Consider the following 57,671-nt stretch of genomic DNA (forward strand, 5'->3'; position numbering starts at 1 on the left):
ACGGCGGGGTCGGGTGCGGCGCCCGGGGGGAGGGCGGTGAGCAGGCGGTAGGGGCCGAGGCTGGACCACTTGGCGATGGGGCCGAGCAGGGGCTGGGCGTGGGCGGCCCGGGCGGCGTCGACCGCCTCGTGCCAGGCGTCCGGGAGTTCGGCCAGCGAGGTGCGGCTCGTACTGAGTCCCGCCACCGCGTCCGGGATGCCGGCCTGGTCGAGCAGGCGGGCCGCCGCGGTGCGGGCCGCGGCGAGCAGGTGGGCGGACCGCAGCCGTACCAGGAGGGCGATCAGTTCGGCGCGGGTCCCGCCGTGCGGGCCCGGCACCCGGGCCAGCGCGGCGGCGGAGGGAATGCTGCGCAGCCCGGGAAGCTCGCCCAGCCGTTCCCCCTCGCCGCCGTATTCGGGGGCGGCCCCGGCCGAGGGTGGCAGCGGCGGGATGCGGACGCACACCAGGGCGTGCGGCTCGTCCGCGTCCGGGCCCAGCGCCGTACGCAGCGTCTCCTCGGCGGAGTCCCGTGCGGCCCGGCCGCCCGCGGTCAGCAGGGCCCGCAGCGCCCGCCCGGCCTCCGCCCCGGCCAGCGACAGTGCCGCCAGCCGCTCGCCGATCCGGGCGGCCGCGGCCATCGCGGCGCCGAGTTGCGCGGGGGAGTGCTCGGCCTCGTCCAGCAGCCACACGTAGCCGTAGACGAAGCCGCCGTGCCGTACCGGCAGGCACAGCCGGCCGCGCAGCACCCCGGCGTCCGGCGCCGCCGGGATCCGGACCGGACCGGTCGCGTGCGCGATGCCGTACCGCTCGAACCAGGTGCGGACCTCGGCGGTGGAGCGGCGGGTGAGGATGGAACGGGTGCGCACCGGGTCCATCGCGCCCGCGTCCTCGCTGTCGTGCACCCCGAAGGCGATCAGCCGGAAGTCCCGGTCCTCCAGGGTCGCGGGCGCGCCCAGCAGCGCCGACACCTCGTCCACGAGCTCCTGGAAGTCCCCGTACTCTCCGGTCACACCCTCATTCTCCCTCATACATCTGTATGAGGGACGACCCCGGTATGCGTGACAGGTGTCGATGGTTCAGCGGGTAGGCGAACCCTAGATTCACGCTGACGGGACCCTCGCACCGAACAGCCGGACGGAACGGCCACCGGTTCGGCGGGTCCCGCAAGCCGACAACCGTACCGCCCGCGCCCAAGGAGCCCCCCGTGCTCGGTCCCGTGCTGCTCGCCGCCTCGCGCAGCGACCGTATGCGCCGCGTCGTCGCCTCCGCCCCGGTCACCCGGCCCGTGGTGAACCGCTTCATCGCCGGGGACGAGCTGCACCCCGCCCTGGACACCGTCCGCGGGCTGACCGCCGCAGGCCTGTACGTCACCCTCGACCACCTCGGCGAGGACGTCACCGACCGCGCGACCGCGCTGGCCACCCGCGACGCCTACCTGCGGCTGCTGGAGGCGCTGGACGCCGACGGCCTGGCCGGGCGCGCCGAGGTCTCGGTGAAGCTGTCCGCCTTCGGCCAGTCCCTGCCCGACGGCGGCCACGACGTCGCCCTTGCGAACGTGCGCCGGGTCGCCGAGCTGGCCACCTCCGCCGGCACCACCGTCACCCTCGACATGGAGGACCACACCACCGTCGACTCGACGCTGGCCGTCCTGCGCGAACTGCGCCACGACCACCCCGGCACCGGCGCGGTCCTCCAGTCGTACCTGTTCCGCACCGAGGACGACGCCCGCGCGCTCGCCGTCGAGGGCTCCCGGGTCCGGCTGGTCAAGGGCGCCTACAAGGAGCCGGCCTCGGTCGCCTTCCAGGACCGGCGCGCGGTCGACAAGGCGTACGTCCGCGCCCTGCGCACCCTGTTCGCCGGCGCCGGCTACCCCATGGTCGGCTCGCACGACCCGCGCATGATCGCCATAGCCCAGGAACTGGCCACCCGTAACCACCGTGCGCCGGGCAGCTACGAGTTCCAGATGCTCTACGGCATCCGCACCGCCGAACAGCGCCGCCTGGCCGACCAGGGGGAACGTATGCGTATTTACGTGCCGTACGGCGCAGACTGGTACGGGTACTTCATGCGCCGGCTCGCCGAGCGCCCGGCGAACCTCGCCTTCTTCCTCCGCTCGTTCGTGCCCGCGGGTCGCTGACCCGCTTCCGACGGCTCCCGGCAGACCGCCGGAGCACCCGCCGTACGGCCGGGCCCCACGACGGTCCGGCCGTACGGCCCCCGACCCCGACCCACCGACCACTCGACCGACGACTCGACGAGGAGAGACGCTTCATGGACGCTGTGACCCAGGTCCCCGCGCCGGTCAACGAGCCGGTCCACGGCTACGCGCCCGGCAGCCCGGAACGCGCCCGGCTGGAGGCGAAGCTCAAGGAACTGGCCGGCAACCCGATCGACCTGCCCCTGGTCATCGGCGGCCAGGAGCGCATGGGCGGCGGCGAGCGCTTCGACGTGGTCCAGCCGCACAACCACGGCGCGCGCCTGGGCACCTTCGGCAACGCCACCTCCCAGGACGCGGCGGACGCGATCACCGCGGCCCTGGCCGCCGCCCCCGCCTGGCGGGCGATGTCCTTCGACGACCGCGCCGCGATCTTCCTGCGCGCCGCCGAACTGCTGGCCGGCCCCTGGCGCGAGACGCTGGCCGCCTCCACCATGCTCGGCCAGTCCAAGACCGTGCAGCAGGCCGAGATCGACAGCCCCTGCGAGCTGGTCGACTTCTGGCGGTTCAACGTCCACTACGCCCGGCAGATCCTCGCCGAGCAGCCGGTCGCCAACGCGCCCGGCGTGTGGAACCGCCTCGACCACCGCCCGCTGGAAGGCTTCGTCTACGCGATCACGCCGTTCAACTTCACCGCGATCGCCGGCAACCTGCCCACCGCCCCGGCCCTGATGGGCAACGTGGTGGTCTGGAAGCCGTCGCCGACCCAGACCCACTCGGCGGTGCTGCTGATGCGCCTGCTGAAGGAGGCCGGGCTGCCGGACGGCGTGATCAACCTGGTGACCGGTGACGGCGTGGTGGTCTCCGAGGTCGCCCTGGTCCACCCGGAGCTGGCCGGCATCCACTTCACCGGCTCCACCAGGACCTTCCGCTACCTGTGGCGCACGGTCGGCGAGAACATCGAGCGCTACCGCTCCTACCCGCGGATCGTCGGCGAGACCGGCGGCAAGGACTTCGTCGTCGCCCACCCCTCCGCCGACCCGGCGGTGCTCAAGACCGCGCTGACCCGCGGCTCCTTCGAGTACCAGGGCCAGAAGTGCTCGGCCTCCTCGCGCGCCTACGTCCCGCGCTCGCTGTGGGAGGGCGGCTTCAAGGAGGAGTTCGCCGCCGAGGTCGACTCGCTCACCATGGGCGACGTCACCGACCTGTCCAACTTCCTCGGCGCCCTGATCGACGAGCGCGCCTTCGCCAAGAACAAGGCCGCCATCGACCGGGCCAAGGCCGACCCCACCGTCGAGGTCGTGGCCGGCGGCGGCTACGACGACTCGGTCGGCTGGTTCGTCCGGCCCACCGTGCTGGCCTCCACCGACCCGGACAACGAGATCTTCCGAGAGGAGTACTTCGGGCCGATCCTCGGGGTGCACGTCTACGAGGACGACGACTTCGAGACCATGCTCGACCAGATGGAGTCCGTCGCCCCCTACGGCCTGACCGGCTCGGTGGTCGCCACCGACCGCGCCGCTGTGGCGCACGTCATGGAGCGGCTGCGGTTCGCCGCCGGCAACTTCTACATCAACGACAAGTCCACCGGCGCCGTGGTGGGCCAGCAGCCCTTCGGCGGCGGCCGCGCCTCGGGGACGAACGACAAGGCCGGCGCCGCGCAGAACCTGATGCGCTGGACGTCCACCCGGGCGATCAAGGAGACCCTGGTGCCCCCGACCGACTACCGCTACCCGCACCAGGGCTGAGCGGCTGCTTTCCCGGTCCCGCGGATGTCCCCGGACGTCCCGCGCGTGTTCTGAGCAGGCCCTGAGCGCCCCCGTCCGCCCGTACCCCGGGCCGGCGGGGGCGCCGCGCGTGCGGCCGCGACCGCGCGGCCGTCTCAGATAGTAGGACGTCCGAGTAATTGTGGCGACAGCACGGCTGCGCTGACCTAACTTTGTAGAGAGCCGAACGTCTCGCTCGATCGAGCGAGTGGCGGGAACGGCCGCGCGGACCACCCGATGCCGCGCCGGGCCGTCCGCCCCGTTCCGTGGCGACCCCCCATCACCCCAGCGACGCTTCTGCCTGGAGTTGATCACCATGGACGAGACCGCCCGCCAGAACGCCCTGCGCGCCCTCCAGCGTTCCCTCGACCGCCGCGACAACGGGGGCAGCACCGGCCACGAGGAGCACTGAGGCGCCCTGAGGAGCGCCGCGAAGCGCCGAGGAACCCCGAGGAACCCCGAGGAGCCCTGAGAAGTACTGACGCCTGTCCGGATGCCGGACGGCCCATGTCATGGGGTGGGACGCGGAGTAGGGTGCCCGCATGTCTCGCAGCATCAGCCTCGCAGTGATCCCCGGTGACGGCATCGGCCAGGAAGTCGTGACGGAGGGCCTCAAGGTCCTTGCCGCGGTCCTGCCCCAGGACGTCAAGCTGGAGACCAGGACGTACGACTTCGGCGCCCGGCGCTACCACGCCACCGGCCAGACCCTCACCGACGAGGACCTGGCGCAGCTCAAGGGGCACGACGCGATCCTGCTCGGCGCGATCGGCGACCCCTCGGTGCCGTCCGGCGTGCTGGAGCGCGGCTTCCTGCTCAAGCTGCGGTTCGCCTTCGACCACCATGTGAACCTGCGGCCCAGCCGGCTCTTCCCGGGCGTGGCCACCCCGCTGTCCGGCAGCCCGGAGATCGACTTCGTGGTGGTCCGCGAGGGCACCGAGGGCCCGTACACCGGCAACGGCGGCACCATCAGGACCGGCACCGAGCAGGAAGTGGCCACCGAGGTCAGCCTGAACACCGCGTACGGCATCGAGCGCGTGGTGCGGGACGCCTACGCCCGCGCGCAGGCCCGCCCGCGCAAGAAGCTCACCCTGGTGCACAAGAACAACGTCCTGGTGCACGCCGGCCGGCTGTGGACCCGGATCTTCGAGGAGGTCGGCGCCGAGTACCCGGACGTCACCACCGACTACCTGCACGTGGACGCGGCCACCATCTTCCTGGTCACGCAGCCCGAGCGGTTCGACGTGATCGTCACCGACAACCTGTTCGGCGACATCATCACCGACCTCGCGGCGGCCGTCTCCGGCGGGATCGGCGTGGCGGCCAGCGGGAACATCAACCCGAGCGGCGCCTTCCCGTCCATGTTCGAGCCGGTACACGGCTCCGCGCCCGACATCGCCGGCCAGTCCAAGGCCGACCCGACCGCGACCGTGCTGTCGGTGGCGCTGCTGCTCCAGCACCTGGGGCTGGCCGCCGAGGCCGCCCGGATCGAGGCCGCCGTCCAGGCCGACCTGGCCGAGCGCGCGACCCTGCCGGCCCGCTCCACGGTGGCCATCGGCGACGCACTGGCCGCCCGCGTCTCCAGCTGAACGACCCGCGGACGGCCCCCGGGGACCCCGGGGGCCCGGCCCCAAGCTCGAAGCCCCTCGGACCCGTGCCGGACTCCGGCCGGAGCCCGGCTGACATGTCCGGCCCGCGATCCTGACCGGAACCGGCCCCCGGCCCGCGCCGGGGGCCGCGTGTGTCAGGTCCCCTCCCCGCTCTGGGGTACGGGGCCCGCGCCCTGCGATAATCAGTGCCGGGGCCGCGACGCGGGGCAGAAGTAGGACGTCCTACTACGTAGGCCTACGTCGGTTCGGACTCGGCCCGGCGGTGGTCCGCACACGGCCGCATGCGGACCGGGCCCGTCCGAAGGCCACTCTGTGACGACGGCAAACGGTGAAGGAACAGACATGACGACGCCCACGATCGAGCTCAAACCCTCCGCGCATCCCCTCTCCGACGCCGAGCGGGCCGCCATCCTGGCCAACCCCGGCTTCGGCCGCCACTTCACCGACCACATGGTCACCATCAAGTGGACCGAGGGCCGCGGCTGGCACGACGCACAGCTCGTTCCGTACGCGCCGCTGTCCCTGGACCCGGCCAACATGACGCTGCACTACGCGCAGACGATCTTCGAGGGCCTCAAGGCGTACCGGCAGCCGGACGGCACCGTCGCCACCTTCCGGCCCGAGGCCAACGCCCGGCGCTTCCAGGCCTCCGCCCGCCGCCTGGCCATGCCCGAGCTGCCCGTGGAGACCTTCATCGAGGCGTGCGACGTCCTGGTCCGCCAGGACCGCGCCTGGGTGCCCAGCGAGGGCGAGACCTCCCTCTACCTGCGGCCCTTCATGTTCGCCACCGAGGTCGGCCTCGGCGTGCGCCCCGCCAACGAATACCTCTTCCTCGTCATCGCCTCCCCGGCCGGCGCCTACTTCTCCGGCGGCGTCAAGCCGGTCTCCGTCTGGCTGTCCGAGGAGTACGTGCGCGCCGCCCCCGGCGGCACCGGCGCCGCCAAGGCCGGCGGCAACTACGCCGCCTCCCTGGTCGCCCAGGCCCAGGCCATCGAGCACGGCTGTGACCAGGTGGTCTGGCTCGACGCGATCGAGCGCCGCTGGATCGAGGAGATGGGCGGGATGAACCTGTACTTCGTGTACGGGGACGGGTCCGCCGGCTCCCCGCGGCGAATCGTCACTCCTGAGCTGTCCGGCTCCCTCCTGCCCGGCATCACCCGCGATTCCCTCCTCACCATCGCCGCCGACCTCGGCTACGAAGTGTCCGAGGCCCGCATCTCCGTCGACGACTGGCGCCGCGGCAATCAGGACGGTTCCCTCACCGAGGTCTTCGCCTGCGGCACCGCCGCAGTGATCACGCCTGTGGGCTCCGTCAAGTCCACCCGCGCCGATTGGGTCGTTGCGGACGGCGAACCCGGCGAGGTCACCATGCGGCTGCGTGCCGCCCTCCTCGACATCCAGCTCGGCCTCACCCCCGACCCGCACAAGTGGATGCATCCCCTCGGCGCGTAAGCGCATGGACGAAGGGTTCGCCCGGAAAACCAGGGGCGCGGGGAACTGCGCGACCAGCCCATCACCGTGGCGCGGGTCGCCACCGCCCCAAAGGGGCAATTGCTGTCGTCTCCGGACCACCGGCCGGTGGCCGGTTGCTCGCGCAGTTCCCCGCGCCCCTGGGTACTCCGGTGGCACCGCAGCGCGCATGATCCCCGCGCCCCTTCCGTACTCCCGGTGAACCCCGCTTCCGCATGGTGAGACGTAGGAGCGGGAGGACGTGCGGGTATGGAAAACTCGCACCGTGCCCTGTACCGCACTGATTATTGGCAACAGGCACGCCGGTCCGCAGTGACGTTGCGCTGACAAGAAGCGAAACAGAACCGTGCCCCGACCCGCGTGCAGACCTCTCGCGTCAGCGAGAGGTTTTTTCGTTTCCGGCCACCCGCTGGAAGCGACCGCTTCAGGCCACCCGCCGGAGGCGAACCGTACGAGGGATCATGGGGCAAGTGGAGTCGGTGCCTCCGGATGCGCTCAGGGCCACCCGGAGGGAACCCCGCTCTCACCCGAAGGAGTACGCAGGCCATGACCGCGGAACTGGACGACAGCTTTCACGTCTTCGACACCACGCTGCGCGACGGCGCCCAGCGCGAGGGGATCAACCTCACCGTCGCCGACAAGCTGGCGATCGCCCGGCACCTGGACGACTTCGGGGTCGGCTTCATCGAGGGCGGGTGGCCCGGCGCGAACCCGCGCGACACCGAGTTCTTCGCCCGGGCGGCGGCCGAGCTGGAGCTGAAGCACGCCGCCCTGGTGGCGTTCGGGGCGACCCGGCGGGCCGGGGGCAACGCGGCGGACGACCCGCAGGTCAGGGCGCTGCTTGAGTCGGGCGCGCCGGTGATCACGGTGGTCGCCAAGTCGCACGACCGCCATGTGGAGCTCGCGCTGCGCACCACGCTGGAGGAGAACCTGGAGATGGTGCGGGACACCGTCTCGTACCTGACCGGCCAGGGCCGCCGGGTGTTCGTGGACTGCGAGCACTTCTTCGACGGCCACCGGGCGAACCCGGAGTACGCCGTCGAGGTGGTGAAGGCCGCGCACGAGGCCGGGGCGTCGGTGGTCGTGCTGTGCGACACCAACGGCGGCATGCTGCCGGCGCAGGTGCGCGAGGTCACCGCGCAGGTGCTGGCCGCCACCGGGGCCCGGCTCGGCATGCACGCCCAGGACGACAGCGGCTGCGCGGTCGCCAACACCCTGGCCGCGGTCGAAGCCGGCGCCACCCATGTGCAGTGCACCGCGAACGGCTACGGCGAGCGCGTCGGCAACGCCAACCTCTTCCCGGTGGTCGCCGCGCTGGAGCTCAAGCTGGACCAGCGGGTGCTGCCCGAGGGCGCGCTCGGCGAGATGACCCGGATCTCGCACGCGATCGCCGAGGCCGTCAACCTCACCCCGTCCACGCATCAGCCGTACGTGGGCGTGTCGGCGTTCGCGCACAAGGCGGGCCTGCACGCCTCGGCGATCAAGGTGGATCCGGACCTCTACCAGCACATCGACCCCGAGCGGGTCGGCAACACCATGCGGATGCTGGTCTCGGACATGGCCGGGCGCGCGTCGGTCGAGCTCAAGGGCCGGGAACTGGGCATCGACCTCGGCGGCGACCGCGAACTGGTCCAGCGGGTGGTGGAGCGGGTCAAGGAGCGCGAGCTCAAGGGCTACACGTACGAGGCGGCGGACGCGTCGTTCGCGCTGCTGCTGCGGGCCGAAGTGGACGGCAGGCCGCGGCGGTTCTTCCGTATCGAGTCCTGGCGGGCCATCACCGAGGACCGGCCCGACGGCACCCACGCCAACGAGGCGACCGTCAAGCTGTGGGCCAAGGGCGAGCGGATCGTGGCCACCGCCGAGGGCAACGGCCCGGTCAACGCGCTGGACCGGGCGCTGCGGGTGGCCCTGGAGCGGATCTACCCGCAACTGGCCTCCTTCGCCCTGACCGACTACAAGGTCCGCATCCTGGAAGGGCGTTACGGCACCGACTCCACCACCCGGGTGCTGATCACCACCACCGACGGCGCCGCCGAGTGGTCCACGGTCGGCGTCGGCGAGAACGTGATCGCCGCCTCCTGGCAGGCGCTGGACGACGCCTACGCCTACGGCCTGCTGCGCGCCGGGCTGGAGCCGATGGAGTAACCGGCACGAGGGCGTTCCCGGCCGGCCGCAGCCCCACCGCGGCCGGCCGGGAACGCCCTCCGTTGTTTCGCCCCGGACCCTGGCAACGCGCGTAGAACTCGGGCACACTCCTGCTGCGCCACCTGCACCACCTTCGTCCCAGCGGCATCAGCAGGAGGTATCCCATGCAGACGACCTGGCGGCAGCGGCCCGTGGTCCGGGCCGTGCTCACCGCCCTCACACTCGCCCTCACCGTGCTCTTCGCCCCCGGCGTGGGCCTGGCCTCGTCCCACGACGCCTACGCGGTCACCAAGCTGACCCAGGCACAGGCCGAGAGCATGTTCCGCAGCGCCGGGATCACCTGGTCCTCGTCCGGGAACTGCACCAACCGCAACAACGCCACGTGTACGTCCTTCGACCAGCTCAACCTGACCACCGCCCAGGGCGCCATCACCCTCAAGAACGCCAGCGGCTGCGCCATCAACATCACCGGCGGCACCGAGACCGGCCACGCCAGCGGCACGTACTCGCACTGGAACGGCTACAAGCTGGACATGAGCAAGTACACCTGCCTGAACAACTACGTCCACAACGTCTTCACGTACGCGGGCCTGCGCGGCGACGGCTACCCGATGTGGGACTCGGCCGCGGGCAACGTCTACACCGACGAGGGCACCCACTGGGACGTCCTGTACTACAACTGCGGCGGCTGCTGACCCGTCCCGCCCCGCCTCCCGCCGGGTATGACGGGCACGAGGGCGGTGCCCGGTGACCGGCGGCGGTGACCGGGACGACCGACGGGTGCGCGGCGGTGACCAACGGCACACGTACTGACCGGTAACCTGCCGGCCCGGGCGGTCATAGGGTGAGCGCGGCACGCGGGTGCGCGCGTGCCCCGTACCCTCCCCGACCCTCGACCGACAACCGGGAGATCGTATGCGCTCGGCGAAGGACTTCTTCCGCCCGCTGGCTGTGGGGGCCCCGGCCCCCGTGCGCGACGTGCCGTTCCGGCCCTCGCGGATGATCCACTTCTTCGACCCCGGCAACGCGCGGATGGCCGCCAAGGTGCCCGCCCTCGTCCCCCAGGTGGACGTGCTGCTGGGCAACCTGGAGGACGCCGTCCCGGCGGACCGCAAACAGGCCGCGCGCGACGGGCTGGTGGCCGTCGCCCGCGCCACCGACTTCGGCGACACCCAGCTGTGGACCCGGATCAACAGCCTGGACTCGCCCTGGGCGCTGGACGACCTGCTGACCCTGGTCACCGAAGTGGGCGACCGGATCGACGTGGTGATGGTGCCCAAGGTCGAGGGCGCCCAGGACATCCACTACGTGGACCGGCTGCTGGCCCAGTTGGAGGCCAGGGCGGGGCTGACCCGGCCGGTGCTGGTGCACGCGATCCTGGAGACCGCGACCGGCGTCGCCAACGTGGAGGAGATCGCCGGCGCCAGCCCCCGGATGCAGGGCATCTCGCTGGGCCCGGCCGACCTGGCCGCCAGCCGCCGGATGAAGACCACCCGGGTGGGCGGCGGCCATCCGGGTTACCTGGTCCGCGAGGACCCGCGCGGCGACGGCGGGCCGCGGGCCGTCTTCCAGCAGGACCTGTGGCACTACACGCTGGCCCGCATGGTCGACGCCTGCGCGGCGCACGGAATCCTGCCGTACTACGGCCCGTTCGGCGACATCCAGGACCTGGCCGCGTGCGAGGACCAGTTCCGCAACGCCTTCCTGCTCGGCTGCGTCGGCGCCTGGACCCTGCACCCGGCTCAGATCGCCGTGGCCAGGCGGGTGTTCTCGCCGGCGCCGGACGAGGTGGCCTGGGCCCGCCGGGTGATCGAGGCCATGGGCGACGGCACCGGCGCGGTGATGATCGACGGCAAGATGCAGGACGACGCCACCTACAAGCAGTGCCGGGTGGTGGCCGGGCTCGCGGACGCGCTGGCCGCCCGCGACCCCGAACTGGCCGAGGCGTACGCCGCCGCGCAGAAGCAGACCGAGGAGACCACCGCGTGACCCTCCCGCACCCCACCCCCGCCCCGCGGCCCCGCCGCTCGGTGCTCTACATGCCCGGCGCCAACGAACGCGCCCTGGAGAAGGCCAAGTCGCTGCCCGCCGACGCGCTCATCCTCGACCTGGAGGACTCGGTCGCCCCCGACGCCAAGGAGGAGGCCAGGAAGCGGGTCGCCGCCGCGGTCGCCGCCGGCGGCTACGGCCACCGGGAGGTCACCGTCCGGGTCAACGCGCCCGGCACCCCCTGGCACGAGGAGGACCTGCGGGCGGCCGCCGAGGCCGGACCCGACGCCGTCGTGGTCCCCAAGGTCGACTCGCCCACCACGGTCCGGCAGGTCGAGGCGGCGCTGGCGGCGGCCGGCGCACCGGACAGCACCGCGATCTGGGCCATGATCGAGACACCGGCCGCGATCCTGGACGCGGCCGCGATCGCCTCGGCCTCGCAGCGGCTGACCGTGCTCGTCATGGGCACCAACGACCTGGCCAAGGAACTGCGCGCCGAGCCCGTCCCGGGCCGGACGCCGCTGCTCACGGCCCTGTCCCTCGCCCTGTTGGCGGCCCGCGCGAGCGGTACGGCGATTTTGGACGGTGTCTACAACGACGTGCAGGATCTGTCCGGCTTTGAGGCGGAGACCCTCCAAGGGCGGCAGATGGGCTTCGACGGCAAGACGCTGATCCATCCCCGGCAGGTCGAACCGTGCAACGCAATCTTCTCGCCGGCGGAGGAGGACATCGCCCGCGCCAGGCGTATTATCCAGGCATTCGAAGATGCCACGTCACAAGGGCGCGGCGTGGTCACGGTCGACGGCAGGATGATCGAGCACCTGCATGTCGAGGAGGCCCGCCGGGTGCTGGCACTGGCCGAGGCGATCGCCGGGCGCTGACCGGGGCCCGCCAGCCGGCGGCGGGCCCACCCGGGAAACAGGGCAAAATGCGAGCTTGCGGCCCGAGCGGCGCTGAGGCAGGGACCAGGCGTTTCTGTAAGGTTCCACCAGCAGGACTCGACGGACACTGTACAAAGTCGCTGCTCCGTTCCCGAGTCCGCGCTCGTAGTGTCGGTACATGACCATTTCGCAAGAGGTACCCGCCGAGGCGGCCGAGGCCACCGACGCCCGCGGGCGTGTGGCCGAGCTTCACGCGATCCGTGAAGAAGTCCGGCGCGGCCCGAGCGAGAAGGCGACGCAGGCTCAGAAGGCCAAGGGGAAGCTGACCGCCCGTGAGCGGATCGACCTCCTGCTGGACCCGGATTCCTTCCGCGAGGTGGAACCGCTGCGGCGGCACCGTGCCACCGGCTTCGGCCTGGAGGCCAAGCGTCCCTACACCGACGGTGTGATCACCGGGTGGGGGACCGTGCACGGGCGGACGGTGTTCGTGTACGCGCACGACTTCCGGATCTTCGGCGGTGCGCTCGGCGAGGCGCACGCCCAGAAGATCCACAAGATCATGGACATGGCCATCGCGGCCGGGGCTCCGCTGGTCTCCCTCAACGACGGCGCCGGCGCGCGCATCCAGGAGGGCGTCTCGGCGCTGGCCGGCTACGGCGGCATCTTCCAGCGCAACACCCGCGCCTCGGGCGTCATCCCGCAGATCAGCGTGATGCTCGGCCCCTGCGCGGGCGGCGCGGCGTACTCCCCGGCGCTGACCGACTTCGTGTTCATGGTCCGCGAGACCTCGCAGATGTTCATCACCGGCCCGGACGTGGTCCAGGCGGTCACCGGTGAGGAGATCACCCAGAACGGGCTCGGCGGCGCGGACGTGCACGCGGAGATCTCCGGCGTGGCGCACTTCGCCTACGACGACGAGCAGACCTGCCTGGAGGAAGTGCGGTACCTGCTCTCGCTGATGCCGCAGAACAACCGGGAGAACCCGCCCGCCGTGGCCGGCAACGACCCGGCCGAGCGGCGCGGCGACGTCCTGCTGGACCTGGTGCCCGCGGACCCCAACCGCTCGTACGACATGCACAAGGTGATCGAGGAGATCGTCGACGACGGCGAGTACCTGGAGATCCACGAGCGCTGGGCCACCAACATCATCGTGGCGCTGGCCCGGCTCGACGGCCACGTGGTGGGCATCATCGCCAACCAGCCGGCCTCGCTGGCCGGCGTGCTGGACATCGAGGCCAGCGAGAAGGCCGCCCGCTTCGTCCAGATGTGCGACGCCTTCAACATCCCGCTGGTCACCCTGCTGGACGTGCCCGGCTTCCTGCCCGGTGTCTCGCAGGAGCACGGCGGCATCATCCGGCACGGCGCCAAGCTGCTGTACGCGTACTGCAACGCCACCGTCCCGCGGATCTCGCTGATCCTGCGCAAGGCGTACGGCGGCGCGTACATCGTCATGGACTCCCAGTCGATCGGCGCGGACCTGACGTTCGCCTGGCCGACCAACGAGATCGCCGTGATGGGCGCCGAGGGCGCGGCCAACGTCATCTTCCGCCGTCAGATCGCCGCCGCCGACGACCCCGACGCCACCCGCGCCCGCGTCGTCAAGGAGTACAAGGCCGAGCTGATGCACCCGTACTACGCGGCCGAGCGGGGCCTGATCCACGACGTGATCGACCCCGCCGAGACCCGGGAGGTCCTCATCTCCTCCCTGGCCATGCTCCGCACCAAGCACGCCGACCTGCCCTCGCGCAAGCACGGCAACCCGCCCCAGTAGCCCCACCCCACCACAGCCACGGAGATCCCTGTGAGCACTCCCGCCGATTCCCTCGTGCGCGTCGAGAAGGGCCACGCCGCCCCGGAGGAACTCGCCGCGCTGACCGCGATCCTGCTCGCCCGGGCCGGTGCCGGCGACGCCGGCCACAGCGCCGGGCTGCCCGCCCGCTCGGTGGCCGGCTGGCGCCGTCTGGAGCGCGCCCGGGGCTTCCAGGCCCCGCACTCCTGGCAGGGCTGAACCCGGCGGGACCGAACCGCTGAACCGGGGCCGCAAGGCCGCGCGTACGCCGAGGGCCCCGCACCTGACTCCCGGTCAGGTGCGGGGCCCTCGTGCCGTTCCCGGCGCGGGCCCGGCTGCCTACCGCATACGGGCCATCAGCGCGTGCTCGACCAGGGTGATCAGGGCGCTCTTGGCCTCCGCCCGGTGGCGGGCGTCGGTGGTGATGATGGGTGCCTCGGGGCCGATCTGCAGCGCCTCGCGCACTTCCTCCGGACCGTAGGACTGGTGGCCGTCGAAGCCGTTGAGGGCGATCACGAACGGCAGGCCGCTGTTCTCGAAGTAGTCCACCGCGGGGAAGCAGTCCGCCAGGCGCCGGGTGTCGACCAGGACGATCGCGCCGATGGCGCCGCGGACCAGGTCGTCCCACATGAACCAGAACCGGTCCTGGCCCGGGGTGCCGAACAGGTAGAGGATCAGGTCCTCGTCGAGGGTGATGCGGCCGAAGTCCATGGCCACCGTGGTGGTGGTCTTGTCCGGCGCGTGCGTGAGGTCGTCGATGCCGGCCGACGCGGAGGTCATCACGGCTTCGGTGCGCAGCGGGTTGATCTCCGAGACGGCACCGACGAACGTGGTTTTGCCCACGCCGAATCCGCCCGCCACCACGATCTTCGCGGAGGTGGTGGCGCGGGCCGGGCCGCTAGAGCTTCCGAAGTCCACTGAGCACCCTTTCAAGCAGTGTCACATCAGGCTGTCCGCCCGCCGACTCGTCGCCACCGGGCTGGTGGATCGCGACCAGGCCCGCCTCGGCCAGGTCCGCGACCAGGATCCGGACCACGCCGAGCGGGATGGTCAGCAGCGCGGAGATCTCCGCCACCGACTTGATCTCCCGGCACAGCAGGCAGATCCGCTGGTGCTCGGGGAGCTGCCCGCGCAGCCGCTCGGGGTCGGCGGTGGTGCTGACCAGCGCCTCGATGGCGAGCTGGTAACGCGGCCGGGTCCGGCCGCCGGTCATCGTGTACGGCCGTACCAGGCCGGAGGGGGACTGCGAACGACGGCGGCCCGTACCGCCGTTGCCGCCGCCGTTCCCGGGGACGTTCCCGGAACCGCCCGCGCCGGGGCCGCCGGGCAGGCCGCCACCGCGCGCCGTCTGCGGCGGGGGCGCCTGCGGCGGCGCGTACGGCTGGATCCGCGGCTGCCGGTAGGGCTGCTCGGGCTCCGGAGTGGGCGCCGAGGGGAATCTGTACGGGTGGGAAGGCGGCTGATGCTGACTGCCGTACGGGTCTGCGCCGGGGGACGTGCTCACGAGTCCTCCTCCTGATACGGCCGTGCTCCCTCGTCCGAGCGCCTGGCGGGTGCCCGGACGAGCCGGCACGCAGTTGCGTTAATTGAGCAGGCTGCCCTGCAGTTCGGCCCGCAGATCGGGGGTGAGTACGGTTCCTGCTCGGTCGACGAGCAGGGCCATTTCGTAGCCGACGAGGCCGATGTCGCACTCGGGGTGGGCGAGTACGGCGAGGGAGGAGCCGTCGGAGACGGACATGATGAACAGGAATCCGCGTTCCATTTCGACGACGGTCTGGTTGACGTTGCCGCCTTCGAAGATGCGGGATGCTCCGGCGGTGAGGGAGGTGAGGCCGGAGGCGACGGCGGCGAGTTGGTCGGCGCGGTCGCGGGGGAATCCGTCGGACATTGCGAGCAGCAGGCCGTCGGCGGAGACCACAACGGTGTGGGACACCCCGGGGGTGTTGTCCACGAAGTTGGTGATCAACCAGTTCAGGTTCTGTGCCGCCTGGCTCATCGGACTCAACTAGCGCTCCTGGTTCTGGGGGCCGCCGAATCCGCTCTCGGTGGCCGGTCCGTTCGTGTCAGTTCCAGCAGTGCGCCCCTGCTGGACGCCACGCCGCAGATTACTCAACCGTCCGCGGACGTCCTCGGGTGCACGGGAGACCTGTGGGCCGCCCTGCGGGGTCTGCGCAGCGGTTCCCGCGACCAGGTTGGCCTGGGGCACCCGCCGGGGCAGGCCGGAGGGGGTGACCCCGCCTGCCTTGGGCTCACGGACCTGACCGGCCCGCTGCCAGTGCTCGTCGTTGGTGGACCGCCAGCCGGGGTCGTCCGGCTGGACATCGTTCTGCGGCTGGGCTGACTCCTGTGCGGGCTCCTGCGCGGGCTGTTCGGAACTGCGCGGCCGACGTTCGCGGCGGGGCAGACCTGCGTCCGTCAGCGATTGCGAGACTACGCTCTCCCGCGGCGCTTGCGGGAGCGGCGGTGCGGATTCCGTTACCTCGGCTTCAGCCGCCGGCCAGTCGTCCTGTGCCGGCGCGTAACCGGAGAACTCCGCCTGGTAGCCGGGCTCCTGGGCGTACGCCGGCGTGTGATCCGGCGCGGAAAAACCGTTCTGCGCGAAGTCCGCGCCCTGGTCCGCGGCGGCCGGCTGCCCGTAACCGGCGCCCTGGCCGAAGGCCGGACCCTGCTCGAAGCCGGTGCCGGTCCCCGCCGCCTCGAAGGCGGCCGGTTCGTAACCCGCCGGGGCGCCCTGCTCGTACCCGGGCTGCTGCCCGTAGCCGCCCTGTTGGTCGAATCCGGGCCGGCCGGGCTGCTCTTCGTACCCGGGCGCCGGCGCGAAGCCCTCCGGCAGCGGCCCGCCGTCCGGCCCGAAGCCCTGCTGGTAGGCCTGCTGTTCGTAACCCTGCTGCTGGTAGGCCGGGTCGTAGCCGCCCTCGTAGCCCTCGGCCGCCGGGTAGCCCTCGCCGTACGGCTGCTGCTCCTGGCCCGGCCCGGGCAGTTCCCGCCCGGTCGGTACGGCGGTGGCGGCGGCCTCCAGCTGGGCCCGGCGCTCCTCGCGCTTCAAGGAGCGGCCCACCGAGTTCAGCGACTCGTACCGCGAGTCGTCGAAGCCCAGTTCGGCGGCGGTGCGGGCACCGGCCGCCTCGGCCGGGTCGTGCTCGGGCACGATCCGGGAGACGGCGAAGTCGCCTTCTTCCGGGGCGTCGAGCAGGCCGTCGTCGCCACCGCCGTGGGTGATCGGCTCGGGCAGCATCACCAGCGAGGTGGTGCCGGCCTGTTCACCCGACGGCCGCAGCTGCACCCGGATGCCGTGCCGGTCGGCCAGCCGGCCGACCACGAACAGGCCCATCCGCTTGGCCACCTCGACGTCCACCGTCGGCGGGTTGGCCAGCTTGTGGTTGATGTCCGCGAAGTCCTGGGAGGTCAGCCCGATGCCGCGGTCGTGGATCTCGACCATCACCCGGCCGTCCGGCAGCCGGGTCGCGGTCACCCGCACCCTGGTCTGCGGCGAGGAGAACGAGGTGGCGTTCTCCAGCAGCTCGGCCAGCAGGTGCACCAGGTCGGTGACGGCGCTGCCGTGGATGTCGGTCTCCGGGATGCCGACCAGTTCGATCCGGTCGTACGCCTCCACCTCCGAGGCCGCCGCACGCATCACGTCCACCAGCGGCACCGGCTGGTTCCACTGCCGGGCCGGCTCCTCGCCCGCGAGGACCAGCAGGTTCTCGCCGTTGCGCCGCATGCGGGTGGCGAGGTGGTCCATCCTGAACAGGTTGGCGAGCTGCTCGGGGTCGGCCTCGTTGTTCTCCAGGTCGGTGATCAGGTCGAGCTGACGCTCGATGAGGCCTTGGTTGCGCAGGCTGAGGTTGGTGAAGATGGCGTTGACGTTGCCGCGCAGCAGCGCCTGCTCGGCGGCCAGCCGCACCGCCTCCCGGTGCACCTGGTCGAAGGCCCGGGCCACCTCGCCGATCTCGTCCCGGCTGGTGATCGGGATCGGGGCGACCTGGGTGTCCACCCGGCCGGGGTCGGTCCGGGAGAGCTGGTCGACGATCGCCGGCAGCCGGGTCTCCGCCACGTCGAAGGCCGCGCCGCGCAGCCGCCGCATGTTGCGGCTCATCGTCCGGGCCATCCTGGCGGCCACGATGAAGGCGAGGATCAGGGCGAGCACCACGGCCACCGCGTTGATCAGCGCGTCCCGCTTGGCGTTGGAGGCGATGTGCGCGGCGTCGTGCGCGGCCTGGCCGGCGAGTGCCCCCTCGACCGTGCGGTAGGCGTCGAAGGACAGGGTCGCCGCGCCGAAGAACGAGTCGGCGGTGATGCCCTCGGCCTTGAGTTGGGCGGCGGTTCGCCCGGGGGTGGCGATCTCGGTGACCATCCTGGTCAGGTCCGGCGGCGCGACGAACGCGGTGCCCGCCGCTTCCGCCTTGCGCTGCGCGTCGGCGACCAGGGCCTGGCCCTTCTTCTGCGCGTCGGCCTGGGCCGCCTGCAGCCGGGACTGGTCCGCCGCCGTGCCGCCGCCCTGGTACTCCTCCAGGGCGATGCCCTCCAGGTACGCGTACGAGCCCAGCGAGGTCTTCTGCAGCGCGAGTTCCTTGGCCGGCACCGGCTGCTCGACCAGGATGTGGGTGCCGATCGACCGGGTCAGCGACTCGGCCGCCTTGGCCAGCGAGACCGCGTACAGCGTCCTGCCGTACGCGGTGATGTTGCTGGTGCCGTAACCGAGTTCGTTGGCCAGCTCCATCAGCGGGTGCTGGATCTTGACGTACCACTCCTCGGTCTGCACGCCCGGCAGCTGGCGGGTGTACGCGGCCCTGCGCAGCGAGGCGAGCTGCGGTTCCACCGTGCGGAAGCCCGCGATCCGGCGCTTGAGTCCCGCCGCGTCGGGCATCCGGGCCGCGGCCTGGTCGAAGCTGCGGGCGGCCGCGTCGGTGGCGGCGCGGGCGGCGGTGACCGTCGGGTCGTCGCGCCGGCCGGCCAGCAGCGGAACAGCCGTGACGTCCCGTTCGTTGATCAGTGCGGTGCTGTACGTGGCCGCCGCCCGGACCAGGTCCGCGGTGCGTACCGCGTCATCGGCCTGGTGCCAGGTGTCGACCGAACTCTTCACCCGCAGGCCGCCGAAGACCAGGGCGACCAGGACCGGAATGAGGAGGATGACGTTCAGGCGGGTGGCCATCCGCCAGTTGCGCACGGACAGCCGGCCGCCGGGGTCGGGGGCGGCGGGGGAGTCCGTGGCGGGGTCCGGCCCGGGCCCGTCCGGGCCCGCGGGCCCGGGGCGCTGGGGCGGCGTGAAGTTCCCCCGCGGGCCCGGAGCGGCGCCCGCTTCTGCTCGCCTCGTGTTCCTCACTGGACCAACAACCTCTCGGCGACGGCCGACGAAGGCCGTCCTACTCTCGGGTTCTGCGAATTCCAGCACGTCGTGGGGGTGCTCGCCAAACGTCCGGGAGAGGGGAACAGGTGTCCGATCCGGTCAGGTGAAACGGGCATAAGCCTAAAACGTTGGCAAACCCCGGTACGGACGTACGCGCTGCGGTATCGGCTGAGCGCGAGCCGTGTTCACAGGGCCGGGAAACTCCCCCGAAATGTTATGAAGACGGGGGCCCGCCGTGTCCTTCGACACAGCGGGCCCCCGTATTCGCCCGCGGGCCGCACTCCGGCAAGTCGCCGGAGGCAAGCCGCAGTTGGCACATGCTGTTGTGCTGTGCCGGTCGGCGTCCTACTTCAGCCGGGCCAGCAGGGCGTGCTCGACCAGAGTGATCAGCGCGCTCTTCGCCTCACCCCGGTGCCGGGCGTCGGTGGTGATGATGGGTGCCTCGGGGCCGATCTGCAGCGCCTCGCGCACCTCCTCGGGGCGGTACGGCTGGTGGCCGTCGAAGCCGTTGAGGGCGATCACGAACGGCAGGCCGCTGTTCTCGAAGTAGTCCACCGCCGGGAAGCAGTCCGCCAGCCGGCGCGTGTCCACCAGCACCACCGCGCCGATCGCGCCACGTACCAGGTCGTCCCACATGAACCAGAACCGGTCCTGGCCGGGCGTGCCGAACAGGTACAGGATCAGGTCGTCGTCCAGCGTGATGCGGCCGAAGTCCATGGCCACCGTGGTGGTGGTCTTGTCCTGCACGTGGCTCAGGTCGTCGATGCCGGCCGACGCCGAGGTCATCACGGCCTCGGTGCGCAGCGGATTGATCTCCGACACCGCACCGACGAACGTGGTCTTGCCCACGCCGAAGCCCCCGGCCACCACGATCTTCGCGGAGGTCGTGGACCGTGCCGGCGGCGCGCCGTACGCGGCCTGCGGCTGCGGCCTAGAGCTTCCGAAGTCCACTGAGCACCCTCTCAAGCAATGTCACATCAGGCTGTCCGCCCGCGTCGCCGGTACCCGGCTGGTGAATGGCTACCATGCCCGCCTCGGCGAGGTCGGCCACCAGGATGCGGGCCACCCCGAGCGGGATGGCGAGCAGCGCGGAGATCTCCGCGACCGACTTGATCTCCCGTGTCAGATGGCATATCCGCTGGTGTTCGGGGAGCAGCCCCGCGTACTGCACCGGATCCGCGGTGGTGCTGACCAGCGCCTCGAGGGCGAGCTGGTAGCGCGGCCGGGTGCGGCCACCGGTCATGGCGTACGGCCGCACCAGCGGCTGGTCGCCTTCCACCCCGTACGGCGCGTGGTGGGGCGCGCCGTACGGGCCCGGCGAGGCGGGTGGCGGGGTCATGAGGGTCCTCCGTGTCCGGGCATTGCTGTCGCTGGTGCGTGCTGTGCTGATGCGGAATGACGGGAACGTGCGGATGGGAACGGTGCCGTACCGGATGGCACGGCGGTGAGGTCCGGTCGGGACCTCAATGCATGAGGCTGCCCTGGAGCTCCGCTCGGAGGTCCGGAGTCAGTACGGTTCCTGCTCGGTCGACGAGCAGGGCCATTTCGTAGCCGACGAGGCCGATGTCGCACTCGGGGTGGGCGAGTACGGCGAGGGAGGAGCCGTCGGAGACGGACATGATGAACAGGAATCCGCGTTCCATTTCGACGACGGTCTGGTTGACGTTGCCGCCTTCGAAGATGCGGGATGCTCCGGCGGTGAGGGAGGTGAGGCCGGAGGCGACGGCGGCGAGTTGGTCGGCGCGGTCGCGGGGGAATCCGTCGGACATTGCGAGCAGCAGGCCGTCGGCGGAGACCACAACGGTGTGGGACACCCCGGGGGTGTTGTCCACGAAGTTGGTGATCAACCAGTTCAGGTTCTGTGCCGCCTGGCTCATCGCACTCAACTAGCGCTCCTGGTGATTCGTACCGAAACCATGGCCGTCGGTGTTTCCGCCGCCGACCTGGCGGCCCTGCTGGATACCCCGTCGAAGACTGGTCAGACGTCCGCGGACGTCGTCCGGTGCCCGGGAGACCTGCGGTCCGCCCTGCGGCGCCTGTTGCTGGGTCGCGCCGCCCGCCACGAGGTTCGCCCGCGGCACCCGGCGCGGCAGGCCGGACGGCGTGACCCCGCCGGAGCTGGGCTCGCGCACCGCCTCGGCCCGCTGGCGCAGCGCGTCGTTGGGCGAGGTCCGCCAGTTGGGCGTCTCGCGCGGCAACGGCTGCGCCATCGGCGTGGCCTGGGCCGACGGGGACGGAGCCGGCGCCGGCTGGGTCGGCGCGGGCTGGGTCTGCGGCGCGCCGCCCTGACGCTGCGGGCCGCCCTGGCCCGGGCGGTCGGTACGCGGCCGCTGCGGGGGCGCGGTGCGCCCCACCGGCCGCGACGGCGGCGCCTGCTGGCCGCGCCCGCCCTCCACGTGGATGGCCTGCATCCGCTCGGCCTGCCCGGTGCGGAACCAGTCCGACTCCATCGAGGAGAAGATCGGCGTCGGCTCGTCACCGCGGGTCGGGGCCGGCGGCAGCGCCATCGGCTCGGCGGCCGGCGGCAGTTGCGGCTCGGGCCGCTGCGGCTGGCGCTGCACCGGCTGCGGCGGGACCGGGTACTGGCCGGTGTCGCCGGGCGCGGGCTGCTGCGGCGCCGGGTACGGGCTGCCGGGCTGGCGGCTGTCGAAGCCGCCCGGCGCGGGCAGCCGGTCACCGGTGTCGTACGGCTCCTGGCCGGGGGTCCAGCCGGGGGAGCCCTGCGGGCCGCGGGACGTGCGCTGCGGCAGTCCGCCGGGCCCGGCCGGGGCCGGACCGCGTCCGGGCTGCGGCGGGACCGGGAAGTCGCCGCTGCCGCCGAAGCCGGGCTCACCCGGCCGTACGGGCGGGAACTGGCCCGTGTCGCCCGCGCGGGCCGGCGGGAACTGGCCGGTGTCACCGGCCCGGATCTGCGGGAACTGCCCCGTGTCGCCCGGGTGGGCCGGCGGGAACTGACCGGTGTCACCGGCCCGGATCTGCGGGAACTGCGCGGTCTCGGCCGGGTCGTCCTGCATCGGGAACTGGCCGGTGTCGCCCGGCCGGCCCTGACCGGGACCCTGTCCCTGGCCGGGAGCCTGTCCCTGGCCCTGGTCCGGCATCGCGAACTGGCCGGTGCCGTACGGGTCCTGCTGCGGGCCGCGGTTCTGGCCGAAGCCCTGGCCGCCCGGCCCGCCGGGACCCTGCCCGGTGGGCGCGAAGCCGTCGTCGCGGATCGGCGGGAACTGCGCGGTGTCGCCCGGGCCGCCCTGCATCGGGAACTGGCCGGTGTCGCCGGGCCCGCCCTGGCCGCCACCGCCCTGCCGCGGGGTCGGGCCGGGGCGCCCGCCGAAGACGTCGGAGCGGAAGCCGCTCGGGCCGGTGCTCTGCGGCTGCGGCGGCGGGAAGCCGCCACCGGCCGGCCGCGCGGCGGGCGGCATGCCCTGGCCGGGCGCACCCTGACCGGGTTGACCGGGCTGTCCGGGCTGTCCGGGCTGGCCGGGCTGGCCGAACCGGTCCGGCTGGCCGGGCTGTCCGGGGCGGCCCTGCTGCTGCGGCCGGCCCTGGCCCTGCTGCTGACCCGGGCCCTGCTGCTGGCCCCCGGCCGGCGGGCCCTGGTGGCGGCCGCCGCCCTGCTGGCCCTGGCCGGGACGGGCGCCGTACGGGTCGCCCGGACCCGGCTGCGCGAAGTCCACCCGCGGCATCGAACCAGTGGAGTCGAAGGCGTCGAAGGACGGCATCGACTCGACGTCCTCGTGCCCGCGCGGGGTGTCCATCAGCCCGCGGTCGTCCGGGAAGTCCTGCGCGCCGTCCGCCGCCCAGCGGGGCGTACCGGGCGGCTGCGGGGCGCCGGGGCGGCCCGCGCCCGTGCCGATGGCCTGCCGCGGCGAACCGCCGCCGACCTGGCCGCGCTGCGGGCCCGCGGCCGCCTGCCGCGGGGAGTTGCCGAAGGCGCCGGCGATGCCGGTGCCGGTCTGCGCCGGGGGAGCCCCGGCCGGACGCCCGCCGGCGGGCTGCTTGGCGGCGGCGCCGCCCTGCGTGACGTCCACCGGCAGCATGACCAGTGCGGTGGTGCCGCCGGAGTCCGACGGGCGGAGCTGGATGCGGATGCCGTGCCGCAGGGACAGCCGGCCGACCACGAACAGGCCCATGCGGCGGGAGACCGAGACGTCCACCGTCGGCGGGTTGGCCAGGCGTTCGTTGATGTCGGCCAGGTCCTCCGGGGACAGGCCGATGCCGGTGTCGTGGATCTCGATGAGCACCCGGCCGTCGGGCAGCGAGTGACCGGTGACCCGGACCTTGGTCTGCGGCGAGGAGAACGAGGTGGCGTTCTCCAGCAGCTCGGCGAGCAGGTGCACGAGGTCGTTGACGATGCGGCCGGTGACCTCGGAGGAGGGCACCGACGTCAGTTCGATCCGCTCGTACTGCTCCACCTCGGAGGCCGCGGCGCGCAGCACGTCGACCAGCGGCACCGGGCGGGTCCACCGGCGGCCCGGCTCCTCACCGGCGAGAACCAGCAGGTTCTCACCGTTGCGGCGCATGCGGGTGGCGAGGTGGTCGAGCTTGAACAGCGAGGAGAGCTGGTCCGGGTCGGCCTCGCGCGACTCCAGTTCGGAGATGAGCGAGAGCTGGCGCTGGATGAGGCCCTGGCTGCGGCGCGAGAGGTTGGTGAACATCGCGTTGACGTTGCCCCGCAGCAGGGCCTGCTCGGCGGCCAGCCGGACCGCCTCGCTGTGGACCTCGTCGAACGCGCGGGCCACCTTGCCGATCTCGTCCCGGCTGTTGATGCCGATGGACTCGACCGAGGTGTCCACGTCCTGCGGGTCGGCCTCGGAGAGCTGCTTGACCAGCTCGGGCAGCCGCTTCTGGGCGACGTCCTGGGCGGTCTGCTGGAGCCGGCGCAGCGAGCGCACCATCGAGCGGGCGACGACGAAGGCGCCGACCACGGCGACGCCGAGGACGAGCAGGATGATCGCGCCGGAGATCAGCGCGGACCGCTTGGCCTCGTTCTGCAGCTTGAGCGCCTTCTGCTGCATCTCGTTCAGCAGCGAGCGCTCGATCTGGTTCATCGCCTGGATCTTGGTCTTGGCGCCGTCGTCCCAGTCCAGGTAGGACATGCTCATCTTGTTGATCGCGCTCTGCGAGCCGGCGATCCGCTGCCGCACGGTGTCGTGCGTGGAGATGATGTCGTTGCCGCCCTGGATGGGCTTGAGCAGTTCGGCGCTGGGCGCACCGTAGATCTGCTCGAACTTCTGGAGCTGCGTGTCCTCGCCGGACGAACCCCAGCGCACCGTCTGGTAGTCGTTCGCGTTCAGCCCGTGGTGCTGGGCGAAGGCGGCGCTGATCAGCGCGCGCTGGATCGCCTCGTACTCCTTGGCCGAGGAGAAGGCCGCGAGCGCGCGGGTGGACTGGATCATCTCCGGGTTGTTGGTCGCCTGCGCCATGTCCTGCGACAGGGACAGCAGCGACTGCACCAGGCTGTCGTACTCCGAGACCGTCTGCGCGATGTCGGCGTCGCTGGTGTACGCCCGGTCGCGGATGTCCTGGAGGTTGGCGAGCTGGGTGCCGATGGCCAGCAGGGTCGCGCGGACGCCCTTGTAGACCGGGTCGCGGTCGGAGATGGTGTCGCTGGCGGTCTGGTACAGGTGGATCTCGCGGTCGGTGGCCTGACGGGAGGCCGCGACCGCGTCGTTGTTCTTCTGACCGGAGGCGAGCGGGCCCGCCGAGGAGGCGCTCTCCTCCTGGAGCGCGGCCGCCAGGTCGGTGGCGTGCTCGGTGATGTCGGTCAGGGTCTTCATGTGCTCGAGCTGGTTCACGTTGTCCAGCGAGCTGTTGATGCGCAGCGCGCCGAGCGTGCCGGCGGCGACCACCGGCAGGGCGAGCAGCGAGACCAGTCTGGTGCTGATGCGCCAGTTCCGCAGGGCTATTCGTGACCCCGGTTTGCCGTCGAGCCCCGTGATGCGGCCTGCCTCGATGCCGCTGGGCATGCTCGACCGTCCGGTGGCCGCAGTGCTCCCCGGCGCGGCGGATCCGGAGTCGCCCGCCGGTTGGCCGGCCGCGTTGCCGGTCCCGCCGGGCTGCTGCTCCGGGTCACCCGCGGCGCCGCTGTCCCTCTTGAAACGTCCCTGCACTAGCGTCGCAACCTCTGGACCAGGCGTCCCCCGCAATCAAGCGGACAGGACGGTGTCGAGTCATGGGGGCTCGTGCCGCCCCGGGTCACGGGGAGGCCGTCGTGCCCTTCACCGCTGCTCGGTGCCCGTGCGCGCCCCCTGCGCGCCGGATCGATGTGATGCCGCGGTCCGGGGAATTCCAGCACAGTGCCGGATCTGACAACAAGGCCCGCAGCTGACCTGGTGGGAAGCGTCACTCGGTGCATTGAGCCAAGTACGGAGTGTGGAGCCGCAAATCATGGAAAACGGGTCAGAAGGTATGTGAGGATCTTGTGTGCACAGGGTTTCCGGGGTGTCCGGCTCCGGATGATGACAGGCGTTATAGCACCTGGTGGGCGCTGTGCCCGGCTTGTTCGGCACTGGAAAACGTCCGGAATCTGCCGCTCTGCGCCGCACTTCGTGAGCAAAATCACAGCCCCCCGGAGGTCTGGGCCGCGTAGGCGTGGGAATGGGCGCCACTAGCCTCTGGCTTTACAAAAACGGCAAAGTGTCAACTGCTGCCGACCGCTCCGGCGCCCGGCGGGCGCCCTGAACCCCGAGGTCCCCACGGCCCATGAAGAGCACGCTGACGAACCGGACGACCGCCAACCCGCGGCGTACCACCCTGGCGCACCTGAAGGACGCCAGTGAGCTGACCGCCGCCGCGCGCACCGGCGCCGACGAGCTGGCCGCGGCGAACCGGGCCGCCGAGCAGGCCCGCCCGCTGCCCACCCGCACCGCGAACCCGCGCCGTACCGTACTCACCGAGCTGCCCACGGCGCCGGTCGCCTCCTGACCTGCGCTTTCCCCGCCGCAGGGGCGATGCGCTCCCGGCAGGCCCGGCACCGCCCGGCCGCTAGGCTGAACGCATGCGCATCGCCAGGTTCTCCATCGACGGCAATGTCGCCTTCGGCGCGGTCGAGGGCGAGCCGTCCGGCCCCAACGGCACGGACGGCCTCGTCCTGGACATCATCAAGGGCGTCCCTTTCGCCGAGTTCGAGTTGTCCGGGACGAAGGTCCCGCTGGACAAGGTGCGGCTGCTGCCGCCCGTGCTGCCCAGCAAGGTCGTGGCCATCGGCCGCAACTACGCCGAGCACGCGGCCGAACTCGGCAACGAGCCGCCCGCCTCGCCCTGGGCGTTCTTCAAACCGTCCACCTCGGTCGTCGGCCCGGGTGACCCGATCGTGTACCCCTCGTTCTCGTCCGAGGTGCACCACGAGGCGGAACTGGCGGTCGTGATCAGCCGGTTGTGCCACCAGGTGCCCCGGGAACGGGTCAAGGACGTCATCCTCGGCTACACCTGCGCCAACGACATCACCGCCCGTGACGTCCAGCGCGCCGAGAAGCAATGGGCGCGGGCCAAGGGCTTCGACTCCTCCTGCCCGCTCGGCCCCTGGATCGAGACCGATCTCGACCTGGCCGCCGCCTCCGACCTCGCCATCACCGCGACCGTGAACGGCGAACTGCGGCAGGCCGGCCGCACCGGCCAGATGATTCACCCGATCGAGGACCTGATCGTCTCCGTCACCGAGGCGATGACGCTGCTCCCCGGTGACGTCCTGCTCACCGGCACCCCGGCGGGCGTCGGCCCGCTGCTCCCCGGCGACGAGGTCGCCGTCACCATCGAAGGCATCGGCACTCTCACCAACAAGGTGATCTCGCGTGGCTAGCGCACCCACCCCCGCGGACATCCGGGTCCGCTTCTGTCCCTCGCCGACCGGCAACCCGCACGTCGGGCTGGTCCGCACCGCCCTGTTCAACTGGGCCTTCGCCCGGCACCACCAGGGCACCCTGGTCTTCCGTATCGAGGACACCGACGCGGCCCGCGACTCCGAGGAGTCCTACGGGCAGTTGCTGGACTCGCTGCGCTGGCTCGGCCTGGACTGGGACGAGGGCCCCGAGGTGGGCGGCCCGTACGCGCCCTACCGGCAGTCCCTGCGGATGGACATCTACGCGGACGTCGCCCGCCGGCTCAAGGAGGCCGGGCACGCCTACGACTGCTACTGCACCAACGAGGAGCTGGAGGAGCGCCGCGCCGAGGCACGCGCGGCGGGCCGCCCCTCGGGGTACGACGGCAAGTGCCGCACCCTGACCGAGGAGCAGGTCGCGGCCTACCGGGCCGAGGGCCGCAGCCCCATCGTGCGCTTCCGGATGCCCGACCGCACCATCACCTTCACCGACCTGGTCCGCGGCGAGCTGACCTTCACCCCGGAGAACGTGCCGGACTACGGCATCGTCCGGGCCAACGGCGCCCCGCTGTACACCCTGGTCAACCCGGTGGACGACGCGCTGATGGGGATCACCCACGTGCTGCGCGGCGAGGACCTGCTCTCCTCCACCCCGCGGCAGATCGCGCTGTACGACGCGCTGATCGAGCTGGGCCTGGCCGAGCGGGTGCCCGCCTTCGGGCATCTGCCGTACGTCATGGGCGAGGGCAACAAGAAGCTGTCCAAGCGCGACCCCGAGTCGTCGCTGAACCTCTACCGGGAGCGCGGCTTCCTGCCCGAGGGCCTGCTCAACTACCTGTCGCTGCTCGGCTGGTCCTACTCCGCCGACCAGGACGTGTTCGGCCTGGACGAGATGGTGGCGAAGTTCGACATCGCCGACGTCAACGCCAACCCGGCCCGCTTCGACCTGAAGAAGGCCGAGGCGATCAACGCCGACCACATCCGGCGCATGGAGCCCAAGGCGTTCACCGAGGCGTGCCTGCCCTGGCTGCGCGCCCCGCACGCCCCCTGGGCGCCGGAGGCATTCGACGAGGCGGCCTGGCACGCCATCGCCCCGCAGGCGCAGACCCGGCTGACCGTGCTGTCCGACATCACCGCCAACGTGGACTTCCTGTTCCTGGACGAGCCGGTGCACGACGAGGCGTCCTGGGCCAAGGCGATGAAGGACGGCTCCGCCGACCTGCTGCGCACCGCCCGGGAGAAGCTGGCCGCGGCGGACTGGTCCACCCCGGAGGCGCTCAAGGTGGCGGTACTGGCCGCCGGCGAGCAGCACGGCCTCAAGCTCGGCAAGGCCCAGGCCCCGGTCCGGGTCGCGGTCACCGGCCGTACGGTCGGTCTGCCGCTGTTCGAGTCGCTCCAGGTGCTCGGCCGGGACCGCGCGCTCGCCCGGATCGACGCCGCCCTGGCCCGGCTGGCGGGCTGACCGGGAACGTGCCGAACGGATCGGGGCCGCCCGCGCGGGGCGGCCCCGATTCTCGTTTTGGAGCCCTGTCCCGCATCGGGTAATGTTCTTCCTGCGCCGCCGGAGAGGGCAGAACAGCCCGGACCGGTGAACGCAAACCGAACGAAGCCCCCCGCGGGGGGTTGAGTTTTGGTGGGGTATGGTGTAATTGGCAGCACGACTGATTCTGGTTCAGTTAGTCTAGGTTCGAGTCCTGGTACCCCAGCGCAGTAACTGCGCAGCACCACTTCGTGCAAGCCCCCGTTGTGTAGCGGCCTAGCACGCTGCCCTCTCAAGGCAGTAGCGCCGGTTCGAATCCGGTCGGGGGTACTTGGCCCCCGTTGTGTAGCGGCCTAGCACGCTGCCCTCTCAAGGCAGTAGCGCCGGTTCGAATCCGGTCGGGGGTACGCACTTCAAGCCCATCACGCCAGTGATGGGCTTTTGCGTTACCGGTACGTCCTGCGTCGTCCTGCCTGCGCAGGGGCCGGAGGTCCCGACCCCACGGGAGTGCCCGAACCCCTCCGCCGATCAGCCATTGCGCCGCAGCGCCTCGGTCAGCCGCGCCGCCGCGTCCACCACGGCCTGGGCGTGCATCCGCCCCGGGTGCCGGGTGAGCCGCTCGATCGGGCCGGACACCGACACCGCGGCCACCACGCGGTTGGAGGGGCCGCGCACGGGCGCGGAGACCGACGCGACGCCCGGCTCGCGCTCGCCGATGGACTGCGACCAGCCCCGGCGGCGTACCCCGGACAGCGCGGTCGCGGTGAAACGCGCGCCCTGCAGCCCGCGGTGCAGCCGCTCCGGCTCCTCCCAGGCCATGAGCACCTGCGCGGCCGAGCCGGCCTTCATCGGCAGCGTGGAGCCCACCGGCACGGTGTCCCGCAGTCCGGACAGCCGTTCCGCCGCGGCGACGCAGATCCGCATGTCGCCCTGGCGCCGGTAGAGCTGCGCGCTCTCCCCGGTGAGGTCACGCAAGTGCGTCAGCACCGGGCCGGCCGAGGCCAGCAGCCGGTCCTCGCCCGCGGCGGCGGCCAGCTCGGCCAGCCGCGGGCCCAGGATGAAGCGGCCCTGCATGTCGCGGGCGACCAGACGGTGGTGTTCGAGCGCGACCGCGAGCCGGTGCGCGGTGGGGCGGGCCAGCCCCGTGGCGCCGACCAGCCCGGCCAGCGTCGCCGGACCGGATTCCAGCGCGCTGAGCACGAGTGCCGCCTTGTCGAGAACGCCGACGCCGCTAGTGTTGTCCATGCAACGATACTCGCGTCTCACACTATGAAACGCAAGTTCAATTTTCCCCGGAAAGCGTCAGGCTGGGCCGTACAGCGCAGGACTCACACGAATCAGCCCGCACGGTCGCGGGCCGGAGGGACAGCGATGGGTAGGACACTCGCCGAAAAAGTCTGGGACGACCATGTCGTCCGCCGCGCCGAGGGCGAGCCCGATCTCCTCTTCATCGATCTTCACCTGCTGCACGAGGTGACCAGCCCGCAGGCGTTCGACGGGCTGCGGATGAGTGGGCGCACGGTGCGCCGTACGGACCTGACCATCGCCACCGAGGACCACAACACCCCGACCCTCGACATCGACAAGCCGATCGCCGACCCGGTCTCCCGCACCCAGCTCGAGACCCTGCGCAAGAACTGCGCCGAGTTCGGGGTGCGGCTGCACCCGCTGGGCGACGTCGAGCAGGGCGTGGTGCACGTGGTCGGCCCGCAGCTCGGCCTGACCCAGCCCGGCACGACCGTGGTCTGCGGCGACTCGCACACCTCCACGCACGGCGCGTTCGGCGCCCTGGCGTTCGGCATCGGCACCTCGCAGGTCGAGCACGTCCTGGCCACCCAGACGCTGCCGCTGGCCCCGTTCCGCACCATGGCGATCACCGTCGACGGCGAACTGCCGGCCGGCGTGACCGCCAAGGACCTGATCCTGGCCGTGATCGCCCGGATCGGCACCGGTGGCGGGCAGGGCTACGTGATCGAGTACCGCGGCTCGGCGATCGAGAAGCTGTCGATGGAAGCCCGGATGACCGTGTGCAACATGTCCATCGAGGCCGGCGCCCGCGCGGGCATGATCGCCCCCGACCGGACGACGTTCGACTACCTGGAGGGCCGCCCGAACGCCCCCGTGGGCGCGGACTGGGACGCGGCGCTGGAGTACTGGAAGACGCTGCGCACCGACGACGACGCGGTCTTCGACCACGAGGTGCGCATCGACGCGAACACCCTCACCCCGTTCGTCACCTGGGGCACCAACCCCGGCCAGGGCGCGCCGCTGAGCTCCGCCGTGCCGGACCCGGCCTCCTACGCCGACCCCAGCGACCGGCTCGCGGCCGAGAAGGCGCTGGAGTACATGGGCCTGTCCGCAGGCCAGCCGCTGCGCGAGATCGCGGTGGACACCGTGTTCGTCGGTTCCTGCACCAACGGCCGGATCGAGGACCTGCGCTCGGCCGCCGCCGTGCTCAAGGGCCGCAAGGTCGCCGACGGCGTACGGATGCTGGTCGTACCCGGTTCGGTACGGGTCGCGCTGCAGGCCGTCGAGGAGGGCCTGGACAAGGTGTTCACCGCCGCCGGCGCCGAATGGCGGCACGCCGGGTGCTCGATGTGCCTGGGCATGAACCCCGACCAACTGGCGCCGGGCGAGCGCTCCGCGTCCACCTCCAACCGCAACTTCGAGGGCCGGCAGGGCAAGGGCGGGCGCACCCACCTGGTCTCCCCGCAGGTCGCCGCCGCCACCGCGGTCACCGGCACGCTGTCCGCGCCCGCCGACCTGTCCGACGTCCCGGTCCTGACGGAGGTATGAGAACCATGGAAGCCTTCACCACGCACACCGGCCGGGCCGTCCCGCTGCGCCGCGGCAACGTCGACACCGACCAGATCATCCCGGCGCACTGGCTGAAGAAGGTCACCCGCAACGGGTTCGAGGACGGCCTGTTCGAGGCCTGGCGCAAGGACGAGGGCTTCGTGCTGAACGCCCCCGAGCGCAAGGGCGCCACCGTGCTGGTGGCCGGGCCCGACTTCGGCACCGGCTCCTCGCGCGAGCACGCCGTCTGGGCGCTGCAGAACTACGGCTTCAAGACCGTGATCTCCGCCCGCTTCGCCGACATCTTCCGCGGCAACTCGCTGAAGAACGGCCTGCTCACCGTGGTGCTGCCGCAGGAGACGGTGGAAGCGCTGTGGGCGCTGACCGAGGCCGACCCGGCCGCGGAGATCACCGTGGACCTGGTGGCCCGCGAAGTGCGCGCCGAGGGCGTCACCGCGCCCTTCGAACTCGACGACAACGCCCGCTGGCGGCTGCTCGAAGGGCTCGACGACATCAGCCTGACCCTGGCCAACGAGGCGGACATCGCCGCGTACGAGGCCCGCCGGCCGTCCTTCAAGCCCAGCACGGCGCGGGTCTGACCCGCGCACCACGCCTGACCCGCACCACGCACGACCCGCAGTACGCCCGATCCGGGCCGTTGCGGCCCCTCGAAGCGCCCCCCACCCGTCCGTGGGGGGCGCTTCGGCGTTCCCGGGCCCGCGCCCGCGTACGCCCCGCCAAGGGTCCGGTGAAACCCGCCCGGAGCACCCGGTTGGCCCTGTCACTCCCGACAACTCGCCGCAGATGGCACAATCGACGCATGGAGCGCGACGGCCAACTCGACCTGTACGGGGTCGTCGCCGCACGCCTGAAGCAGGCGCACGCACGCGTTGCTCATCCCGAAGTCCCTGGTGAGACACGGCGGGAGTTGAGTCGGCGGCTGCTCGCGGTGACCGCCGCGGCGAAGCGTGATCTCGCCGACGCGGCACGGCGTCTGGACGTGTTAACGGCTGAGTTGGACGAGCTCGGAATCCCCGATCGCTGATCACGCGGAGCACCGAGTTCGTTGCGGCACAAGGGTGATTCGCCCGTTTCGTATTTGATTTGCGGTATATATCCGCCTAGCGTGCGAAATCAGCCCGTACTCATTCGCCGGGCAAGTTTCCGAAGGGGAAGACGTGAACAAGGCGCAGCTCGTAGAAGCGATTGCCGACAAGATGGGTGGGCGCCAGCCCGCCGCGGACGCGGTGGACGCGGTGCTCGACGCCATCGTCCGCGCGGTGGTCTCCGGCGACCGGGTCTCGGTGACCGGGTTCGGTTCGTTCGAGAAGGTCGAGCGTCCGGCCCGCTACGCCCGCAACCCCCAGACCGGGGAGCGCGTGCGGGTGAAGAAGACCTCCGTCCCGCGCTTCCGTGCGGGACAGGGCTTCAAGGACCTGGTCAGCGGCGTGAAGAAGCTTCCGCGCGGCGGCGAGGTGTCCGTGAAGAAGGCGCCCAAGGGCAGCCTCAGCGGCGGGGCCGCGGCCACCGCCCGGACCACCACGAAGAAGGCGGCGGCCAAGAAGGCCACCACCAAGGCGGCCGCGGCGAAGAAGACGACCGCGGCCAAGGCAGCGGCGGCGAAGAAGACCACCGCGGCCAAGAAGACCACGGCGAAGAAGGCGACGGCCAAGAAGAGCGCCGCCAAGAAAGCCCCGGCCAAGAAGGCGACCGCGAAGAAGGCCCCGGCCAAGCGGGGCTCGACGCGCACACGCACCGCAGCGAGGTGATAATCCGCCCGCACCGATGGACGCGGCCACGCGACGGGCCGGGCCCCCGCCCCAGGGGAGCCCGGCCTTCTTCATGTCCTGGCCCCGGCGTTCACGGTCCGGCACACACGATCCGGGGCCCGGCTACGGCCTCGCGTCCGCCCGTACGGCCCCGTTGCCGCCGGTACGCTCCCGCGCCCGCCCTACGCCGCCGGGTCCGGGAACGTCTGCAGCGTCACGAACACCACCCGCCGCTCCGGGCCCGAACCCTCGGTACGGATGCGCACCCGCTGGCCCGGCCGCAGCAGCCGCAGCCGGCCGGCGTCGAAGGCGGATGCGTCGAACTCCAGCGGCGTGCCGTCGTCCAGCAGCACACTGCCGCTGCGGGTCGCGGGGTCGAAGGTGAACGCGGTTGCCTGCATGCGCCCAGCTTAGGGCCGCATCGCGGGGGCGTATCGCGGCCGTACGGCCGGTCGTATCGCGGGCCGTGAGGCCGCCCGTTCAGTCCGCGATCACCAGGCCCGGCAGGGCGGCCGCGGTACGCGGCCCCACACCGAGCAGCACGGCGGCCCGCAGGTCCTCGGGGGTGTCCACGTCCTGGCGGACGGTGGGCACGGTGGGCAGGGTGATCTCGCGGGCGCCGGTGGCGAGGTGGCGGGCGCGCGAGGGGCCGCCGAAGGCGGGGGAGAGGTCGACGCCCGGCGGCGCGGCGAGCAGGGTCGTGCCCGTGCCGGCCGCGTCGGCCAGGAACGCCCGCGTCCCGGCCCCGGCCGCCGCGCGCAGCACCGCCCCCAGCTCGGCCGGCCGCAGAGCCGGCAGATCGCCGTTCAGCGCCGCGACCGGCGCGTCCCCGGCCCGCCGCCTGCTGTGCCCGGCGCCGTGCCGCAGCGCCGCGTTCAGCCCGGCGGCCGGCTCGTCCGCCACCACCAGCGCGCCCAGCGCGGCCAGCTCCGCGCCTGCGACCGGATCGTCGGTGACCACCGTCACCGCGCCCACCTCGGCGCACCCCAGCGCCGCCGCCACTGTGTCCAGCGCGAACGCCAGCGCCAGCGCGGGCCGGACCGCGCCCGCCGCCGCGGCCAGCCGGCTCTTGGCGACCGCCAGTGGCTTCAGGGGTACGACCAGCGACCATTTCCCGGTGAAGTCCTCCACTCACCCATTGTGGAAGGCGCGGCTCGCAACAGAAGGACACGGGTGCCCCCCGCGGCGGGCAGGGGTGGCGTTAACCTCTCGGTACCGCCATCCTCGGCGGCCGAACGGGCGCCGCACCGCAGGGGGCGCCGACGCAACGAAGAGGAGTCCGGGTGTCCCGCCGCAGAATCGGTTTCTGGTACCGCCTGGCGGCCGTCATCGTGAAGCCGCCGCTCATTGCGCTGATGAAGCGGGATTGGCGGGGAATGGAGCACATTCCGGCCGACGGCGGATTCCTCACGGCGGTGAACCACAACTCGTACATCGACCCGTTCGCCTATGCGCATTTCCAGTACAACACCGGCCGCGTGCCCCGCTTCCTGGCCAAGGCGTCGCTGTTCGACCCGCCGGTGGCGGGCCACTTCATGCGCAGCCTCGGGCAGATCCCGGTGGTCCGGGCCACCACCGACGCCGCCGTGGCCTTCCGGGCGGCCGTCGAGGCGGTCAACAAGGGCGAGTGCGTGGTCTTCTACCCCGAGGGCACCCTCACCCGCGACCCGGAGATGTGGCCCATGGTCGGCAAGACCGGGGTGGCCCGGGTCGCCCTGCTCACCAAGGCCCCGGTCATCCCGATCGCCCAGTGGGGCGCCAACGAGGTGCTCGCGCCCTACACCAAGAAGGCGAAGCTGTTCCCCCGCAAGACCCACCGCGTACTGGCCGGCCCGCCGGTGGACCTGAGCGCGTACTACGGCAAGGAGCCCAACGCCGAAGTGCTGCGCGAGGTCACCGAGACCATCATGACCGCTGTGAAGGACCTGCTCGCCGAAGTACGCGGCGAACCCGCCCCCGCGGGCCTGTACGACCCGCGCAAGGGCCGCCGCAGCGCCGCGCTGCCCGCCCCGGACGCCGCCGACGCCACAGAAGCCACGAACGCCGCGGCGCCCGCGACCGTACCCGCGCAGGACCAGGACGTCCCGGAGGCCGCGCCGGCCCACGACGCCCCGGACACCGGCCGGCTGGCCGGGGAAGCCGCCGGGGAGACGGCCGGGGAAGCGCAGGAGGGCGCATGACGGTCCGCTGCGCGGTCTTCGGCACCGGCTCGTGGGGCACCGCCTTCGCGACGGTGCTCGCCGACGCCGGCTGCGAGGTGGCGCTGTGGGGCCGCAGGCCCGGGATCGCCGCCGCCATCAACGCCACCCGCACCAACCCCGACTACTTCCCCGGCCTGGAACTGCCGCCCTCGGTCACCGCGACCGCGGACGCGGCCGAGGCCGCCCGGGGCGCCGAACTCGTCTTCCTCGCCGTTCCCGCCCAGTCGCTGCGCGCCAACCTGGCCGACTGGGCGCCGCTGATGCGCTCCGACGCGGTGCTGGTCAGCCTGATGAAAGGCGTCGAACTCGGCACCGCCAAGCGGATGAGCGAGGTCATCGAGGAGGTGGCAAAGGCCGGATCGGACCGCGTCGCCGTGCTGTCCGGCCCCAACCTCGCCGGGGAGATCGCCGACCGGCAGCCCGCCGCGTCCGTGGTCGCCTGCCGGGACGAGGCCGTGGCCCGCCGGATCCAGGCCGCCTGCCACACCTCGTACTTCCGCCCCTACACCAACACCGACGTGGTGGGCTGCGAACTCGGCGGCGCGGTGAAGAACGTGATCGCGCTCGCGGTCGGCATCGCCGGCGGCATGGGACTGGGCGACAACACCAAGGCGTCGCTGATCACCCGCGGCCTGGCCGAGACCACCCGGCTGGGACTGGCCATGGGCGCCGACCCGTACACCTTCGCGGGCCTGGCCGGCATGGGCGACCTGGTCGCCACCTGCTCCTCGCCGCTGTCCCGCAACAACACCTTCGGCCACAACCTCGGCCGCGGCATGAGCCTGAGCGAGACCATCGCGCACACCCGGCAGACCGCGGAAGGCGTCAAGTCCTGCGAATCGGTGGCCGACCTGGCCCGCAGGCACGGCGTCGACATGCCGATCACGGAGACCGTGGTCGACATCGTCCACAACGGGAAGCCACCCCTGGTAGCCGTCAAGGAGTTGATGTCACGCTCCGCGAAGCCGGAACGGTAAGGTCAACGCGATATGAACCACGTGCAGAAATCCGAGCGCAAGCCGCGCGTCGCCGTCGTCTTCGGCGGCCGCAGTTCCGAGCACGGCGTGTCCGTGGTGACCGCGGCCAGCGTGCTGCGTGCCATCGACCGCGACAGGTACGACGTCCTGCCCATCGGTATCACCACCGAAGGCCGCTGGGCGCTGACCGCCGACGAACCCGAGCGGATGGCGATCGAGGACCGCCGGATGCCCAGCGTCGAGCAGGTCACCGACCACGAGGGCGCCGTGGTGCTGCCCGTCGACCCCGGCAGCCGCGAGGTCGTCTACACCGAACCCGGCGCCGTGCCCAAGGCGCTCGGCGAGGTCGACGTCGTCCTGCCCCTGCTGCACGGCCCCTACGGCGAGGACGGCACCCTCCAGGGCCTGCTGGAGCTCTCCGGAGTCCCCTACGTCGGCGCGGGCGTGCTCGCGTCCGCCGTCGGCATGGACAAGGAGTACATGAAACGTATCTTCACCTCCTACGGGCTGGCCGTCGGCCCGTACACGGTGATCCGCCCCCGCGAGTGGGAGCGGGACCCGGCCGCGGTGCGGGCCCGGATCGGGGAGTTCGCCGCCGAGCACGGCTGGCCGCTGTTCGTGAAGCCCGCCCGGGCCGGCTCGTCCTTCGGGATCAGCAAGGCGGAGGGTCCCGACGCGCTGGACGCCGCCATCGAAGAGGCCCGTCGGCACGACCCCAAGGTGATCGTCGAGGCGCTGCTGCGCGGCCGCGAGATCGAGTGCGGTGTCCTGGAGTTCGAGGACGGCCCGCGCGCCTCGGTGCCCGCCGAGATCCCGCCGGTGAGCGCGCACGACTTCTACGACTTCGAGGCCAAGTACATCGACTCCGCCGAGGGCGTGGTGCCCGCGCCGCTCACCCCCGAGCAGACCGCGCGGGTGCAGGAACTGGCCGTGCAGGCCTTCGAGGCGGTCTCCTGCGAGGGCCTGGTGCGCGCCGACTTCTTCCTGCTGGACAGCGGCGAGTTCGTGATCAACGAGATCAACACCATGCCCGGCTTCACGCCGATCTCGATGTACCCGCGGATGTGGCAGGAGAGCGGGGTCGACTACCCGCAGTTGATCGACCTGCTGATCCAGGCCGCCCTGCGCCGCTCCACCGGCCTGCGCTGAACCGGGACCGGCCCCGTACCCCCGGGCCTTCGGGGGCCCATCGGGGCCGGTACTCCCGCGTGGGCTCAGATGCCCTCGGGGACGGTACGTTTCACCGCGCCCGCCAGGTCGGTCAGCGGATCGAGGTCGCCGGCCCACTTCTTGGGCAGCGTCACCTCGACGTACGCCTTGCGCAGCGTGGTGGTCAGCCGGAACTTCCCGCCCGGCTGCTGCTCGATCACCCACCCCACCCCGTCCACGCTCACCGCGTCGGCGTCGGGGTTGCGGTCGACGACCGGCTCCTGCACTCCGCAGCGCAGCACGATCGCCGGCGAGCCCCACCCCGCGGTCAGATCGGAGACCGGCTTGAGATCATGCCGGGGGAGTCCGTCCACCCGCGAGGGCAGGGCCGCGTGCAGAGCCCGGCAGTACGACGCCACCTGCGGGTCGGGTATCGGTACCGAAAGCGCTCCGTCCGCACCGGACGGATCCGCGGTGAACGCGTAGACCGCCGCCGCGGAACCCACGGCGACGGCGGACACGGCAATCAGCACGATCCGGCGATACATCATCACCGGGCGAGCATAGTCGGGGGTCGAAGAGGACTGGACGAGAGCTAGATATGGACCACGGGACAGGTAAGTGTGCGGGTGATCCCGTCCACTTGCTGGACTCTGGCCACCACCATGCGGCCGAGCTCGTCGACCGTGTCGGCCTGCGCGCGCACGATCACGTCGTACGGCCCCGTGACGTCCTCGGCCTGGATCACACCGTCGATCTTGGAGATCACCTCCGCTACTGCCGAGGCCTTGCCGACCTCGGTCTGAATCAGGATGTACGCCTGTACCACGGAACCTCCAGGGCGGCTTCGAGGATCATGTGGGAAAGGGGACGCCACGTTACCGCGTCGTCGCACGCAGCGGGGAGACCCGCGCGGGAGCCGGCACCCCCTTTTTCCACGGGTTTTCCGGGGCCCCGGCCCCACCCGACCGCACCACCCGACTGCTGGACCGACCGGCAGACCGACCGCACCTGACAGACGCAGACCGGACCGACACACACGCAGGCGAGAGCCGACGAGAGCCGAGGGGACCAAGGGATGAAGGGGACTGTGGGCGAGCTGGGGGAGTTCGGGCTCATCAGGGAGCTGACCTCCCGCCTCACCTCGACCCCCGCGGTGCAGCTCGGCCCGGGTGACGACGCGGCCGTGATCGCCGCGCCCGACCGCCGGGTCGTGGCCACCACCGACGTGCTGCTGGAGGGCCGGCACTTCCGCCGCGACTGGTCCACCGCCTACGACGTGGGCCGCAAGGCCGCCGCGCAGAACCTCGCCGACATCGCCGCCATGGGCGCGATGCCCACCGCGGTGCTGCTGGGCCTGGTCGTCCCCGCCGACCTGCCCGCCACCTGGCCGGTCGAGCTGATGGACGGCATCCGTGACGAGTGCCAGGTCGCCGGCGCGGCCGTGGTCGGCGGCGACGTGGTGCGCGGCGACACCATCACGGTCGCCGTCACCGCACTGGGGGACCTGCGCAACCGGCCGCCCGTCACCCGATCGGGAGCCCGGCCGGGCGACCTGATCGCCGTCACCGGCTGGCTCGGCTGGTCCGCGGCCGGTTACGCCGTGCTCTCCCGCGGCTTCCGCTCCCCGCGCGCCTTCGTCGAGGCCCACCGCCGGCCCGAACCCCCGTACCACGCCGGGCCCGCGGCCGCCGAACTCGGCGCCACCGCCATGACCGACATCAGCGACGGCCTGGTCGCCGACCTCGGCCATGTCGCCGCCGCCAGCCGAGCCGACATCGACCTGCGCTCGGCCGCGATAGATGTGCCCGCCCAGATGGCCGACATCGGCCAGGCCGTCGGCGTCGACCCGCTGCACTGGGTGCTCACCGGCGGCGAGGACCACGCGATCGCCGCCGCCTTCCCCCCGGACGTCAAACTGCCCGCCCGCTGGCGGGTCATCGGCGAGGTCGGTCCCGTGGCCGGCCGCACCCCCCAGGTCACCGTGGACGGCGCGCCCTGGGAGACCGCCGGCGGCTGGGACCACTTCGGCGACCGGCCGTGACCCCGCAGGCCCCGCCGGCCCGGACCCCCGCCCGGGTGCTCACGATCGCCGGCTCCGACTCGGCCGGCGGGGCCGGCATCCAGGCCGACCTGAAGACGATGCTGGCCCTCGGCGTGCACGGGATGAGCGTGGTCACCGCGGTGACCGCCCAGAACTCCCTCGGTGTGCACGGCGTCTGGGAACTGCCGCAGGAGGCGGTACGCGCCCAGTTCCGCGCGGTCGCCGACGACATCGGGGTCCAGGCCGTCAAGACCGGCATGCTCGCCTCGGCCCCGCTCGTGGCCACCGTGGCCGGCCTGCTCACCGAAGTGGACGCGCCCGTCGTGGTGGACCCCGTCGGGGTCTCCAAGCACGGTGACCGGCTGCTGGCCGAACAGGCGCTGGAGACCGTACGCACCGAGCTGCTGCCCGTCGCCACGGTCGCCACCCCCAACCTCGACGAGGTCGCCGACCTTACCGGGGTGGTCGTCGAGCACGAACGCGACCTGCCGGCCGCCGCCCGCGCGGTCCTCGCGCACGGCCCGCGCTGGGTGCTCGTCAAGGGCGGCCACCTCGGGGCCGGCAGCGACGCGGTGGACCTGCTCACCGACGGCCACCACCAGCACCGGTTCCGCGCCCCCCGGCTGCCCGTCACCCACACCCACGGCACCGGCTGCACCCTGGCCAGCGCCATCGCCTCGTACCTGGCACTGGGTCACGAGGTGCCGCGAGCGGTGGAACTCGCCAAGGACTACGTGACCGGCGCCATTGCGGCGGGTTTCCCGCTCGGCGCCGGCATCGGCCCCGTCGACCACGGCTGGCGCGGCCGGGACCCCGGACACTGAAACACCCCTGACAACGCCGGAAGCCGACCCGCCCGGGGGCGGATCGGCTTCCGGAGAGCCGCAAGGGCTGACATTCGCATGGACGCGCGGGCCGGTGAGTGACCGGACCGGCTCCGCGCGGGCGGAGCGGTACTACTCGCTCAGCGCGTCACCTTGCCGGCCTTGATGCACGAGGTGCAGACATTGAGCCGCTTCGGCGTCTTCCCGACGACCGCACGAACGCGCTGGATGTTGGGGTTCCAACGACGCGGAGTACGGCGGTGCGAGTGGGAGATGCTGTTGCCGAAGCCCGGCCCCTTGCCGCAGACATCACAGGTTGCAGCCACGGGTCACTCCAAAGACTTCAGATACACGTACGATGAAAAACCCGAGGAGACCTCGGGCAACCGGAGCAGCATACAACGCCCGCTCCCGTACCTCGAAATTACCACGACCGAACGGTGGGCGGTTCGCCCGGAGTACCCGGGGGCGCGGGGAACTGCGCGAGCAACCGGCCACCGGCCGGTGGTCCGGACACGACAGCAACAGCCCCTTCGGGCCGGTGGCGACCCGCGCCACGGATGTGGCTGAGCGCGCAGTTCCCCGCGCCCCTTCGGGGCACTCCTGGCGAGCCCCGCGGCGCAGCCGCGGCCCGGGTACTCCCGGCGAACCGCCCCGCCGCCAGGCGGGACCCGAGCCCGGGCGAAAACTCCGAGCCGGAATCGCGGCACCCTCCCGGATAGGCTCAACCACGTCAGTCAAGCAACTCCGCAGGAGGACCCTTGCCGCCCGCGCTCGACGCTTCCGCGGTCCGCACCTGGTGCCGGCTCTCGCTCAAGGCGCTGGGGCGGGCCCGCGAGGAGATCGACGCGATCAACGTCTTTCCGGTCGCGGACGGCGACACCGGGACCAACGTCTTCCTCACCGTGGAGTCCGCCGCCCAGGCGGTCGAGGCGGTCTTCGAGGCGCACGCGTCGGGCGGCTCCCGGCCCTCCCTGGCCGAGGCGTTCCGGGCGATGTCGCACGGCGCGCTGATCGGGGCCTGCGGCAACTCCGGCACGATCCTCGCGCAGCTGCTGCGCGGCATGAACGAGGCGGTGGCCGCGGCCGACGAGACCGGCCCCGTTCCGGGCAGCGACCCCGACGCCGCGCGAGCGCTGCGCCAGGCGCTCAAGGCGGCGGCCGCCTCCGCGTACGAGGCCGTCGCGCGGCCTGTCGAGGGCACCATGCTCACCGTCGCCAGGGGCGCCGCCGAGGCCGCCGAGCGGACCGCGGGCGGCCTGGGCGAGGTGGTCCGGGCCGCGCACGCCGGTGCCCGTACCGCCCTGGCCGCCACTACCGCCCAGCTCGACCCGCTGCGCCGGGCGGGTGTGGTGGACGCCGGCGGTCTCGGCCTGCTCGCCGTCCTCGCCGCGCTGTGCGAGGCCGTCACGGGCGAGGCCCCGGCCCGCCCCGGCGCCATTGCCGCGCCTTCGCCGCAGCCGGCGCCATTGCCGCGGGCGGACGCCGACACCGACGCCGTACCGGAGCCGCTCGCGCCCGCCATTGCGACGGACAGCGGCCTGCCCGAGGACCCCGGCTGCCCGGCGGACGGGGAGGCCGGCGAGGGCGGGCCCGGGTTCGAGGTGGTGTACCTGCTGGAGGCGGGGGAGGCAGCGGTCGGGGCGCTGCGGCGGCGGCTGGACCGGCTCGGGGAGTCGCTGGTGGTCGTGGGCGGCGACGGGCTGTGGCACGTCCATGTGCACGTCGACGACGTGGGCGCCGCCATTGAGGCGGGAATCGAGGCCGGGCGGCCGTACCGGATCAAGGTGACGTACTTCGGGGCGCAGGCCGCCGCGCCCGCGCCGGAGCCGGCCGTGCGGGCGGTGGTGGCGCTGGTGCCCGGCCGCGGCCTGGCCGAGCTGTGCGAGCAGGCCGGCGGGATCGTGGTCGAGGTGCGCCCGGACGAGCCGCCGGCCAGCGGCGAGATCGCCGCCGCCATCCGCCGCGCGCACGCCCGCGAGGTCGTCCTGCTGCCCAATGACGCCGACCTGCGGCCCGTCGCGGGCGCCGCCGCCGAGCAGGCCCGTACCGCCGGGGTCCGGGTCGCCCTGGTGCCCACCCGCTCCCCGGTCCAGGGCCTGGCCGCGCTCGCCGTCCACCAGCCCTCCCGCCGCTTCGACGAGGACGTGGTCGCCATGACCGCGGCGGCCGGCGCCACCCGTTACGCCGAACTGGCCGTCGCCGAGGCCGAGTCGTGGACGATGGCCGGGATCTGCCAGGCCGGCGACGTGCTCGGCATGATCGACGGCGATGTCGCCGTCATCGGCAGCAGCCTGTCGGGCACCGCCGTCGCCGTACTGGAGCGCATGCTGGCCGCCGGCGGCGAACTCGTCACCCTGGTGCTCGGCGCCGGCGCTCCGCCGGACCTGGCCGAACAGGTCGAGGCGCACGTCCGCGAGGCCCACCTGGCGGTCGACACCGTCGCCTACGAGGGCGGCGACCACACCCGCCCGCTGCTGATCGGCGTGGAGTAGCGCAGCAGCGGCCGCACGACACCGCTGCGCGCGGCCGGTCCGCGGAATGTCGGTGCCGTGCGCGACCATGGGGGCGATGACTGCGACAGCGACCAACCCCCTGGACGAACCCCTGCGCAGGCTCGTCGGCGACCGCACCGCGAAGGTCCTCGACGAGCACCTCGGGCTGCGCACCACCGGCGACCTGCTGCACCACTACCCGCGCAGGTACGCCGAGCGCGGTGAGCTGACCCGGCTCGCCGACCTGCCGGTGGACGAGTACGTCACCGTGGTCGCGCAGATCGCCAAGGCCGACAAGCGCACCTATGGCGGCGGTTCCGGAGTGCGCCTGGAAGTGCAGGTCACCGACGGCAGCGGCGCGCTGACCCTGGTCTTCTTCAACAAGTCCGCCCATGTGCACGCCCACCGCCTGATCCCGGGCCGGCGCGGCATGTTCTCCGGCAAGGTCACCGTCTTCAACCGGGTCCGCCAGCTCGCCCACCCCGACTACCAGCTCCTGGACGCCGACGAGGGCAAGGAGGCGGTGGACGCCTTCGCCGGCCGGCTGATCCCGCTCTACCCGGCCGTCAAGCAGATCACCTCGTGGCGGATCGCCCAGGCCGTCGACACCGCGCTCAACTCGCTGGAGGCCATCGACTGGCAGGGCGTCGGCGACCCGCTGCCGGAGGCGCTGCGGCACTCGCGCGGCCTGACCGGACTGCCGCAGGCACTGGAGCTGGTGCACCGGCCGCGTGCCAAGGCCGACATCGCCGCCGCCCGGACCCGGCTGAAGTGGGACGAGGCGTTCGTCCTCCAGGTCGCCCTGGCCCGCCGCCGGGCCGCGGACTCCGCGTTGTCCGCGGTGCCCAGGAAGCCCGGCCCGGACGGCCTGCTGACCGCCTTCGACGCCCGGCTGCCGTTCACCCTCACCGACGGTCAGCGCGAGGTCAGCGGCGAGATCTTCGCCGACCTGGCGCAGCCGCACCCCATGCACCGCCTGCTCCAGGGCGAGGTGGGCTCCGGCAAGACCATGGTGGCGCTGCGGGCGATGCTCGGCGTGGTGGACACCGGCGGCCAGGCCGCGATGCTCGCCCCCACCGAGGTGCTGGCCCAGCAGCACCACCGCTCGATCACCGAGATGATGGGCGACCTGGCCGAGTCCGGGATGCTCGGCGGCGCCGACACCGGCACCAAGGTGGTGCTGCTGACCGGCTCCATGGGCGCCGCCGCCCGCCGCCAGGCGCTGCTGGACCTGGTCACCGGGGAGGCCGGCATCGTGGTGGGCACCCACGCCCTGATCGAGGACAAGGTGAAGTTCCACGACCTGGGCCTGGTCGTGGTGGACGAGCAGCACCGGTTCGGCGTCGAGCAGCGCGACGCCCTGCGCGCCAAGGCCGAACGCCCCCCGCACCTGCTGGTGATGACCGCCACGCCCATTCCCCGTACGGTCGCGATGACCGTCTTCGGCGACCTGGACACCTCCGTGCTGTCCCAACTGCCCGCCGGCCGCTCGCCGATCGCCTCCCACGTCGTACCCGCCGCCGAGAAGCCGCACTTCCTGGCCCGGGCCTGGGAGCGGGTGCGCGAGGAGGTCTCCGGCGGACACCAGGCGTATGTGGTGTGTCCGCGCATCGGCGACGAGGAGGACACCAAAGCCGCCGCCAAGGCCGCGGAAAAGGCAGGCGGCGACGGCGAACGCAGGCCGCCGCTGGCCGTCCTGGACGTGGCCGGACAGCTCGCCGCCGGGCCGCTGAACGGGCTGCGGGTGGCGGTGCTGCACGGCAGGATGGCGCCCGACGCCAAGGACGAGGTGATGCGCGCCTTCGCGGCCGGCGAACTCGACGTCCTGGTGGCCACCACCGTCATCGAGGTGGGCGTCAACGTGCCGAACGCCACCGTGATGGTGATCATGGACGCCGACCGGTTCGGCGTCTCCCAGCTCCACCAGTTGCGCGGCCGGGTCGGCCGCGGCTCGGCGCCGGGCCTGTGCCTGCTGGTCTCCGAGGCGCCCGAGGCCAGCGGCGCCCGGGACCGGCTGGACGCGGTCGCCCGCACCCTGGACGGCTTCGCGCTGTCCGAGATCGACCTGGAGCAGCGCCGCGAGGGCGACGTCCTCGGCCAGGCCCAGTCCGGCGCCCGCTCCTCGCTGCGGATGCTCGCCGTCATGGACGACCGCGAGGTCATCGAGGCGGCCCGCGAGGAGGCCGTACGGATCGTGACCGCCGACCCCGAACTGACCGCCCACCCGGACCTGCGCGGCGCCCTGGACAGCCTGCTGGACGCCGAGCGGGAGGAGTTCCTGGACAAGGGATGACCAGGCGTGCCTGACCGCCCCGGCCCAGCGGTAGGGTCGGCGGCGTGAGCAGCTCATGACCCGCGTGATCGCCGGCGCCGCCGGAGGGCGGCGACTGGCCGTGCCGCCCGGGACCGGCACCAGGCCGACGTCGGACCGGGCCCGCGAAGCGCTGTTCTCCACCTGGGAGTCGCTGCTCGGCACCATGGACGGCGCCAGGGTCGCCGACCTGTACGCCGGCTCCGGCGCGGTCGGCCTCGAAGCGCTCTCCCGCGGCGCCGCCCACGTCCTGCTGGTCGAGGCCGAACCCCGGGCCGCCCGGGTGGTCCGGCAGAACATCGCCGCCCTCGGCCTGCCCGGCGCCGAACTGCACACCGCCCGCGCCGACAAGACGGTGGCCGCGCCCGCCCCGGGCGCCCCCTACGACGTGGTCTTCCTCGACCCGCCCTACGACGTCCCCGACGCCGAAGTGCGGGAGATCCTTCTCACACTCCTGGACAACCGCTGGCTGGCCGGGCGGGCGCTGGTCACCGTGGAGCGCAGGACCCGCGGCGGGGAGTTCGACTGGCCCCACGGGTTCGAGGGCTTGCGCTCCCGGCGCTACGGCGAAGCGACTCTTTGGTACGGTCGCGCCGCCCGGGTCACCCCCGGGGCATGAGCCCGCCGAGCAGAGCAGACACGAGCCCGCCATGAGCCTCACCCGGAACGCACGTACCACGAGCGAGGAGCCAGTCTTGCGCCGCGCAGTCTGTCCCGGGTCCTTCGACCCCATCACCAACGGACACCTCGACATCATCGCCCGCGCCGCCCGGCTGTACGACACCGTGCACGTCGCCGTAATGATCAACAAGTCCAAGAAGGGCCTGTTCACCATCGAGGAGCGGATCGCCCTGATCGAGGCGGTCACCGGCGACCTCGGCAACGTGAAGGTCGAGGCCTTCCACGGCCTGCTGGTGGACTTCTGCAAGCAGCGCGACATCCCGGCCATCGTCAAGGGCCTGCGAGCCGTCAGCGACTTCGACTACGAACTGCAGATGGCCCAGATGAACATCGGCCTGACCGGTGTGGAGACCCTCTTCGTCCCCACCAACCCCGCCTACAGCTTCCTGTCCTCCAGCCTCGTCAAGGAAGTCGCCCAATGGGGCGGCGACATCTCGCACTTGGTGCCGCCGCCGGTCCTGGAGGCGCTGAGCACCAAGCTCCGGCAGCAGTAGAGTCTTCGTCGTGGACGTCCAGAAGAAGCTCGACGACATCGCCGCGACCATCGCCAACGCGCGGTCCATGCCCATGTCGGCCTCGTGCGTGGTGAACCGGGCCGAGCTGCTGGCCATGCTGCAGGAGGTCTCCGCGGCACTCCCTGACTCCCTCTCGCAGGCCCAGGAACTGCTCGGCGACCGGGAGCAGATGGTCCAGGAGGCGCGCGCCGAGGCCCAGCGGATCATCGAGTCCGCGCACGCCGAGCGCGGCTCGCTGGTCTCCGACACCCAGATCGCCCGGCAGTCCCAGGACGAGGCCGAGCGGATCCTCGCCGAGGCGCGCCGCGAGGCCGACGAGATCCGGGCCGAGGCCGACGACTACGTCGACAGCAAACTGGCCAACTTCGAGGTGGTCCTCACCAAGACCATCGGCTCGGTGGACCGCGGCCGCGAGAAACTGCTCGGCCGCGACCCGTACGCCGACGACGCCCAGGGCTACGCCGCCGAGGACGACCCGGACGCCCCCGAGCGCAGCGCCGATCCCGAGACGCTGCGCCGCCGTGCCGACGAGTACGTGGACACCAAGCTCGGCGCCTTCGAGGCGGTGCTGTCCAAGACCCTGGAGGCGGTCGGCCGCGGCCGGCTCAAGCTCACCGGCCACAACCCGATCGACGACCTGGCCGCGCACATGGCCGCCCAGGACGCGGCAGGCACCGACCCCAACGGCCACCACCGGCAGAGCGACGACGAGTACCTGGCCGGGCTCGCCGCCCCCGCGGCCCCCGAGCAGGCCGACCTGTCCCGCTACGGCTACGAGCCGGCCGCGGTCGCCCCCGGCGGCACCGACCAGCAGCAGCCCGACCCCGCCTACGGCTACCAGCAGCCGTACGAGTACCCGCAGGCGCCGGAGTACGCGCCGGCCGCCTACGCCGACCCCTACGGCGGCCAGCAGGGCTACCCGCAGCAGCCCGACCCGGCCGGCTACGAGTACCAGCAGCAGGGCTACGACCAGCAGCACGACGGCCAGGACCAGCAGTACGGCGGGCAGATCCCGTACCAGCAGCAGGGCCACGGCTACGGCCAGCAGCCCGCCGCACTGGACGAGACCAGCTTCTTCGACACCGGGATGATCGACCTCAACCGGCTGCGGGAGCTGGAACAGGGCCGCTGACCGGTCTCGAGCGGCCGCGTTTGGGTGCGGGCGGGGCGTCCAGTATCCTGTCAGCTCCAGCCGTGTGAATCGCCGGCGCTTCGGCCTGCCCGCCCGCAAGGACCCGGGCCCCGGCCGTACCGATGAAAGCAGGAAGCTCTGAACACCCGCCTCGACCCGCGTGACCCGCTCGTGTTCGACACGCACGAGCTGGGCCGTCGTCCTGGTGCGATGAAGAAGGTCTCCCGCGAGGTACCGGCGCCCAAGGACTTCGGCAACGAGGTCATCGGCGTCCCGGAGGACGCGGTCCTGCGGCTGGACCTCCGCCTGGAATCGGTGATGGAGGGCGTGCTGGTCACCGGCACCGCCCAGGCACCGGTCACGGGGGAGTGCGTACGGTGTCTGGACCCGGTCGAGCGCGAGCTCGACGCGGACTTCCAGGAGATGTTCTCCTACCCCGACGCCGACACCCGGACCACCCGCAGGGGTGATGCCGGGGCCGACGCCGAGGACGATGCCGACGAAGAGACGCTGTACCTCGAGGACGACCTGTTCGACCTCGAACCCGTGCTGCGGGACGCGGTGGTGCTCGCACTGCCGCTGCAGCCGGTGTGCCGGGACGACTGCCCGGGTCTGTGCCCCCAGTGCGGGGCCCGGCTCGCCGACGACCCGGACCACCACCACGAGGCCGCCGACATCCGGTGGGCGGCTCTGCAGGAATTCCAAGCGAGCGGTGCCGGTGACCCGGACACCGACGAGAACCAGGAGAAGTAGCCGTGGCTGTTCCGAAGCGGAAGATGTCGCGCAGCAACACGCGCCACCGCCGTTCGCAGTGGAAGGCTGCGCCCGTGAGCCTGGTGGCGTGCGAGCGCTGCCACGAGCCGAAGCTCCAGCACGTCGCGTGCCCGAGCTGCGGCACCTACAACCGTCGTCAGGTCCTCGAGGTCTGATCGGCAGGTGACAGGCGCAGTGTCCACGTCCTCCAAGCCCGACGCGTCGGCGTCGCAGCAGGCACAGCAGGCCGCATCGGACAAAGCCTCGTCCCACACGCTCCTGGAAGGGCGGCTCGGCTACCAGGTCGAGCCCGCCCTTCTGGTGCGTGCGCTGACCCACCGCTCGTACGCGTACGAGAACGGCGGGCTGCCCACCAACGAGCGACTGGAGTTCCTCGGGGACTCCGTGCTCGGCCTGGTGGTCACGGACACCCTCTACCGCACCCACCCCGACCTGCCCGAGGGCCAGCTCGCCAAGCTGCGCGCGGCCGTGGTCAACTCGCGGGCCCTGGCCGGCGTCAGCCGCGGCCTGGACCTGGGTGCGTTCATCCGGCTCGGCCGGGGCGAAGAGGGCACCGGCGGCCGGGACAAGGCATCCATCCTCGCGGACACCCTGGAAGCGGTGATCGGCGCGGTCTACCTCGACCAGGGCCTCGACGCGGCCTCCGAACTCGTCCACCGTCTCTTCGACCCGCTCATCGAGGAGTCCTCCAACCTCGGCGCCGGCCTGGACTGGAAGACGTCCTTGCAGGAGCTGACGGCCACCGAGGGGCTCGGCGTCCCCGAGTACGTGGTCTCCGAGTCCGGACCCGACCACGAGAAGACCTTCAGGGCTGCCGCCCGTGTCGGCGGTGTCGAGTACGGCACCGGCACGGGCCGCAGCAAGAAGGAAGCGGAGCAGCAGGCGGCCGAGGCGGCCTGGCGCTCCATCCGGAAAACGGCCACCTCTTCCTCCGCCTGAACGTCCTCCCGGGGCTCGCCCGCACACCTCGCGCCTGACAGCGCGAGGGTTCGCCGGGCGAGCCCCTTGGAGCGCGCTCGAAGCGCACCGCATTCCGAAAGGTCAGCCTTGCCCGAACTGCCCGAGGTCGAAGTGGTCCGCAGGGGCCTGGCCCGATGGGTGTCGGGCCGGACGGTCGACGAGGTGACCGTCCTCCACAACAGGGCCGTACGAAGGCATCCGGCGGGCCCGGAGGACTTCGTCAAGCGGCTGCAGGGCGCCACGCTGGGCCCGGCCCACCGCAGGGGCAAGTACCTGTGGCTGCCGCTGACGGAGGACCTGACGCTGGCCGCGCATCTGGGCATGAGCGGCCAGTTCCTCGTCCGCCCGGCGCCGGAGCCGCCGGAGACGCACCTGCGGGTGCGGATGACGTTCACCGATTCCCAGGGCACCGAGCTGAGGTTCGTGGACCAGCGCACCTTCGGCGGCCTGTCCGTGCACGAGCCCGTCGCGGGGGACCCGGAAGGGCTGCCGTACCCGCTGGCGCACATCGCGCGGGACCCGATCGACGAGGCGTTCGACGACGACGCCTTCCACGCGGCGCTGCGCCGCAAGCGCACCACGATCAAGCGCGCCCTGCTGGACCAGTCGCTGATCAGCGGGGTCGGCAACATCTACGCCGACGAGGCGCTGTGGCGCACCAAGCTGCACTACGAGCGGCCGACCGCGTCCATGACCCGCCCGCGCACGGCGGAGCTGCTCACCCACATCCGCGAGGTGATGGGCGACGCCCTGGCCGCCGGAGGCACCAGCTTCGACAGCCTGTACGTGAACGTGAACGGCGAGTCCGGCTACTTCGACCGGTCCCTGGACGCCTACGGCCGCGAGGACCGCCCCTGCCGCCGCTGCGGCACCCCGATCCGCCGCCGCGCCTGGATGAACCGCTCCAGCTACTTCTGCCCCCGCTGCCAGCCCGCCCCGCGCGCCGCGTCGTAAGGGCGCGGGGCGTCTTCGGGCGGGTCTGCCGCAGCCGGCGTGCTCAGTAGCCGAAGTCCTGGGTCCACCACGGGCCGCCGGCGCCGAAGTGGACGCCGACGCCGAGGGTCTTGAAGTCGCAGTTCAGGATGTTCGCGCGGTGGCCGGGGCTGTTCATCCAGGCGTCCATCACCGCTTGGGCGTCGGCCTGGCCGCGGGCGATGTTCTCGCCGCCGAGGCCGGTGATGCCGAGCTTCTTGGCCCGGTCCCAGGGGGTGTTGCCGTCCGGGTCGGTGTGGTCGAAGAAGCCGCGGGCGGCCATGTCCTCGCTGAAGTTCTGGGCCAGCTCGTTCAGGGCGGAGTCGGCGGTCAGCGGGCCGCACCCGGCGGTGGCGCGCTGCTGGTTGACCAGCGAGAGGATGGTCGCCCGCGCGGCGGTGACGTCGTCCGTGGCCGCCGGACGGGTGGTCGGCGCCTGGGTGTACGGGGTGACCGGCGCGGTCGTCCGTACCGGCACGGTGGGCGCGGCAGAGGTACGGGTCGGACTCGGGGCGGTGGCCGTGGGGCTCGCGGCCTTGGTGGCGGAGGCGGTGGGGCGCGGGGCCCGGGTGGGGGTGCCGCTGGGCGCGGGCGCGGTGGGGGAGTCGGCCGTGGCCGGGCCCGTGGAAGGCGCCGGGGTGGTGGTCCCGCCCAGCGGCGAGGGTATGTCGCTGCCCGTCTGCGCCGGGACCGGGCCGTCGGCCTGGGTGCCGGTGCCGCCCGAGGTGTCACCGCCGCCGTACGGCAACTGGCCGGTGACCCCCGACAGCACTCCCGTGGAGGCGGCCACCGCGCCCACCGCCATGGCGGCGGAGGAGGCCAGCAGGACGGTGCGGACCGGATGGTGCCTGCGGTGCCCGCGATGGCCGCGGGGGCCGGGCTGCGGTGCCGCCGCCGGCTGGGCCTGACGGCTGTGCCGCCCCATGTGCCGCGCTCCTCACTGGCTCGGGTTGACGCGCAAGAGCCGTTACTCCGAACAGGTGAACACCTGCTGGGGGGCGACTGTAGCGAACGATGCCGGGGGTGTGCGGTCCTGCGACGGATTCCGTGGGGATAGCGTGTGCACATGGATGAGAATGTCCGGCTCACCGCATGGGTGCGGGGCCGGGTGCAGGGGGTGGGCTTCCGGTGGTGGACCCGCGCCGCCGCGCTGGAGATAGGGGGCCTGACCGGATACACCGGCAATCTCGGCGACGGGCGGGTACAGGTGGTCGCCGAGGGCGGGCGTACCGCCTGTGAGCACCTGCTCGACGCGCTGCGCGCCGGCGACACGCCCGGGCACGTCGCCGGAGTGACCGAAATCTGGGGCGAGCCCCGGGGCGGATACAACGGTTTCGAAATCCGCTGAGCGCAACCGGTTGCCATCCGGCGAATGCCGTGTCAGGCTGCCTCGCAGCGAGGATGATCTCGCTTTTCGCGGGTGGCCCGCGGCGCCGTTCGCGCCGTGATTCTCAAGGGCTGACCCGGCGTGCGGGCTGTGATCGTGTTGACCGTCTTCCTATTTGGTGAGACGCTGGAAGCCCCGCGCAACGTGGCTCATCACCAGGCTGGACAAGGCCACGGCACGGATACCCGCGCGGGAGCGTACCCCTCACCCACGACCCAAACCGCTCCGGTCGGTCACTCAGCGTGGAGGACCATCCATCATGGCAAAAGCGCTTCTCGGTTACGTCGGCGGTCCCGACCCGCGACTCCTCGCCGAGATGCGGAGGCTGCAGCAGCGCGTTCAGGACCTGGAATCCGAGCTTCTTCGGATGCAGGCGGAGAACGACGCGCTGACTGCTGTCGCGTCGCGTGAAGAGTCGCTGCTCCGCAACATCGACGTGACTCACGGCGAGCCCGTTCTCGCCTGACCGGTCACCCCGCCGGCCAGGTGTTTCCGGACACCGCCTGAGAATATCTGCAAGGGACGCCTTTGGCGTCCCTTCGTCGTCTCGCCCCTGCCCCTTGCCGGCCTCCCCGGTACTCGCGCCCCGCTCTTAGATGCCTAGTGCCCTGCCGATTCCTCGGTGAAACCGCAGCGCCCTAGTAGAGTCGACCGGCGTGCACCTGAAGAGCCTTACGCTGCGCGGCTTCAAATCGTTCGCCTCGGCGACGACGCTGCGCTTCGAACCCGGGATCACCTGCGTGGTCGGGCCCAATGGGTCCGGCAAGTCCAATGTGGTGGACGCGCTGTCCTGGGTCATGGGCGAGCAGGGCGCGAAGTCGCTGCGCGGCGGCAAGATGGAGGACGTCATCTTCGCCGGCACCACCGGCCGCCCCCCGCTGGGCCGGGCCGAGGTGTCGCTGACGATCGACAACTCCGACGGTGTCCTCCCGATCGACTACACCGAGGTCACCATCACGCGGATCATGTTCCGCAACGGCGGCAGCGAGTACCAGATCAACGGCGACACCTGCCGCCTGCTGGACATTCAGGAACTGCTGTCGGACTCCGGCATCGGCCGCGAGATGCATGTGATCGTCGGTCAGGGCCAGCTCGACTCCGTGCTGCACGCCGACCCGATGGGCCGCCGCGCGTTCATCGAGGAGGCGGCCGGCGTCCTGAAGCACCGCAAGCGCAAGGAAAAGGCGCTGCGCAAGCTGGATGCGATGCAGGCCAACCTCGCCCGGGTCACCGACCTCACCGGTGAACTGCGCCGCCAGCTCAAGCCGCTCGGCCGCCAGGCCCAGGTCGCCCGCCGCGCCGCCGTCATCCAGGCCGACCTGCGCGACGCCCGGCTGCGGCTGCTCGCCGACGACCTGGTCACCCTGCGCGAGGCACTGCGCGCCGAGATCGCCGACGAGGCCGCCCTCAAGGAGCGCAAGGACGCCGTCGAGGCCGAACTGACCGCAGCCCTCCAGCGCGAGGCGAAGCTGGAGGAGCAGGTCAAGGCGCTCACCCCACGCGTCAACCAGGCCCAGGCCACCTGGTACGAGCTGTCCCGGCTCGCCGAACGCGTCCGCGGCACCATCTCGCTGGCCGAGGCCCGGCAGCGCCACGCCACCAGCCAGCCCGCCGAGGAGCGGCGCGGCCGCGACCCGGAGGACATGGAGCGCGAGGCCGCCCGGATCCGGGAGCAGGAGGCCGAACTCAGCGAGGCCCTGGAAGCCGCCCAGCGCGCCCTGGACGACACCGTCGACCACCGCGCCGAGCTGGAACGACAGCTCGCCCAGGAGGAGGCCCGGCTCAGGGCCGCCGCCCGGGCCATCGCCGACCGCCGCGAAGGCCTGGCCCGGCTGGCCGGCCAGGTCAACGCCGCCCGCTCCAAGGCCGGCGCCGCCGAGTCGGAGATAGTGCGACTCACCGCGTCCCGCGACGAGGCGCGCGACCGCGCCGAATCCGCCCAGGCGCAGTACGAGGAACTGCGCGCCCAGGTGGAGGGCCTGGACGCGGACGACAGCGAACTCGACGAGCTGATCGAGACCGCCCGCGCGGAACAGGTCACCGCCGAGGAGGCGTTCAGCGCCGCCCGGGAGTCCGCCACCGCCGCCGAACGCCGCCGGGCCGCCGTCGCCGCCCGCCGCGACGCCCTCGCCCCGGCGCTGCGCCGCAAGGACGGCACCGGCGCCCTGCTCGCCCGCGCCGCCGGCCCGGACGGGGACAGCGGCGCCGGGCTCGGCGTCCTCGGCTCGGCCGCCGCCCTGCTGCGGGTCACCCCCGGCCACGAGGTCCCGATCGCCGCCGCCCTGGGCGCCGCCGCCGACGCGGTGGCCGTGTCCGGCCCGGGCGCGGCCGCCGAAGCCCTGCGGCTGCTGCGCAAGGAGGACGCCGGCCGCGCCGCGCTGCTGCTGGCCGGCGCCCCCGAACCGGCGCCTGCGTCTTTGCCGGACCTTCCCCCGGGCGCCCACTGGGCCGCCGCCCTGGTCACCGCCCCGCCGGAGCTGGCCGGCGCGGTGCACCGCCTGCTGGCCGGCACCGCCGTGGTGGCGACCCTGGAGGACGCCGAGTCCCTGGTGCTGCGGCACCCCGAAGTCACCGCCGTCACCGCCGAGGGCGACGTCCTGGCCGCGCACACCGCGGCCGGCGGCTCGGCCAAGGCGCCCAGCGTGCTGGAGGTACAAGCGCAGGTCGACGAGGCCGAGGCGGAGCTGGCCGAGTTGGAGGTGACCTGCGCCGAGCTGGCCGATCGGCAGCAGGAGGCCAAGGAGCGCCGGACGGCGGCCGGCCGCACGGTGGAGGAGCTGAGCGCCCGGCGCCGGGCCGCGGAGAAGGAGAAGTCCTCGGTCGCCCAGCAGCTGGGCCGTTACGCCGGGCAGGCCCGGGCCGCGGCGGGCGAGGCCGAGCGGGCCGCCGCCGCGGTGGGCAGGGCAGAGGAGACGGTGGCCGCGGCCCGCGAGGAACTGGAGGAGCTGTCCTTCCGGCTCGGCGAGGCCCAGGAGGAGCCCGGCGAGGAGGAGCCGGACACCTTCGCGCGCGACCGGCTCGCGGCCGACGGCGCCAACGCCCGGCAGACCGAGATGGAGGCCCGGCTCCAGGTCAGGACGCACGAGGAACGGGTGAAGGGCCTGGCCGGCCGGGCCGACGGCCTGGACCGGGCCGCGCGGGCCGAGCGCGAGAGCCGGGCCCGGGCCGAGCGGCGCCGGGCCCGGCTGGAGTACGAGGCCCAGGTCGCCGCCGCCGTGCTGGCCGGCGCCCACGCCCTGCTGTCCTGCGTCGAGGTGTCGCTGTCCCGCGCCGAGGCCGAGCGCGCCGCCGCCGAACAGGCCAGGGCCGGCCGGGAGGCCGAACTCGACCGGGAGCGGCGCCGCGGGCGCGAGCTGAAGGCCGAACTCGACCAGCTCACCGGCGACGTCCACAAGGGCGAGGTGCTGGGCGCGGAGAAGCGGCTGCGGATCGAGCAGCTGGAGGCCAAGGCGCTGGAGGAGCACGGCATGGAGCCGGCCGGCCTGGTCGCCGAGTACGGCCCGGACCAGCTCGTACCGCCGTCCCTGCCGGCCGAGGGCGAGACCCTGCCGGAGGACCCGGAGCACCCGCGCAACCAGCCGCGCCCGTACGTCCGCGCCGAGCAGGAGAAGCGGCTGCGGGCGGCGGAGAAGGCGTACGCCCAGCTCGGCAAGGTCAACCCGCTGGCCCTGGAGGAGTTCGCGGCGCTGGAGGAGCGGCACAAGTTCCTCACCGAGCAGCTGGAGGACCTGCGCAAGACCCGCGCGGACCTGCTCCAGGTGGTCAAGGACGTGGACGAGCGGGTCGAGCAGGTGTTCACCGCGGCCTTCCACGACACCGCCCGGGAGTTCGAGGGGGTCTTCTCCCGGCTGTTCCCCGGCGGCGAGGGCCGGCTGCTGCTCACCGACCCGGACAACATGCTCACCACGGGGGTCGAGGTTGAGGCCCGGCCGCCCGGGAAGAAGGTCAAGCGGCTGTCACTGCTGTCGGGCGGCGAGCGGTCGCTGACCGCGGTGGCGATGCTGGTGTCGATCTTCAAGGCCCGGCCCAGTCCGTTCTACGTGATGGACGAGGTCGAGGCGGCGCTGGACGACACGAACCTGCAACGGCTGATCCGGATCATGGAGGAACTCCAGGAGAGCTCGCAGCTCATCGTGATCACCCACCAGAAACGCACGATGGAGGTCGCCGACGCGCTCTACGGCGTGTCCATGCAGGGCGACGGCGTGTCCAAGGTGATCAGTCAGCGACTCCGCTAGCCGGTGCTGCCTTCATTTCCTGAACGCAAACTCTGCCTGAGTGCGGGTGACCGACGCCATATGCGTGCAATGGCCAATTTTTGAATTCGAAACTTGTAGGCATAGTCTCTCGGACGTTGTCCATACGTTCAGGTGGCGGCCGACCCGACGCCGGCCGCCGCTCCGAAAGATCGACCCTCGTGCGAGGGCTCGAGGACGAGCCCGAGGAGACCATCGTGACCAGCACCGCATCACCGACCGGGACGGCGCGGCCGACCACGCTGCCCGACCATCTGGGCCATGTCATCTTCATCACCGCGGCCGCCGCCATGGGCGGTTTTCTCTTCGGCTACGACAGCGCTGTGATCAACGGCGCGGTGGAGGCCATCCGCAGCCGCTACAGCATCGGGTCCGCCGCGCTCGCCCAGGTCATCGCCATCGCCCTGATCGGCTGCGCCATCGGCGCCGCCTACGCCGGCCGGATCGCCGACCGCATCGGCCGGATCCGCTGCATGCAGATCGCCTCCGTGCTCTTCGTGATCAGCGCGGTCGGCTCCGCCCTCCCGTTCGCCCTGTGGGAGCTGTCCTTCTGGCGGATCATCGGCGGCTTCGCCATCGGCATGGCCTCGGTCATCGGCCCCGCCTACATCGCCGAGGTCTCCCCGCCGGCCTACCGCGGCCGGCTCGCCTCCTTCCAGCAGGCCGCGATCGTGCTCGGCATCGCCGTCTCCCAGCTCGTGAACTGGGGCATCCTCAACGCCGCCAACGGCCGGCAGCGCGGCCACCTGATCGGCCTGGAGGCCTGGCAGGTCATGCTGGGCGTCATGATCGTCCCGGCCGCGATCTACGGCCTGCTCTCCTTCGCCATCCCCGAGTCGCCCCGCTACCTGCTCACCGTCGGCCGGGAGAAGGACGCCCGGGCCGTGCTCGCCGACGTCGAGGGCGACAGCTCCGACCTCGACGCGCGCGTCGCGGAGATCGAGGCCGCGATGAAGCGCGAGCACCGGACATCGTTCCGCGACCTGCTCGGCGGCCGGTTCGGCTTCCTGCCCATCGTCTGGATCGGCATCGGCCTGTCCGCGTTCCAGCAGCTCGTCGGCATCAACGTGGCCTTCTACTACTCCTCCACGCTGTGGCAGTCGGTCGGCATCAACCCCAGCAGCTCGTTCTTCTACTCCTTCACCACGTCGATCGTGAACATCATCGGCACGGTGATCGCCATGATCTTCGTCGACCGGATCGGCCGCCGCCCGCTGGCCCTGATCGGCTCGGCCGGCATGGCCGTCGCCCTGGCCCTGGAGGCCTGGGCCTTCTCCGCCAAGCACGGCTCCACGCTGCCCACCGCGCAGGGCACGGTCGCACTGATCGCCGCCCACTTCTTCGTGCTCTTCTTCGCCCTGTCCTGGGGCGTGGTGGTCTGGGTCTTCCTCGGCGAGATGTTCCCGAACCGGATACGCGCCGCCGCCCTGGGCGTGGCCGCCTCCGCGCAGTGGATCGCGAACTGGGCGATCACGGCCAGCTTCCCGAGCCTGGCCGACTGGAACCTCTCCGGCACGTACGTGATCTACTGCGCCTTCGCCGCGCTCTCCATCCCGTTCGTCCTGAAGTTCGTCAAGGAGACCAAGGGCAAGTCCCTGGAGGAGATGGGCTGAGCGGCCCGCAGCCCGGGGGATCCGTAAAGCCCCGGGAAGCCCGGAAAAGACGCTGGAAAGCACGAAATCAGGAAAGGACTGAACGTCCCTCGGACGGGTCGCCCCCCGGTGGCAAGGGTGCGGCGACCGGAACAGGGATACTGGTCGGGTTATGGAAACCGTCATCCTTGCCGTCGTCATCGCCCTGGTCGTGATCCTCGGGGCCGGCGGGCTGGTGATCGGCAGCCGCCGCAGCAAGCACAAGCAGCAGCAGCCGCCCGCCCCGCCGAGCACCCCGAAGACCACCACGCCTCCCGCCGAACCGCGCATCGGGGACGAGGCCGAGGCCCCGCGGGACGAGCCCCGCCGGACCATCGAGGAAGTCGTACTGCCCGGCCCGACCACCGCGCCCGAC

52 protein-coding genes and 3 tRNA genes (2 of these 55 running past the window's edge) are annotated in these 57,671 nt (G+C 72.3%); 39 read left to right on the forward strand and 16 right to left on the reverse strand.

The window, feature by feature from the left end:
* A protein-coding gene (locus ITX44_RS04755; RefSeq protein WP_205355701.1) for a PucR family transcriptional regulator crosses the window boundary here: on the reverse strand, positions 1-1,007 show its 5' portion. Its footprint begins 220 nt before the window's first position; 1,007 of the gene's 1,227 nt are visible here — the first part of the coding sequence; it begins with the start codon at positions 1,005-1,007; its stop codon lies beyond the left edge, outside the window.
* A 176-nt stretch (positions 1,008-1,183) separates the two neighbouring features.
* Between ITX44_RS04755 and ITX44_RS04760 the strand changes: the two genes are divergently transcribed.
* From ITX44_RS04760 to ITX44_RS04805, 10 genes are all read left to right on the forward strand, one after another.
* Positions 1,184-2,116, forward strand: coding sequence for a proline dehydrogenase family protein (locus ITX44_RS04760; RefSeq protein ID WP_205355702.1), 933 nt, complete (start codon positions 1,184-1,186; stop codon positions 2,114-2,116).
* Between the two features lie 134 nt (positions 2,117-2,250).
* Positions 2,251-3,882, forward strand: coding sequence for an L-glutamate gamma-semialdehyde dehydrogenase (gene pruA / locus ITX44_RS04765; protein ID WP_205355703.1), 1,632 nt, complete (start codon positions 2,251-2,253; stop codon positions 3,880-3,882).
* A 560-nt stretch (positions 3,883-4,442) separates the two neighbouring features.
* On the forward strand, positions 4,443-5,486 hold the full coding sequence (locus tag ITX44_RS04770) for a 3-isopropylmalate dehydrogenase (RefSeq protein ID WP_205355704.1): 1,044 nt from the start codon (positions 4,443-4,445) through the stop codon (positions 5,484-5,486).
* A 363-nt stretch (positions 5,487-5,849) separates the two neighbouring features.
* Positions 5,850-6,959: a branched-chain amino acid aminotransferase gene (locus tag ITX44_RS04775; protein ID WP_205355705.1), complete on the forward strand. Its 1,110-nt coding sequence runs from the start codon at positions 5,850-5,852 to the stop codon at positions 6,957-6,959.
* A 564-nt stretch (positions 6,960-7,523) separates the two neighbouring features.
* A complete protein-coding gene (gene cimA / locus ITX44_RS04780; protein WP_205355706.1) occupies positions 7,524-9,122 on the forward strand; it encodes a citramalate synthase in 1,599 nt (532 codons plus the stop codon).
* A gap of 164 nt (positions 9,123-9,286) precedes the next feature.
* Positions 9,287-9,817, forward strand: coding sequence for a hypothetical protein (locus ITX44_RS04785; RefSeq protein WP_205355707.1), 531 nt, complete (start codon positions 9,287-9,289; stop codon positions 9,815-9,817).
* 220 nt (positions 9,818-10,037) lie between these two features.
* The gene (locus tag ITX44_RS04790) at positions 10,038-11,111 is read left to right on the forward strand and encodes an HpcH/HpaI aldolase/citrate lyase family protein (RefSeq protein ID WP_205355708.1); all 1,074 of its coding nucleotides are present in this window, start codon (positions 10,038-10,040) and stop codon (positions 11,109-11,111) included.
* The gene (locus tag ITX44_RS04795) at positions 11,108-11,992 is read left to right on the forward strand and encodes an HpcH/HpaI aldolase/citrate lyase family protein (RefSeq protein WP_307795098.1); all 885 of its coding nucleotides are present in this window, start codon (positions 11,108-11,110) and stop codon (positions 11,990-11,992) included. The genes ITX44_RS04790 and ITX44_RS04795 overlap by 4 nt, the downstream gene beginning before the upstream one ends.
* A gap of 178 nt (positions 11,993-12,170) precedes the next feature.
* A complete protein-coding gene (locus ITX44_RS04800) occupies positions 12,171-13,763 on the forward strand; it encodes an acyl-CoA carboxylase subunit beta (RefSeq protein WP_205355709.1) in 1,593 nt (530 codons plus the stop codon).
* 30 nt (positions 13,764-13,793) lie between these two features.
* Positions 13,794-14,000, forward strand: coding sequence for an acyl-CoA carboxylase epsilon subunit (locus ITX44_RS04805; protein ID WP_205355710.1), 207 nt, complete (start codon positions 13,794-13,796; stop codon positions 13,998-14,000).
* A gap of 120 nt (positions 14,001-14,120) precedes the next feature.
* Here the strand turns inward: ITX44_RS04805 and ITX44_RS04810 are convergent, their stop codons facing one another.
* The 8 genes from ITX44_RS04810 to ITX44_RS42055 form a co-directional block, all read right to left on the reverse strand.
* Positions 14,121-14,699: a GTP-binding protein gene (locus tag ITX44_RS04810; RefSeq protein ID WP_205355711.1), complete on the reverse strand. Its 579-nt coding sequence runs from the start codon at positions 14,697-14,699 to the stop codon at positions 14,121-14,123.
* On the reverse strand, positions 14,680-15,285 hold the full coding sequence (locus ITX44_RS42545; RefSeq protein WP_205355712.1) for a DUF742 domain-containing protein: 606 nt from the start codon (positions 15,283-15,285) through the stop codon (positions 14,680-14,682). The genes ITX44_RS04810 and ITX44_RS42545 overlap by 20 nt, the downstream gene beginning before the upstream one ends.
* Before the next feature lie 78 nt (positions 15,286-15,363).
* Entirely contained in the window at positions 15,364-15,777 is a 414-nt protein-coding gene (locus ITX44_RS04820; protein ID WP_205355888.1) for a roadblock/LC7 domain-containing protein, read from the reverse strand.
* A gap of 9 nt (positions 15,778-15,786) precedes the next feature.
* Entirely contained in the window at positions 15,787-19,104 is a 3,318-nt protein-coding gene (locus ITX44_RS04825) for a sensor histidine kinase (RefSeq protein ID WP_205355713.1), read from the reverse strand.
* 369 nt (positions 19,105-19,473) lie between these two features.
* On the reverse strand, positions 19,474-20,079 hold the full coding sequence (locus ITX44_RS04830; protein ID WP_205355714.1) for a GTP-binding protein: 606 nt from the start codon (positions 20,077-20,079) through the stop codon (positions 19,474-19,476).
* The gene (locus ITX44_RS04835; RefSeq protein ID WP_205355715.1) at positions 20,060-20,467 is read right to left on the reverse strand and encodes a DUF742 domain-containing protein; all 408 of its coding nucleotides are present in this window, start codon (positions 20,465-20,467) and stop codon (positions 20,060-20,062) included. The genes ITX44_RS04830 and ITX44_RS04835 overlap by 20 nt, the downstream gene beginning before the upstream one ends.
* Positions 20,468-20,591: 124 nt before the next feature.
* Positions 20,592-21,005, reverse strand: a complete 414-nt coding sequence (locus tag ITX44_RS04840; RefSeq protein WP_205355889.1) for a roadblock/LC7 domain-containing protein — start codon at positions 21,003-21,005, stop codon at positions 20,592-20,594.
* A 9-nt stretch (positions 21,006-21,014) separates the two neighbouring features.
* Positions 21,015-25,235 (reverse strand): sensor histidine kinase, encoded by a 4,221-nt coding sequence (locus tag ITX44_RS42055; RefSeq protein ID WP_443609197.1) that lies wholly within the window; start codon positions 25,233-25,235, stop codon positions 21,015-21,017.
* Between the two features lie 592 nt (positions 25,236-25,827).
* Here ITX44_RS42055 and ITX44_RS04850 point away from each other — a divergent pair.
* From ITX44_RS04850 to ITX44_RS04875, 6 genes are all read left to right on the forward strand, one after another.
* Positions 25,828-26,049 (forward strand): hypothetical protein, encoded by a 222-nt coding sequence (locus ITX44_RS04850; RefSeq protein WP_205355717.1) that lies wholly within the window; start codon positions 25,828-25,830, stop codon positions 26,047-26,049.
* 73 nt (positions 26,050-26,122) lie between these two features.
* Complete coding sequence (locus ITX44_RS04855; RefSeq protein ID WP_205355718.1) at positions 26,123-26,923, forward strand: fumarylacetoacetate hydrolase family protein; 801 nt, start codon at positions 26,123-26,125, stop codon at positions 26,921-26,923.
* Positions 26,916-28,403 (forward strand): glutamate--tRNA ligase, encoded by a 1,488-nt coding sequence (gene gltX, locus ITX44_RS04860; protein ID WP_205355719.1) that lies wholly within the window; start codon positions 26,916-26,918, stop codon positions 28,401-28,403. Before ITX44_RS04855 ends, gltX begins: the two co-directional genes overlap by 8 nt.
* A gap of 172 nt (positions 28,404-28,575) precedes the next feature.
* Positions 28,576-28,647, forward strand: a tRNA-Gln gene (locus ITX44_RS04865).
* Positions 28,648-28,678: 31 nt separating this feature from the next.
* A tRNA-Glu gene (locus tag ITX44_RS04870) sits at positions 28,679-28,751 on the forward strand.
* A 4-nt stretch (positions 28,752-28,755) separates the two neighbouring features.
* Positions 28,756-28,828, forward strand: a tRNA-Glu gene (locus ITX44_RS04875).
* A gap of 121 nt (positions 28,829-28,949) precedes the next feature.
* On the opposite strand, the gene ndgR is transcribed toward ITX44_RS04875, so the two are convergent.
* A complete protein-coding gene (gene ndgR / locus ITX44_RS04880; protein WP_205355720.1) occupies positions 28,950-29,666 on the reverse strand; it encodes an IclR family transcriptional regulator NdgR in 717 nt (238 codons plus the stop codon).
* Positions 29,667-29,792: 126 nt separating this feature from the next.
* Between ndgR and leuC the strand changes: the two genes are divergently transcribed.
* The 4 genes from leuC to ITX44_RS04900 all read left to right on the forward strand — a co-directional run bounded on the left by leuC (position 29,793) and on the right by ITX44_RS04900 (position 32,986).
* Complete coding sequence (leuC, locus tag ITX44_RS04885) at positions 29,793-31,217, forward strand: 3-isopropylmalate dehydratase large subunit (RefSeq protein ID WP_205355721.1); 1,425 nt, start codon at positions 29,793-29,795, stop codon at positions 31,215-31,217.
* Positions 31,218-31,222: 5 nt separating this feature from the next.
* Positions 31,223-31,816, forward strand: a complete 594-nt coding sequence (leuD, locus tag ITX44_RS04890) for a 3-isopropylmalate dehydratase small subunit (protein WP_205355890.1) — start codon at positions 31,223-31,225, stop codon at positions 31,814-31,816.
* A 221-nt stretch (positions 31,817-32,037) separates the two neighbouring features.
* Positions 32,038-32,262 (forward strand): SCO5555 family protein, encoded by a 225-nt coding sequence (locus ITX44_RS04895; protein ID WP_205355722.1) that lies wholly within the window; start codon positions 32,038-32,040, stop codon positions 32,260-32,262.
* A gap of 133 nt (positions 32,263-32,395) precedes the next feature.
* Positions 32,396-32,986 carry an HU family DNA-binding protein gene (locus ITX44_RS04900; RefSeq protein ID WP_205355723.1) on the forward strand — a complete coding sequence of 197 codons (591 nt, stop codon included), beginning with the start codon at positions 32,396-32,398 and terminating at the stop codon, positions 32,984-32,986.
* Between the two features lie 182 nt (positions 32,987-33,168).
* Here the strand turns inward: ITX44_RS04900 and ITX44_RS04905 are convergent, their stop codons facing one another.
* Both ITX44_RS04905 and cofC read right to left on the reverse strand, forming a co-directional pair.
* The gene (locus tag ITX44_RS04905) at positions 33,169-33,387 is read right to left on the reverse strand and encodes a hypothetical protein (RefSeq protein ID WP_205355724.1); all 219 of its coding nucleotides are present in this window, start codon (positions 33,385-33,387) and stop codon (positions 33,169-33,171) included.
* A 79-nt stretch (positions 33,388-33,466) separates the two neighbouring features.
* On the reverse strand, positions 33,467-34,117 hold the full coding sequence (gene cofC / locus ITX44_RS04910; RefSeq protein WP_205355725.1) for a 2-phospho-L-lactate guanylyltransferase: 651 nt from the start codon (positions 34,115-34,117) through the stop codon (positions 33,467-33,469).
* Between the two features lie 152 nt (positions 34,118-34,269).
* Here cofC and ITX44_RS04915 point away from each other — a divergent pair, with 152 nt between their 5' ends.
* From ITX44_RS04915 to ITX44_RS04925, 3 genes are read left to right on the forward strand one after another with little or no spacing between them, the layout of a single operon-like run.
* The gene (locus tag ITX44_RS04915) at positions 34,270-35,166 is read left to right on the forward strand and encodes a lysophospholipid acyltransferase family protein (protein ID WP_205355726.1); all 897 of its coding nucleotides are present in this window, start codon (positions 34,270-34,272) and stop codon (positions 35,164-35,166) included.
* Entirely contained in the window at positions 35,163-36,164 is a 1,002-nt protein-coding gene (locus ITX44_RS04920; RefSeq protein WP_205355727.1) for an NAD(P)H-dependent glycerol-3-phosphate dehydrogenase, read from the forward strand. Before ITX44_RS04915 ends, ITX44_RS04920 begins: the two co-directional genes overlap by 4 nt.
* A 12-nt stretch (positions 36,165-36,176) precedes the next feature.
* Complete coding sequence (locus ITX44_RS04925) at positions 36,177-37,313, forward strand: D-alanine--D-alanine ligase family protein (RefSeq protein ID WP_205355728.1); 1,137 nt, start codon at positions 36,177-36,179, stop codon at positions 37,311-37,313.
* 65 nt (positions 37,314-37,378) lie between these two features.
* Here ITX44_RS04925 and ITX44_RS04930 read toward each other — a convergent pair whose 3' ends face one another.
* Positions 37,379-37,864: a DUF3515 domain-containing protein gene (locus ITX44_RS04930; protein WP_205355891.1), complete on the reverse strand. Its 486-nt coding sequence runs from the start codon at positions 37,862-37,864 to the stop codon at positions 37,379-37,381.
* Positions 37,865-37,908: 44 nt separating this feature from the next.
* A complete protein-coding gene (locus ITX44_RS04935) occupies positions 37,909-38,142 on the reverse strand; it encodes an Lrp/AsnC family transcriptional regulator (RefSeq protein WP_205043521.1) in 234 nt (77 codons plus the stop codon).
* 249 nt (positions 38,143-38,391) lie between these two features.
* On the opposite strand from ITX44_RS04935, the gene ITX44_RS04940 reads away from it, so the two are divergent.
* Together ITX44_RS04940 and thiD are read left to right on the forward strand one after the other, a co-directional pair.
* On the forward strand, positions 38,392-39,357 hold the full coding sequence (locus ITX44_RS04940) for a thiamine-phosphate kinase (protein ID WP_205355729.1): 966 nt from the start codon (positions 38,392-38,394) through the stop codon (positions 39,355-39,357).
* Positions 39,354-40,181 carry a bifunctional hydroxymethylpyrimidine kinase/phosphomethylpyrimidine kinase gene (thiD, locus tag ITX44_RS04945; protein ID WP_205355730.1) on the forward strand — a complete coding sequence of 276 codons (828 nt, stop codon included), beginning with the start codon at positions 39,354-39,356 and terminating at the stop codon, positions 40,179-40,181. Before ITX44_RS04940 ends, thiD begins: the two co-directional genes overlap by 4 nt.
* A 140-nt stretch (positions 40,182-40,321) precedes the next feature.
* Here thiD and rpmB read toward each other — a convergent pair whose 3' ends face one another.
* Positions 40,322-40,507 carry a 50S ribosomal protein L28 gene (gene rpmB / locus ITX44_RS04950; RefSeq protein ID WP_205355731.1) on the reverse strand — a complete coding sequence of 62 codons (186 nt, stop codon included), beginning with the start codon at positions 40,505-40,507 and terminating at the stop codon, positions 40,322-40,324.
* Positions 40,508-40,942: 435 nt separating this feature from the next.
* On the opposite strand from rpmB, the gene ITX44_RS04955 reads away from it, so the two are divergent.
* The 9 genes from ITX44_RS04955 (at position 40,943) to mutM (ending at position 50,003) form a co-directional block, all read left to right on the forward strand.
* A complete protein-coding gene (locus tag ITX44_RS04955) occupies positions 40,943-42,676 on the forward strand; it encodes a DAK2 domain-containing protein (protein ID WP_205355732.1) in 1,734 nt (577 codons plus the stop codon).
* A gap of 67 nt (positions 42,677-42,743) precedes the next feature.
* A complete protein-coding gene (gene recG, locus ITX44_RS04960) occupies positions 42,744-44,969 on the forward strand; it encodes an ATP-dependent DNA helicase RecG (protein ID WP_205355733.1) in 2,226 nt (741 codons plus the stop codon).
* A gap of 55 nt (positions 44,970-45,024) precedes the next feature.
* Positions 45,025-45,606 carry a 16S rRNA (guanine(966)-N(2))-methyltransferase RsmD gene (gene rsmD, locus ITX44_RS04965; protein ID WP_205355734.1) on the forward strand — a complete coding sequence of 194 codons (582 nt, stop codon included), beginning with the start codon at positions 45,025-45,027 and terminating at the stop codon, positions 45,604-45,606.
* 76 nt (positions 45,607-45,682) lie between these two features.
* Positions 45,683-46,162 carry a pantetheine-phosphate adenylyltransferase gene (gene coaD / locus ITX44_RS04970; RefSeq protein ID WP_205355735.1) on the forward strand — a complete coding sequence of 160 codons (480 nt, stop codon included), beginning with the start codon at positions 45,683-45,685 and terminating at the stop codon, positions 46,160-46,162.
* A gap of 10 nt (positions 46,163-46,172) precedes the next feature.
* A complete protein-coding gene (locus tag ITX44_RS04975) occupies positions 46,173-47,315 on the forward strand; it encodes a F0F1 ATP synthase subunit B (protein WP_205355736.1) in 1,143 nt (380 codons plus the stop codon).
* Between the two features lie 171 nt (positions 47,316-47,486).
* The gene (locus ITX44_RS04980) at positions 47,487-48,068 is read left to right on the forward strand and encodes a YceD family protein (RefSeq protein ID WP_307795099.1); all 582 of its coding nucleotides are present in this window, start codon (positions 47,487-47,489) and stop codon (positions 48,066-48,068) included.
* Between the two features lie 2 nt (positions 48,069-48,070).
* Positions 48,071-48,244 carry a 50S ribosomal protein L32 gene (rpmF, locus tag ITX44_RS04985; RefSeq protein WP_205355737.1) on the forward strand — a complete coding sequence of 58 codons (174 nt, stop codon included), beginning with the start codon at positions 48,071-48,073 and terminating at the stop codon, positions 48,242-48,244.
* Between the two features lie 7 nt (positions 48,245-48,251).
* On the forward strand, positions 48,252-49,028 hold the full coding sequence (gene rnc, locus ITX44_RS04990; RefSeq protein ID WP_372440830.1) for a ribonuclease III: 777 nt from the start codon (positions 48,252-48,254) through the stop codon (positions 49,026-49,028).
* Positions 49,029-49,136: 108 nt separating this feature from the next.
* A complete protein-coding gene (gene mutM, locus ITX44_RS04995) occupies positions 49,137-50,003 on the forward strand; it encodes a bifunctional DNA-formamidopyrimidine glycosylase/DNA-(apurinic or apyrimidinic site) lyase (protein ID WP_205355738.1) in 867 nt (288 codons plus the stop codon).
* A gap of 43 nt (positions 50,004-50,046) precedes the next feature.
* Here mutM and ITX44_RS05000 read toward each other — a convergent pair whose 3' ends face one another.
* Positions 50,047-50,946 (reverse strand): CAP domain-containing protein, encoded by a 900-nt coding sequence (locus tag ITX44_RS05000; RefSeq protein WP_205355739.1) that lies wholly within the window; start codon positions 50,944-50,946, stop codon positions 50,047-50,049.
* Positions 50,947-51,087: 141 nt separating this feature from the next.
* Here ITX44_RS05000 and ITX44_RS05005 point away from each other — a divergent pair, with 141 nt between their 5' ends.
* The 5 genes from ITX44_RS05005 to ftsY form a co-directional block, all read left to right on the forward strand.
* Entirely contained in the window at positions 51,088-51,369 is a 282-nt protein-coding gene (locus ITX44_RS05005) for an acylphosphatase (protein ID WP_205355740.1), read from the forward strand.
* A 298-nt stretch (positions 51,370-51,667) separates the two neighbouring features.
* A complete protein-coding gene (locus tag ITX44_RS05010) occupies positions 51,668-51,874 on the forward strand; it encodes a hypothetical protein (protein WP_205355741.1) in 207 nt (68 codons plus the stop codon).
* Between the two features lie 190 nt (positions 51,875-52,064).
* The gene (gene smc / locus ITX44_RS05015) at positions 52,065-55,646 is read left to right on the forward strand and encodes a chromosome segregation protein SMC (RefSeq protein WP_205355742.1); all 3,582 of its coding nucleotides are present in this window, start codon (positions 52,065-52,067) and stop codon (positions 55,644-55,646) included.
* Between the two features lie 215 nt (positions 55,647-55,861).
* Positions 55,862-57,277, forward strand: a complete 1,416-nt coding sequence (locus ITX44_RS05020; RefSeq protein ID WP_205355743.1) for a sugar porter family MFS transporter — start codon at positions 55,862-55,864, stop codon at positions 57,275-57,277.
* A gap of 151 nt (positions 57,278-57,428) precedes the next feature.
* Positions 57,429-57,671, forward strand: partial view of a signal recognition particle-docking protein FtsY gene (gene ftsY / locus ITX44_RS05025; protein WP_205355744.1) — the start only. 969 nt of this gene lie beyond the right edge of the window; only the first 243 of its 1,212 coding nucleotides appear in the window; it begins with the start codon at positions 57,429-57,431; its stop codon lies beyond the right edge, outside the window.

It is taken from the genome of Actinacidiphila acididurans (assembly GCF_016918855.1).
GTDB classification, from domain to species: Bacteria; Actinomycetota; Actinomycetes; order Streptomycetales; family Streptomycetaceae; genus Actinacidiphila; species Actinacidiphila acididurans.

Excerpts from the sequence above, each read along its gene's own strand:
- ndgR (WP_205355720.1), bottom strand. The coding sequence starts at position 29,666 with ATGGACAACACTAGCGGCGTCGGCGTTCTCGACAAGGCGGCACTCGTG.
- ITX44_RS05010 (WP_205355741.1), top strand. The coding sequence starts at position 51,668 with ATGGCAAAAGCGCTTCTCGGTTACGTCGGCGGTCCCGACCCGCGACTC.
- ITX44_RS04940 (WP_205355729.1), top strand. The coding sequence starts at position 38,392 with ATGAAGGGGACTGTGGGCGAGCTGGGGGAGTTCGGGCTCATCAGGGAG.
- ITX44_RS04775 (WP_205355705.1), top strand. The coding sequence starts at position 5,850 with ATGACGACGCCCACGATCGAGCTCAAACCCTCCGCGCATCCCCTCTCC.
- rsmD (WP_205355734.1), top strand. The coding sequence starts at position 45,025 with ATGACCCGCGTGATCGCCGGCGCCGCCGGAGGGCGGCGACTGGCCGTG.
- ITX44_RS04855 (WP_205355718.1), top strand. The coding sequence starts at position 26,123 with ATGCGCATCGCCAGGTTCTCCATCGACGGCAATGTCGCCTTCGGCGCG.
- ITX44_RS04785 (WP_205355707.1), top strand. The coding sequence starts at position 9,287 with ATGCAGACGACCTGGCGGCAGCGGCCCGTGGTCCGGGCCGTGCTCACC.
- leuD (WP_205355890.1), top strand. The coding sequence starts at position 31,223 with ATGGAAGCCTTCACCACGCACACCGGCCGGGCCGTCCCGCTGCGCCGC.
- ITX44_RS04835 (WP_205355715.1), bottom strand. The coding sequence starts at position 20,467 with ATGACCCCGCCACCCGCCTCGCCGGGCCCGTACGGCGCGCCCCACCAC.
- ITX44_RS04840 (WP_205355889.1), bottom strand. The coding sequence starts at position 21,005 with ATGAGCCAGGCGGCACAGAACCTGAACTGGTTGATCACCAACTTCGTG.
- ITX44_RS05000 (WP_205355739.1), bottom strand. The coding sequence starts at position 50,946 with ATGGGGCGGCACAGCCGTCAGGCCCAGCCGGCGGCGGCACCGCAGCCC.
- cimA (WP_205355706.1), top strand. The coding sequence starts at position 7,524 with ATGACCGCGGAACTGGACGACAGCTTTCACGTCTTCGACACCACGCTG.
- pruA (WP_205355703.1), top strand. The coding sequence starts at position 2,251 with ATGGACGCTGTGACCCAGGTCCCCGCGCCGGTCAACGAGCCGGTCCAC.
- ITX44_RS04925 (WP_205355728.1), top strand. The coding sequence starts at position 36,177 with ATGAACCACGTGCAGAAATCCGAGCGCAAGCCGCGCGTCGCCGTCGTC.
- ITX44_RS04800 (WP_205355709.1), top strand. The coding sequence starts at position 12,171 with ATGACCATTTCGCAAGAGGTACCCGCCGAGGCGGCCGAGGCCACCGAC.
- ITX44_RS04790 (WP_205355708.1), top strand. The coding sequence starts at position 10,038 with ATGCGCTCGGCGAAGGACTTCTTCCGCCCGCTGGCTGTGGGGGCCCCG.
- ITX44_RS05005 (WP_205355740.1), top strand. The coding sequence starts at position 51,088 with ATGGATGAGAATGTCCGGCTCACCGCATGGGTGCGGGGCCGGGTGCAG.
- leuC (WP_205355721.1), top strand. The coding sequence starts at position 29,793 with ATGGGTAGGACACTCGCCGAAAAAGTCTGGGACGACCATGTCGTCCGC.
- ITX44_RS04930 (WP_205355891.1), bottom strand. The coding sequence starts at position 37,864 with ATGATGTATCGCCGGATCGTGCTGATTGCCGTGTCCGCCGTCGCCGTG.
- ITX44_RS04770 (WP_205355704.1), top strand. The coding sequence starts at position 4,443 with ATGTCTCGCAGCATCAGCCTCGCAGTGATCCCCGGTGACGGCATCGGC.
- ITX44_RS04920 (WP_205355727.1), top strand. The coding sequence starts at position 35,163 with ATGACGGTCCGCTGCGCGGTCTTCGGCACCGGCTCGTGGGGCACCGCC.
- recG (WP_205355733.1), top strand. The coding sequence starts at position 42,744 with ATGGGGGCGATGACTGCGACAGCGACCAACCCCCTGGACGAACCCCTG.
- ITX44_RS04895 (WP_205355722.1), top strand. The coding sequence starts at position 32,038 with ATGGAGCGCGACGGCCAACTCGACCTGTACGGGGTCGTCGCCGCACGC.
- ITX44_RS04820 (WP_205355888.1), bottom strand. The coding sequence starts at position 15,777 with ATGAGCCAGGCGGCACAGAACCTGAACTGGTTGATCACCAACTTCGTG.
- ITX44_RS04905 (WP_205355724.1), bottom strand. The coding sequence starts at position 33,387 with ATGCAGGCAACCGCGTTCACCTTCGACCCCGCGACCCGCAGCGGCAGT.
- ITX44_RS04850 (WP_205355717.1), top strand. The coding sequence starts at position 25,828 with ATGAAGAGCACGCTGACGAACCGGACGACCGCCAACCCGCGGCGTACC.